The sequence below is a fragment of the Bradyrhizobium sp. RT6a genome (genome assembly GCF_040547675.1).
In the GTDB taxonomy this organism is placed as follows: domain Bacteria; phylum Pseudomonadota; class Alphaproteobacteria; order Rhizobiales; family Xanthobacteraceae; genus Bradyrhizobium.
In genome coordinates this window covers 624,145-679,412 of record NZ_JBEPQC010000002.1, presented here as the reverse complement: position 1 = coordinate 679,412, position 55,268 = coordinate 624,145, and the positions used below count along the sequence as shown (strand labels likewise).

Annotated in this window: 55 protein-coding genes (2 of these 55 only partly in view); 23 read left to right on the top strand and 32 right to left on the bottom strand. The window is 64.7% G+C overall.

Annotation, left to right across the window (positions count from 1 at the left end):
• The 4 genes from ABIC03_RS13040 to ABIC03_RS13025 form a co-directional block, all read right to left on the bottom strand.
• Positions 1–1,737 carry the 5' portion of an outer membrane protein assembly factor BamB family protein gene (locus tag ABIC03_RS13040; protein ID WP_354058575.1) on the bottom strand. Its footprint begins 102 nt before the window's first position, so only the first 1,737 of its 1,839 coding nucleotides appear in the window; its start codon is at positions 1,735–1,737; the stop codon falls past the left edge of the window.
• Between the two features lie 102 nt (positions 1,738–1,839).
• Positions 1,840–2,553: a class I SAM-dependent methyltransferase gene (locus ABIC03_RS13035; protein WP_354058573.1), complete on the bottom strand. Its 714-nt coding sequence runs from the start codon at positions 2,551–2,553 to the stop codon at positions 1,840–1,842.
• A gap of 255 nt (positions 2,554–2,808) precedes the next feature.
• Positions 2,809–4,506: a methyl-accepting chemotaxis protein gene (locus ABIC03_RS13030; RefSeq protein WP_354058571.1), complete on the bottom strand. Its 1,698-nt coding sequence runs from the start codon at positions 4,504–4,506 to the stop codon at positions 2,809–2,811.
• A 427-nt stretch (positions 4,507–4,933) separates the two neighbouring features.
• The gene (locus ABIC03_RS13025) at positions 4,934–5,098 is read right to left on the bottom strand and encodes a hypothetical protein (protein WP_275168354.1); all 165 of its coding nucleotides are present in this window, start codon (positions 5,096–5,098) and stop codon (positions 4,934–4,936) included.
• 102 nt (positions 5,099–5,200) lie between these two features.
• Here ABIC03_RS13025 and ABIC03_RS13020 point away from each other — a divergent pair, with 102 nt between their 5' ends.
• On the top strand, positions 5,201–5,575 hold the full coding sequence (locus tag ABIC03_RS13020) for a hypothetical protein (RefSeq protein ID WP_354058569.1): 375 nt from the start codon (positions 5,201–5,203) through the stop codon (positions 5,573–5,575).
• A gap of 304 nt (positions 5,576–5,879) precedes the next feature.
• Positions 5,880–6,134 carry a hypothetical protein gene (locus tag ABIC03_RS13015; RefSeq protein ID WP_018455390.1) on the top strand — a complete coding sequence of 85 codons (255 nt, stop codon included), beginning with the start codon at positions 5,880–5,882 and terminating at the stop codon, positions 6,132–6,134.
• A 31-nt stretch (positions 6,135–6,165) separates the two neighbouring features.
• Here ABIC03_RS13015 and ABIC03_RS13010 read toward each other — a convergent pair whose 3' ends face one another.
• From ABIC03_RS13010 to ABIC03_RS12995, 4 genes are all read right to left on the bottom strand, one after another.
• Complete coding sequence (locus ABIC03_RS13010) at positions 6,166–6,408, bottom strand: hypothetical protein (RefSeq protein WP_354058567.1); 243 nt, start codon at positions 6,406–6,408, stop codon at positions 6,166–6,168.
• Positions 6,409–6,658: 250 nt separating this feature from the next.
• Entirely contained in the window at positions 6,659–7,366 is a 708-nt protein-coding gene (locus ABIC03_RS13005) for an outer membrane protein (protein WP_354058565.1), read from the bottom strand.
• Between the two features lie 286 nt (positions 7,367–7,652).
• Positions 7,653–8,048 (bottom strand): hypothetical protein, encoded by a 396-nt coding sequence (locus ABIC03_RS13000; protein WP_354059637.1) that lies wholly within the window; start codon positions 8,046–8,048, stop codon positions 7,653–7,655.
• Positions 8,049–8,436: 388 nt separating this feature from the next.
• On the bottom strand, positions 8,437–8,820 hold the full coding sequence (locus ABIC03_RS12995) for a His-rich protein BRANT (RefSeq protein ID WP_354058563.1): 384 nt from the start codon (positions 8,818–8,820) through the stop codon (positions 8,437–8,439).
• A gap of 252 nt (positions 8,821–9,072) precedes the next feature.
• On the opposite strand from ABIC03_RS12995, the gene ABIC03_RS12990 reads away from it, so the two are divergent.
• Positions 9,073–9,615 (top strand): tetratricopeptide repeat protein, encoded by a 543-nt coding sequence (locus ABIC03_RS12990; RefSeq protein ID WP_354058561.1) that lies wholly within the window; start codon positions 9,073–9,075, stop codon positions 9,613–9,615.
• Positions 9,616–9,722: 107 nt separating this feature from the next.
• Entirely contained in the window at positions 9,723–11,111 is a 1,389-nt protein-coding gene (locus ABIC03_RS12985; RefSeq protein ID WP_354058559.1) for a serine hydrolase domain-containing protein, read from the top strand.
• Here the strand turns inward: ABIC03_RS12985 and ABIC03_RS12980 are convergent.
• Positions 11,098–12,663: a S10 family peptidase gene (locus tag ABIC03_RS12980; protein ID WP_354058557.1), complete on the bottom strand. Its 1,566-nt coding sequence runs from the start codon at positions 12,661–12,663 to the stop codon at positions 11,098–11,100. The genes ABIC03_RS12985 and ABIC03_RS12980 overlap by 14 nt on opposite strands.
• Positions 12,664–12,918: 255 nt before the next feature.
• On the opposite strand from ABIC03_RS12980, the gene ABIC03_RS12975 reads away from it, so the two are divergent.
• The 3 genes from ABIC03_RS12975 (at position 12,919) to ABIC03_RS12965 (ending at position 14,942) form a co-directional block, all read left to right on the top strand.
• Positions 12,919–13,698 (top strand): NAD kinase, encoded by a 780-nt coding sequence (locus ABIC03_RS12975; RefSeq protein WP_354058555.1) that lies wholly within the window; start codon positions 12,919–12,921, stop codon positions 13,696–13,698.
• An 88-nt stretch (positions 13,699–13,786) separates the two neighbouring features.
• Entirely contained in the window at positions 13,787–14,332 is a 546-nt protein-coding gene (locus tag ABIC03_RS12970) for a response regulator (protein WP_007602647.1), read from the top strand.
• A 31-nt stretch (positions 14,333–14,363) separates the two neighbouring features.
• Entirely contained in the window at positions 14,364–14,942 is a 579-nt protein-coding gene (locus ABIC03_RS12965; RefSeq protein ID WP_354058553.1) for an Hpt domain-containing protein, read from the top strand.
• 113 nt (positions 14,943–15,055) lie between these two features.
• On the opposite strand, the gene ABIC03_RS12960 is transcribed toward ABIC03_RS12965, so the two are convergent.
• The 4 genes from ABIC03_RS12960 to folE all read right to left on the bottom strand — a co-directional run bounded on the left by ABIC03_RS12960 (position 15,056) and on the right by folE (position 18,735).
• A complete protein-coding gene (locus tag ABIC03_RS12960) occupies positions 15,056–16,231 on the bottom strand; it encodes a DUF2336 domain-containing protein (RefSeq protein ID WP_354058551.1) in 1,176 nt (391 codons plus the stop codon).
• Positions 16,232–16,434: 203 nt separating this feature from the next.
• On the bottom strand, positions 16,435–17,508 hold the full coding sequence (locus tag ABIC03_RS12955) for a lysozyme family protein (RefSeq protein WP_354058549.1): 1,074 nt from the start codon (positions 17,506–17,508) through the stop codon (positions 16,435–16,437).
• Between the two features lie 84 nt (positions 17,509–17,592).
• Positions 17,593–18,015: a phosphoribosyl-AMP cyclohydrolase gene (hisI, locus tag ABIC03_RS12950; protein WP_275168366.1), complete on the bottom strand. Its 423-nt coding sequence runs from the start codon at positions 18,013–18,015 to the stop codon at positions 17,593–17,595.
• A gap of 27 nt (positions 18,016–18,042) precedes the next feature.
• On the bottom strand, positions 18,043–18,735 hold the full coding sequence (gene folE / locus ABIC03_RS12945; RefSeq protein ID WP_007602630.1) for a GTP cyclohydrolase I FolE: 693 nt from the start codon (positions 18,733–18,735) through the stop codon (positions 18,043–18,045).
• Between the two features lie 231 nt (positions 18,736–18,966).
• On the opposite strand from folE, the gene ABIC03_RS12940 reads away from it, so the two are divergent.
• A complete protein-coding gene (locus ABIC03_RS12940; RefSeq protein WP_354058546.1) occupies positions 18,967–19,422 on the top strand; it encodes an iron-sulfur cluster assembly scaffold protein in 456 nt (151 codons plus the stop codon).
• 70 nt (positions 19,423–19,492) lie between these two features.
• Here the strand turns inward: ABIC03_RS12940 and ABIC03_RS12935 are convergent, their stop codons facing one another.
• Positions 19,493–20,392 (bottom strand): COG3904 family protein, encoded by a 900-nt coding sequence (locus ABIC03_RS12935; protein WP_354058544.1) that lies wholly within the window; start codon positions 20,390–20,392, stop codon positions 19,493–19,495.
• Between the two features lie 253 nt (positions 20,393–20,645).
• Here ABIC03_RS12935 and yidD point away from each other — a divergent pair, with 253 nt between their 5' ends.
• Entirely contained in the window at positions 20,646–21,002 is a 357-nt protein-coding gene (gene yidD, locus ABIC03_RS12930; RefSeq protein ID WP_354058542.1) for a membrane protein insertion efficiency factor YidD, read from the top strand.
• 72 nt (positions 21,003–21,074) lie between these two features.
• Positions 21,075–21,287, top strand: coding sequence for a hypothetical protein (locus ABIC03_RS12925; RefSeq protein WP_354058540.1), 213 nt, complete (start codon positions 21,075–21,077; stop codon positions 21,285–21,287).
• A 9-nt stretch (positions 21,288–21,296) separates the two neighbouring features.
• Here ABIC03_RS12925 and ABIC03_RS12920 read toward each other — a convergent pair whose 3' ends face one another.
• Genes ABIC03_RS12920 through ABIC03_RS12910 form a run of 3 tightly spaced genes read right to left on the bottom strand, consistent with a single transcriptional unit; the run spans position 21,297 to position 24,139 of the window.
• Entirely contained in the window at positions 21,297–22,253 is a 957-nt protein-coding gene (locus ABIC03_RS12920) for a PDR/VanB family oxidoreductase (RefSeq protein WP_354058538.1), read from the bottom strand.
• On the bottom strand, positions 22,250–22,771 hold the full coding sequence (locus ABIC03_RS12915) for an MOSC domain-containing protein (RefSeq protein ID WP_354058536.1): 522 nt from the start codon (positions 22,769–22,771) through the stop codon (positions 22,250–22,252). The genes ABIC03_RS12920 and ABIC03_RS12915 overlap by 4 nt, the downstream gene beginning before the upstream one ends.
• A gap of 54 nt (positions 22,772–22,825) precedes the next feature.
• Positions 22,826–24,139 (bottom strand): MFS transporter, encoded by a 1,314-nt coding sequence (locus ABIC03_RS12910; protein WP_354058534.1) that lies wholly within the window; start codon positions 24,137–24,139, stop codon positions 22,826–22,828.
• Between the two features lie 355 nt (positions 24,140–24,494).
• Here ABIC03_RS12910 and ABIC03_RS12905 point away from each other — a divergent pair, with 355 nt between their 5' ends.
• Positions 24,495–25,058: a helix-turn-helix domain-containing protein gene (locus ABIC03_RS12905; RefSeq protein WP_354058532.1), complete on the top strand. Its 564-nt coding sequence runs from the start codon at positions 24,495–24,497 to the stop codon at positions 25,056–25,058.
• 20 nt (positions 25,059–25,078) lie between these two features.
• On the opposite strand, the gene ABIC03_RS12900 is transcribed toward ABIC03_RS12905, so the two are convergent.
• Positions 25,079–26,290: a hypothetical protein gene (locus tag ABIC03_RS12900; protein ID WP_354058530.1), complete on the bottom strand. Its 1,212-nt coding sequence runs from the start codon at positions 26,288–26,290 to the stop codon at positions 25,079–25,081.
• A 2-nt stretch (positions 26,291–26,292) separates the two neighbouring features.
• The gene (locus ABIC03_RS12895) at positions 26,293–27,660 is read right to left on the bottom strand and encodes an APC family permease (protein ID WP_354058528.1); all 1,368 of its coding nucleotides are present in this window, start codon (positions 27,658–27,660) and stop codon (positions 26,293–26,295) included.
• Between the two features lie 329 nt (positions 27,661–27,989).
• On the opposite strand from ABIC03_RS12895, the gene ABIC03_RS12890 reads away from it, so the two are divergent.
• Both ABIC03_RS12890 and ABIC03_RS12885 read left to right on the top strand, forming a co-directional pair.
• Positions 27,990–29,333 carry an alpha/beta hydrolase gene (locus ABIC03_RS12890; RefSeq protein ID WP_354058526.1) on the top strand — a complete coding sequence of 448 codons (1,344 nt, stop codon included), beginning with the start codon at positions 27,990–27,992 and terminating at the stop codon, positions 29,331–29,333.
• Between the two features lie 163 nt (positions 29,334–29,496).
• The gene (locus ABIC03_RS12885) at positions 29,497–29,895 is read left to right on the top strand and encodes a GrlR family regulatory protein (protein WP_354058524.1); all 399 of its coding nucleotides are present in this window, start codon (positions 29,497–29,499) and stop codon (positions 29,893–29,895) included.
• Here the strand turns inward: ABIC03_RS12885 and ABIC03_RS12880 are convergent.
• Together ABIC03_RS12880 and ABIC03_RS12875 are read right to left on the bottom strand one after the other, a co-directional pair.
• The gene (locus ABIC03_RS12880; protein ID WP_275168379.1) at positions 29,852–30,229 is read right to left on the bottom strand and encodes a hypothetical protein; all 378 of its coding nucleotides are present in this window, start codon (positions 30,227–30,229) and stop codon (positions 29,852–29,854) included. The two genes, ABIC03_RS12885 and ABIC03_RS12880, sit on opposite strands and share 44 nt — an antisense overlap.
• A gap of 92 nt (positions 30,230–30,321) precedes the next feature.
• The gene (locus ABIC03_RS12875; RefSeq protein ID WP_354058521.1) at positions 30,322–31,494 is read right to left on the bottom strand and encodes an MFS transporter; all 1,173 of its coding nucleotides are present in this window, start codon (positions 31,492–31,494) and stop codon (positions 30,322–30,324) included.
• A gap of 186 nt (positions 31,495–31,680) precedes the next feature.
• Between ABIC03_RS12875 and thrS the strand changes: the two genes are divergently transcribed.
• The 3 genes from thrS (at position 31,681) to ABIC03_RS12860 (ending at position 35,751) form a co-directional block, all read left to right on the top strand.
• Complete coding sequence (thrS, locus tag ABIC03_RS12870; RefSeq protein ID WP_354058519.1) at positions 31,681–33,762, top strand: threonine--tRNA ligase; 2,082 nt, start codon at positions 31,681–31,683, stop codon at positions 33,760–33,762.
• Positions 33,763–33,855: 93 nt separating this feature from the next.
• Positions 33,856–34,419 (top strand): nitroreductase family protein, encoded by a 564-nt coding sequence (locus ABIC03_RS12865; RefSeq protein ID WP_354058517.1) that lies wholly within the window; start codon positions 33,856–33,858, stop codon positions 34,417–34,419.
• 63 nt (positions 34,420–34,482) lie between these two features.
• On the top strand, positions 34,483–35,751 hold the full coding sequence (locus ABIC03_RS12860; protein ID WP_354058515.1) for a serine hydrolase domain-containing protein: 1,269 nt from the start codon (positions 34,483–34,485) through the stop codon (positions 35,749–35,751).
• Here ABIC03_RS12860 and ABIC03_RS12855 read toward each other — a convergent pair.
• Entirely contained in the window at positions 35,737–38,199 is a 2,463-nt protein-coding gene (locus tag ABIC03_RS12855) for a putative bifunctional diguanylate cyclase/phosphodiesterase (protein WP_354058513.1), read from the bottom strand. The genes ABIC03_RS12860 and ABIC03_RS12855 overlap by 15 nt on opposite strands.
• 1,027 nt (positions 38,200–39,226) lie before the next feature.
• On the bottom strand, positions 39,227–40,078 hold the full coding sequence (locus ABIC03_RS12850) for a LysR family transcriptional regulator (RefSeq protein ID WP_354058509.1): 852 nt from the start codon (positions 40,076–40,078) through the stop codon (positions 39,227–39,229).
• A gap of 104 nt (positions 40,079–40,182) precedes the next feature.
• On the opposite strand from ABIC03_RS12850, the gene ABIC03_RS12845 reads away from it, so the two are divergent.
• Positions 40,183–41,175 carry a zinc-dependent alcohol dehydrogenase family protein gene (locus ABIC03_RS12845; RefSeq protein WP_354058507.1) on the top strand — a complete coding sequence of 331 codons (993 nt, stop codon included), beginning with the start codon at positions 40,183–40,185 and terminating at the stop codon, positions 41,173–41,175.
• 79 nt (positions 41,176–41,254) lie between these two features.
• Here ABIC03_RS12845 and ABIC03_RS12840 read toward each other — a convergent pair whose 3' ends face one another.
• Positions 41,255–41,674 carry a hypothetical protein gene (locus ABIC03_RS12840; RefSeq protein ID WP_354058505.1) on the bottom strand — a complete coding sequence of 140 codons (420 nt, stop codon included), beginning with the start codon at positions 41,672–41,674 and terminating at the stop codon, positions 41,255–41,257.
• 164 nt (positions 41,675–41,838) lie between these two features.
• Positions 41,839–42,912, bottom strand: a complete 1,074-nt coding sequence (locus tag ABIC03_RS12835) for an RgsD C-terminal domain-containing protein (RefSeq protein ID WP_275168388.1) — start codon at positions 42,910–42,912, stop codon at positions 41,839–41,841.
• 240 nt (positions 42,913–43,152) lie between these two features.
• Between ABIC03_RS12835 and ABIC03_RS12830 the strand changes: the two genes are divergently transcribed.
• Positions 43,153–44,196 (top strand): patatin-like phospholipase family protein, encoded by a 1,044-nt coding sequence (locus ABIC03_RS12830; protein WP_354058503.1) that lies wholly within the window; start codon positions 43,153–43,155, stop codon positions 44,194–44,196.
• A 17-nt stretch (positions 44,197–44,213) separates the two neighbouring features.
• Here ABIC03_RS12830 and ABIC03_RS12825 read toward each other — a convergent pair whose 3' ends face one another.
• Both ABIC03_RS12825 and ABIC03_RS12820 read right to left on the bottom strand, forming a co-directional pair.
• Entirely contained in the window at positions 44,214–44,642 is a 429-nt protein-coding gene (locus ABIC03_RS12825) for a CBS domain-containing protein (RefSeq protein WP_007611784.1), read from the bottom strand.
• A 189-nt stretch (positions 44,643–44,831) separates the two neighbouring features.
• A complete protein-coding gene (locus ABIC03_RS12820) occupies positions 44,832–45,668 on the bottom strand; it encodes a rhomboid family intramembrane serine protease (protein ID WP_502916881.1) in 837 nt (278 codons plus the stop codon).
• A 465-nt stretch (positions 45,669–46,133) separates the two neighbouring features.
• Between ABIC03_RS12820 and ABIC03_RS12815 the strand changes: the two genes are divergently transcribed.
• Positions 46,134–46,688 carry a PAS domain-containing protein gene (locus ABIC03_RS12815; protein ID WP_275168392.1) on the top strand — a complete coding sequence of 185 codons (555 nt, stop codon included), beginning with the start codon at positions 46,134–46,136 and terminating at the stop codon, positions 46,686–46,688.
• Between the two features lie 13 nt (positions 46,689–46,701).
• Here ABIC03_RS12815 and ABIC03_RS12810 read toward each other — a convergent pair whose 3' ends face one another.
• Positions 46,702–47,088, bottom strand: a complete 387-nt coding sequence (locus ABIC03_RS12810; protein WP_354058498.1) for a COG4315 family predicted lipoprotein — start codon at positions 47,086–47,088, stop codon at positions 46,702–46,704.
• Positions 47,089–47,234: 146 nt separating this feature from the next.
• On the opposite strand from ABIC03_RS12810, the gene ABIC03_RS12805 reads away from it, so the two are divergent.
• Together ABIC03_RS12805 and ABIC03_RS12800 are read left to right on the top strand one after the other, a co-directional pair.
• On the top strand, positions 47,235–47,741 hold the full coding sequence (locus ABIC03_RS12805) for a GNAT family N-acetyltransferase (RefSeq protein WP_354058496.1): 507 nt from the start codon (positions 47,235–47,237) through the stop codon (positions 47,739–47,741).
• A 126-nt stretch (positions 47,742–47,867) separates the two neighbouring features.
• Positions 47,868–48,164 (top strand): hypothetical protein, encoded by a 297-nt coding sequence (locus ABIC03_RS12800; RefSeq protein ID WP_354058494.1) that lies wholly within the window; start codon positions 47,868–47,870, stop codon positions 48,162–48,164.
• Between the two features lie 76 nt (positions 48,165–48,240).
• Here the strand turns inward: ABIC03_RS12800 and ABIC03_RS12795 are convergent, their stop codons facing one another.
• The 4 genes from ABIC03_RS12795 to ABIC03_RS12780 all read right to left on the bottom strand — a co-directional run bounded on the left by ABIC03_RS12795 (position 48,241) and on the right by ABIC03_RS12780 (position 52,843).
• Entirely contained in the window at positions 48,241–50,211 is a 1,971-nt protein-coding gene (locus ABIC03_RS12795) for a DEAD/DEAH box helicase (RefSeq protein WP_354059635.1), read from the bottom strand.
• Positions 50,212–50,523: 312 nt separating this feature from the next.
• Positions 50,524–51,036, bottom strand: a complete 513-nt coding sequence (locus ABIC03_RS12790) for a hypothetical protein (RefSeq protein WP_354058492.1) — start codon at positions 51,034–51,036, stop codon at positions 50,524–50,526.
• A gap of 113 nt (positions 51,037–51,149) precedes the next feature.
• A complete protein-coding gene (locus ABIC03_RS12785) occupies positions 51,150–51,590 on the bottom strand; it encodes a VOC family protein (protein WP_354058490.1) in 441 nt (146 codons plus the stop codon).
• 101 nt (positions 51,591–51,691) lie between these two features.
• Positions 51,692–52,843: a zinc-binding dehydrogenase gene (locus tag ABIC03_RS12780; protein ID WP_354058488.1), complete on the bottom strand. Its 1,152-nt coding sequence runs from the start codon at positions 52,841–52,843 to the stop codon at positions 51,692–51,694.
• 415 nt (positions 52,844–53,258) lie between these two features.
• Here ABIC03_RS12780 and ABIC03_RS12775 point away from each other — a divergent pair, with 415 nt between their 5' ends.
• Both ABIC03_RS12775 and ABIC03_RS12770 read left to right on the top strand, forming a co-directional pair.
• Positions 53,259–54,506 (top strand): MFS transporter, encoded by a 1,248-nt coding sequence (locus ABIC03_RS12775; RefSeq protein WP_354058486.1) that lies wholly within the window; start codon positions 53,259–53,261, stop codon positions 54,504–54,506.
• 51 nt (positions 54,507–54,557) lie between these two features.
• On the top strand, positions 54,558–55,268 hold the 5' portion of the coding sequence (locus ABIC03_RS12770) for an MFS transporter (RefSeq protein ID WP_354058484.1). The gene runs 456 nt beyond the window's last position; the window shows 711 of its 1,167 coding nt (coding positions 1–711); its start codon is at positions 54,558–54,560; its stop codon lies beyond the right edge, outside the window.

The window sequence follows — 55,268 nt, the reverse complement described above, 5'->3', positions numbered from 1 at the left end:
CCCGGGGCCGTCGATCGCGCCGCCATGAGCAGGGGCGCCGTTCACCGTCGTATAGTCTCGCGCCGTGTCGTATTCCCACAACAGCTTTCCATCGGCTGTCGCGTAGGCGCGCAGGAAGCCGCTGACGCCGCCGGAAAACACGACGCCGGCGATCAGGCTCACGGCAGCCGAGAGCGCAGGGCTGCATTGGAGGCGATCGCCACAGGCGACAGGAGATACTTCCATCGCAATTTTTCCACTGGCGAGGTCGAGGCCGAACAGGCCACCGCCCTGGGTGGAATCGAGCCGCCGCGTACCATCGCGCAGGAACCGCACGTCGGAGTTCGCGACATAGATACGATCCTGGTCGGCGGCCGAGCCCCACTCGCTGCCGCCGAGCGCACCGCCCTTCCCGATCCGCGTCTGCCAAAGGATTTTGCCGCCATCATCAGGATCGAGCGCGTGCACGACGCCGGACTTCTGCGCGATGGCGAGAACGCGCCTGCCGTCACGCAAGGTCACGAGGATCGGCGACTGGCCAAAATCGTGGTCAGGCCCGTGATCTTCAGGACAATTGGTCTTGTCCGCGCCGAAGCACGCGACGATGAAGGCGTCGCTCGGGGTCGCTTGCTGCTTCCAGAGCAGCTTACCGGTCGCAAGCTCGAAAGCGAGGACCGCATCGGCGGTTGCGGCCGGCGGATTCGAATAGGAATTGCTGGTCGCGACGTAGACGGCGTTGCGTTTCGGATCAATCGTCGGTGCCGACCACACCGCCGCGCCGGACGGGCCGAACAGCTGCGTGCCTCTTGCATTCTTGCCGGTCGGATGCGGCACCTCGGGGATCGTGTAGGCCTGCCACACCGGCTTGCCGGTCACTGCCTCGAGCGCGACCACGCTGCCGCGGAAAGTACAGCATTCGTAACTGGCCTGCGAACCGGCGGCCTCCTCGAGCGAGGAGACCGGGACGTAGAGCACGCCGGAATGCAGCGTCGGTGCTCCGGTGATGCGCGCTGCCGGATGCTCCTCGACTTTCGTCTTCCAGATCAGTGCGCCAGTCAGTGCGTTCACCGCATAGGCATTGGCGCGCAGGTCACCGAAGAAGATCGCGAACTGATCGGTGCCGGGAAGCGGCCCGAAGCTGATCGCCGCGCGCACCGCGGCATCGGTCGGCAGCGTCCACAGCGTGCAGCCGCTTCGCGCATCGAGCGCGCGCACCTTGCGGTCAGTGCCGCCGATGAACAGCAGACCGCCCACAATGGTCGGCGGCGCAAACGACACCGAGGCGCCGGGAAAGGCATAAGCCCATTTCAGCCGCAGGCGCGGCACCTCTTCCGCGGTCAGGCCGGCCATGTCGGCCGGCTGGAAGCGGCTGTTGCCAGCGTCGACACCCCACCCATTCCAGCGCGGACCATCGAGCGGTTGCGGAAAGAAGTTGACCTGCTGCGTGCAGCGTCCCTCCGCATCGACTGCATTGTCGCCCACCGCGGCCTTGCCGGTGACGAAGGCAGCAATCGCGCGCCGTTCCGAGTCGCTGCGGTCCTTCGCCATCGCCGCCATGCTGCCGGAAGTCAGCGTTCCCAGCACATGATCGAACGACATCGCCTGCATGGCACCGCGGCCTGGCACACGGCTCTGGCCATCACCGCCATCGTGACATTGCGCGCAGTGGCTTCCGTAGAGCGAAGCGCCGTCCTGCTGCGCCAGCGCGGGCGCGCAGCACCAGACCAGCATGGCGACCACGACAACACTCGGTCTCATGGCGTGCTCCGGCATCGTCACCGCAATGCGAGACGGCATCATGCAACCCAAAGTATAGCGCGACGGCAATCACTGACGCAACGGACGTTCAGCCCGCGTCCGTCACGTCCCCGGGACAGTGAGGACACGATCGGGCAGTTCATCCATCGCCCACAGCCCGAGGCTCTTGTCGCGCCAGCCGCCATTGCCTTCTTCGCAACGCTCGTTGATCAGCGCGTGCGGTGCCGGCCAGTCGAATGGCGCCTTCTCCATGTTCAGCGCCCGCCAGTCGCCGTCCTCGCAATCGCGATTGCCGTCCCATTCGGGAAACGTCGTGACCAGCAGGAAATGCGCGCCGCTGGCGCGAAAGTTCGCCATGGCGCGAGAGATGTTGTCGAAACTCAGATGGACCAGACAGTCCCGGCAAAGAATGACATCGGCCTTCGGCAGCGCATCGCGCGTGATGTCGGCAACGCGGAAGCGGCCGACGAGTTCTCCCCGGGCCGCGCGCTCGCTGTTGGCCGCGATCAGCGACGGCACGATGTCGATGCCGGTATAGTCGAGATCCAGCTTGATGCGGCCGATCCAGCCCGCGTCGCCGCAGGGCGCATCGAGCAGCGAGTGCGCGCCGAGCCGTTGCAGCAGTGCAGGAAGCGCCTCGCGGATCGCGGCGGTCGCGGGATCCTCGGAGCCGAGGCCCGACACCGAACTGGCTGCGCCCCACAGGTTGGTCTGCTCGATCCGCTCGAACCGCGCGGCGAGATCGAGGCCCGCGAAATTATCGCGGTCGGCGACGAACCGCTCATGGGCGAGCACGGGTGGACGCTTGGCGGTCATGGGCGGGATGTGAATTCCGGCGCAGCCGCACTATACAGGCAAAGCGAGCGGTCCGAAATGGTTCGTAAGAGAACCTCCTTACGTCATCTGTCGCGTCTGGTCCCCATGCGCCCCACCACAGCCAAAGAGAAGGCCAGGGTCGCCGCCGGCGCGGCGGCGGCCGTCGTCATGACGGCCGTGCTGTTCGCATTCGCCATGGGATTTCTGCTGGCGCGATGAGTGCGTAGCGCGGCGGACGAAAGCCGCCGCGCTGACTCAGGCGGCGCGCACCGTGTGAAGGAATTTCCCGACTTGGTCCTTCAGCCGGTTGCTGTCGGTCGCCAGCATCTTGGCGGTGGAAAGCACCTGCGAGGAGGCCGAGCCGGTCTCGGCCGCACCGCGCTGCACGTCGGCGATGTTGGTGGAGACCTTCTGGGTGCCGTGGGCGGCCTGCTGCACGTTGCGCGAAATCTCCTGGGTCGCGGCGCCCTGCTCCTCGACGGCCGCGGCGATGGTCGAGGACACTTCCGACAGCCGCTCGATCGTCGCGGAGATGTCGCGGATCGCGTTGACGGATTCCTGGGTCGCGGTCTGGATGCCGGAAATCTGCTGGCTGATCTCGCCGGTCGCTTTCGCCGTCTGCTCGGCCAGCGTCTTCACCTCGGCGGCGACGACGGCAAAGCCGCGGCCGGCCTCGCCGGCACGTGCCGCCTCGATTGTGGCGTTGAGCGCTAGGAGGTTGGTCTGGCCGGCAATGGTGTTGATCAACTCGACGACATCGCCGATGCGCGTCGCCGCAACCGAGAGCTCGCTGACGCGCTCCGTTGTGGTGCGGGCCTGGATGACGGCCTCGCCCGCCATCCGCGCGGATTCCTGCACCTGCCGGCTGATCTCGTTAACCGAAGAGGACAGTTCTTCCGTGGCGGTCGCAACCGACTGCACGTTGACCGTGGCTTCGCCCGAGGCGACCGCGACGACGGAGGTCAGTTCCTGCGCACGTTGCGCGGTGGTGGCCAGCGTCGAGGACGACGCTTCGAGCTCGGTGGACGCCGAGCCCACCGTCTCGATGATCTCGCCGACCGCGCGCTCAAAGCCGTCGGCAAGGTTGACCATGTCGCGCTTGCGCTGATCGGCGGCCTGCTTCTCCACTTCGACCTGCGCAGCCTTGAGGCGCTCGACCTCGATCCCGTTGGTCTTGAAGATTTCGACCGTCCTGGCCATGTCGCCGATCTCGTCGCGCCGGTCCTTCTCGGGCACTTCGGTCTTGAGATCGTTGCGGGCAAGGCCCTCCATGGCGAGCTTGAGGCGGGCAATCGGCCGGGACATCGCGTTGAGGCCGATGAACAGCGCGATCGCGATACCCAGGATCAGGCCGCCGGCGCTGACGCCGATCACGGTCCAGGTTGCGGATCTGGCGTCGCGGTTGATGGCGTCCTTGCGCTTGGCAACCGCCTGTGCGGTCTCGCCCACGAACTGGGCAATGCGCCCCAGGGCCGCATCCATCACCGGGTCGCACTCCTTGTGCGCGCGTTCGGATGCCTTCGCGTTCTCTTCCGGGCTGCTTGCGAGCGAGCCTGCCTTCAGCACCGGATCGCAGCCGGCGAATACGGCTTTCAGCTGGTCGCCGATGCTCTTGATCTGGCTCGCGCGCGCGGGATCGTCCTGCTCGGCTGCGTCGAGGTATTGGCGGATTTCATCGCGGTTCTGGGTCGCGGCCTTGAGGCGGTTGGCGTTGCCCGCCTCCGTCGCCTCGGTGAAGACCGCATAGAGCGCGGCATGATAGGTCTCGGCGCGGCGCTGGGCTCGCGTCAAGTTGAGCGCCGAGGATTGCGCGGCGGAAAGCTCGGCGAAGCCGTCGACAGTCGCCGAGAGTTCGCGCGTGCCGAAGCCCGCGACGGCGACCATGGCAAAGCCCATCACGGCCACGATCAGCGCGACCTTCCACACGATCTTCAGATTGTTCAAAACGCTCATTGCAGCCGCCCCAGTGATTTCCGCCGGGGCATATTCCCAGCACCGTGCATTGGAACCAGCTGACGTTAAGATTTGATGCCAAACATCCCGAGTAGTCTTACGGAAAACTAACTATTTGGGCTTTCGCCGTAAGCTTCGCGTAAGCTTCGGACTATTCGGGGTGCGAGCCTGGCGTGGAAAACCGGAACCGGTCGCCGGCGTCAGTCGTTGTCGGTCCATGCGGATCAGGGAAGAAAACCGAAACATATTTCTGCTGGCGACCGTTACGCTGTGCTGTAGCGCACTGGCTGGAGCAATTGCGCTGTTCGAACCGGCTCCGGCAAAGCAGCAGGCAGAAGCGTCGGCGATCGGCATGATCGCTCCGACGCCAGTTCGGGTGGTCGGGGCCCCGTTCGAGCCCAACCTCAATCCGCGGGAGCGCTAGCGCTCACACCGGCGAGACGTCGGCGCCCTCCTCGGGACGGCGTTTGGCGCGGGCCAACTCCTCAACGATCGCGATCACCTCCGCCCGTTTGTCGGGCGGCAGCGACAGGAACGCGCGGACGAGTCTCAGGCCCTCCGCTTCGGTCGAATGGTCTGCTTTGGCATCCATTCCCCACTGTCGGGCGGTCGGGAAAAATATGCAATCCCCCGCCCAACACCTTCTTGATTCGGCTGGCCAGCTTTGCTGGAATAGCCCCAACAGGGGTGCACCATGAAGTGGATCGCGGAACGCGACGCGCTGATCGCGCAGACAATGGCCTTCGTCCAATCGGTAACCGGCAAAAAGGATGACTTGCATCCACCGGAGATCCCGACGGCGGCAGTGGCCGTGTCGGTGCAGATCGTCCCCGCCAGCACCGTCGTCGAGACCGAGCCACTTCAGGCCGCTCCGCCGCAGCCCTTACCTCTGCCTCCGCCGCGGATGGCGAGCCACGACGTCCGCACCGAGATGCAGGCCCGCATCGCCAATTTCCGCAAGCATCAGGAGCGGTTCGAGCGCGAGCGCGAGGAATATTGCGCGGCCACCCTGACCAAACTGCGCGCCGCCATCGGCGACGCCTCCCCCCGTCCGCCGGCTGATAAGTAAAGCCGGGGCCTCCCGTCGCGGGCTACAGCCAGGACCACACCAGCCAGAGATTGGCCGCGCAGGCGCCGAAAAGGGCCAGCGTGAGGGGCAGCAGCATGTGCCCGCAAGAGGTTTTCAGGTCGGTCGTCATGGCCGAAAACATCCCCTGATTCCGCCAAACGAGTCCCGGGGATTCTTTTTTTCGGGATTCAGGACTCGTTAAGGACTCAGGACCCGGCGACCCCGTTCACGGCGGCGTGATCGACCTCCCGATCGGAACCCCTCCCCCGCAAAGTCGTTAACGCGCTTTCCGGGAGCGGGAAGAATGCCCTACGCCCTGTTCTGCAACGACGCCCAGATCAGCAAGGCCTATCCTGATGAGTCCGACGTCTGGAGGCTCGCGCAGCGAAGTGGCTTGGTGGTGGACGTAACTGCGGATGACAACCGTCCCGGGCCCCGCCGGGTGCTCGACAACGATTATGAGATCAAGCCGTGCCGGGCCGCACAGGGGGAGGACCCGGCCCGGAACAAAGCCGAGGCCGATCGCCAGGCCAGGATGGAGCTTGAGCTCAATTCCTGAGGACGGCTCGAAACCACAGCTCAGAAAAATCTCAGGGCGTCGCGGTTGCCAGCGAGGCCTGCTCGCCAGCCAGAGCCACGCAGGCCTTCCGGCGATGCAGCCCACGGATCGCTCCGGTGACCTTCAGCACCTTGCCGGAAGAGCACGAGGCATCCTTGACGAAGGCCACCTCATAGGGTGCCAGCATCAGAGGCTCGGATTTGAGGATTGTTTGGGCAGCGCACGGCAAACCGACGAAGCACGAGAGCACCACTGCCGACACCAAGATACGCATGTCCGTCGTCCCACCAGCCCGGTAAAAGTCATATAACGCGTGCCGGCGCGCGAGTTCCGTAAGCGGCAAAAATTATTTTTGCTTTACCCGAGCTCCATGACGCGCGTGAGAACGCGCCCGCCAGAACGTTTGCTTGCAAATGATGCGCCAGATGGTTGACGCAATGCAAACAAAACTCGCCAACGAGTGCCGGGCAAACGAAAGGCCGGCGAGAGCCGGCCTTTGTCAGTTCGTGGTCATTGGTGGCGCGTCAGTAGCGCGAGGCTGCCGGACCGCCCCAGCCAAAGCGGTAGTTCACACCGACCTTGACGGTATGCTCGTCCTCCCGGCCGCGGACGCCGACAACGTCGACCGGACCGGAGGTGATCGTCGTGCTGCCGAAGTTGTAATACTGGTACTCGGCCTTGGCCGACCAGTTCGGCGCGAACATGTATTCGAGGCCAGCGCCGACAGTGTAGCCGTCTTTGCTGTTGCCGGTGGCGGTGAAGGTCTGCGGGACGCCGGCGATATTGACGCCAAGGCCGCCGTTGCGCCAGGCATAACCGCCCTTGGCGTAAAGCAGCGCCGGACCCCAGGTGTAGCCGATGCGGCCGGTCACCGAGCCGAGCTGGTCGGTATTGGAGGTCACCTGCGTGCCCAGCGGGAACGTGGCACCGCTATTGTTGGTCGGCAGCCAGGAATACTGGGCCTCGACGCCCATGACCCAATTGGGCGCGAACTGGTAGTCGAAGCCGCCCTGGACACCGCCGAGGAAGCGCGCGTCGCTCGACTGGAAGCTGCTGTCCCCGGCAAAGGCGCCGCCGACATGGCCGCCGATGTAGAAGCCGGTCCAGTTGTAGATCACCTGCGGCGGCGTGTAGGCCGGAGCCTTGGTGTAGGTGCGCGCCTGCATGTCGGCTGCGGCAGCCGGCGCGGCCAGCGCAAGCAGGGCAACTGCACCCAGCAAAATCCTCTTCATGATCATCCCCGTTCTTTCAATTACGACACTCAGGAAACAACGTGGCGTGAATTGGGTTGCTTCGCGGCGATGCCGGAACGTTGATCGTTCGTGACTGTGACGGAGCGGCAACAACGCCGTTTTGTTCCGTCCCGCAGGCTGGTGCCGACGGTTTTTTCCGTCGGCTGCAACCTGCCGTACCGATTAGTCGCAACGCAAAACCACCCCGTTCAAAGCTCGCCGAAATGTGATCCCGCAACTCCGGCGGGCTCTGTTCTATCACCCGGCGATGAAGGTGGGCTTTGCGCTACCGTGTCATCTTTTCAAGTTCCGGAAAGGCTACGTAAACCGCGCCCGCGCACAGCTCGTTGGCGCGATCGACGACGCGGTCCGCCCGGCCGTTGACGAAGATCACGGCGCGTTCTCTCATGGCCTTGTAGGTGCCGTCGGTCTCGCGTGGGGTGAAGTGCAGGCAGCTGACATAGAACTGCCGGCCGCCGACCTCGCGCTGCACCGGCTCGGCCATACTGGCGCCACGCACGCCGACGGGGTTGTTCAGGTAGGTGCGCATCAAGGCCAGCGTATCGCCGCGGAAATTATCCGGGAACGGTTGTGGGCCTCCGGCCTGGGTCCCCTCCATCAGAGCCGGACGATCACCGCCGCTGCCGAAACATCCCGTGAGCGCCAGCGGCAGTGCCAGCATCAACGCCAAGCTCACTGCGCGTTCCGCTAGTCGCCGCACCGCTCACGCTCTCCGCTCGATCAGTCTCGGAGACGTTCCAGCCCCAAGGTTGCAATGATGCATGTCTACAGGTGTTTGGCCCGACAAGTCAAACGGCTTCGTAAAATCCGCAGATGAGCCACCCGTCAAACCATTGATTGATCTAGCATCGGCTACTGTGCATGGGGTTGTTTTCGAGGTTTTGTTTGCGGCCGCCAAACCTGGGACGTCGCTCGCGGGCTTCAGCATGGTCGTACCGGCCCGCCGCCAGCACCTCGGGCTTTCGCGCAAGGCGTGACGAACGGGCCGGCCTGAATTCCCCACGCGGCGGCTGGGGCAATGCTAGGACGCCGCCGCGCAGGATCAGTGGTTAGCTGCGCTTGTCCATCGTCGCCGGCTTGGTCACGTCCGGCTGCGTCTTCAGCGACTTCTTCGCTGAGAGATGCTTGTGGTGGTGGCGATGCGTGCGCACGGTCTTGTGCTCGTCGGGTGTGACCGCGGCGTTGGCGTTCATCGCCTTCGACTTCGAGTCCACCTTGGCATCCACCTTGGCGTCCGAAGCCTTGACGTCCGAAGCCTTGACGTCCGCCTTGAGGCCGGCGTCGGGTTTCGCGGCGGTGGTCGGCACCTTGGTCTGGCTCCGGTCCGCCTTGATCACCGGCGTGGTCGTCGTGGTCTTGCCGGTCTCGGCTGCGAAGGCCGGGGCTGCGATTACGGAAGCTGCGAGCAAGGCTGCGGAAATGGTCTTCAACATGGTTGGTCTCCTCTTGGAAGGATCTTGAGGTGGGCGCCCTCTCGCCAACCCTTTGATCGTAGGTTGGAGGCTAGAGGGCACGCACTGAACCCAATCTGAAGCCCGCAGCAGGCTTCCGTTCATCTGGATGACAAGTTTGTCATCCGGCCGCAGGACGAATAGGCCGGGATGCCGGGAATGTTTTTGCCTGATGGGTGTTCCGGTCTTTGGGCAATCGTGTAGGATCGCCACGTTCCATACCGGAGAACTTCGATGCGCAAACTCTCAACGCTTCTTGTGCCGGGACTTGTCGCCATGACATTGGCGGCCGGGCCGGCTCTGACCAGCGCCTATGCCGCAGGTGGCGACACCCCCTCGTCACCGCCGGCGTCGGACACCTCGACCAAAAAGGGCAAGAAGAAGAGCTCCTCCATCAGCGATCCGAAATTCCTTGCTGCCTATCGCACCGCCTACACCACGATCTATGACAATCACGACTACACCGGCGCGATCGGTCAGCTGAAGTCGCTCAAGCGCGACGACGTCGCCGACGTCGCCAATCTGATCGGCTATTCCTATCGCAAGCTCGGCGACTACCAGTCCTCGAAGGTCTACTACGAGCTCGCTCTGAAGGACGATCCGAACCACGTCCGCACCTGGCAGTATTATGGCCTCTGGCAGCTCGAGCAGGGCAACCGCGAGCAGGCGCAGTATCACCTCAACAAGCTCGCCTCGCTCGCCGGCACTGACAGCTCCGAATATCGCTCGCTCGCCGCCGCGCTCGACAAGCCGACCGGCGCGACCCTCGTCTATTAGCGCATCGCATTTTCGAATGAGGCGAACGGGCACAACCGCAGGGTTGTGCCCGTTCTGCGTTCTCGGCTAGCTTGCCCACCAATCCTCCCCTCGCAAATCGGTGCGCAATGGACAAGTGGCTGCGATCCGCGATCGACTACATCGGCTCCTGGATCGAATTCCAGCACACCACAATCCAGCAGCCGGGCGTCATCCTCGCCTTCGTCCATCGCGGCGAAATCGTTGCCGAGCATGCGTTCGGCCTCGGCAATCTCGACACCGGCGAGAAGCTCACCCCGCGCCACCGCTTCCGCGTCGCCTCGCACTCGAAGAGCTTCACCTCCGCCGGCGTCATGAAGCTGCGCGAGCAGCGCAAGCTCCGGCTCGACGATTCCATCGGCCAATATGTCGCCGGGCTGCATCCGCGCGTCGCCGAAACGACCATTGCGCAAGTGCTCTCGCACAGCGCGGGACTGACGCGCGACGGCGCCGATTCCGGCCAGTTCATCGACAGCCGTCCCTATCTCGACGCGAGCGAGCTGCTCGCGGAATTGAAGCTGCCGACCGCAATCGAGCCGGGCACACGCTTCAAATATTCCAATCACGGCTTTGGCCTGATCGGTCTCGTCATCGAGGCCGTGGCGAAGGAGCCCTATCCGGTCTGGATCAAGCGCGAGATCATCGAACCCGCGGGCCTGCGCGAGACCGAGCCGGACGCACCGCTTCCCAAGGGCGCGTCGTTCGCGCGCGGCCACACCCGCAAGCTGCCGTACGGGGAGCGGTGCGTGATCCCCGGCGACAATCCCGCGCACGCGATGGCCTCCGCGGCCGGCTTCATCGCGACCGCCGCCGATACCGCCCGCTTCTACGCGCAGCTCGCGCCCAATGCGAAGAAGAGCGTGCTATCGGTCGCGAGCCGCCGCGAGATGACGCGAAACCATTGGCGCGTGCCGCAAAGCTTCGAGGCCTATTACGGCCTCGGCGTCAACGCCGGCAAAACCGACGGCTGGGATTGGTTCGGCCATGGCGGCGGCTTTCAAGGTTACATCTCCCGGACCTGCTCCATCCCCGCTTGCGAGCTCGCGATCAGTATCCTCAGCAACTCCATCGACGGCGCGGCGCCGTTCTGGATGGACGGCGCGATGCAGATCCTGCGCGTCTTCCAAGCCCGTGGTGCACCCGACCGCCGCGTGCGCGACTGGACCGGCCGCTGGTGGACGATCTGGGGCGCGAACGACCTCGTGCCGGTCGGCAACCGCGTGCTGGTCGCCAATCCCCAGTTCAACAACCCGTTCATGGACGCCGCCGAGATCGAGGTCACAGGCCGCGACACCGGCAAGCTCGCCTGGGCCGCCGGCTACTCCAGCCACGGCGAGCCGGTGCGCCGCGTCCGCGACAAGCGCGGCAGGATCAGCGACGTCTGGATCGCGGGCGCCAACGTCAAGCCTGCGGCCGTCGTGGCGCGCGAGATCGCGCGGAGATACAAGCCGCGCAAGCGACGGCCTACTCCCGAATGAGAGTCTCGACCTCGCTCCGAAGGGCTTGGCGCGAGCCGTCGCGCGAATAGAACATGTGGCCGCCGGGATAGACGACGAACTTGACTCGCTGTGTTGCGAAGGCCGGCAACTGGTCGAGCACGCGCTTGGATCCGAAATAGGGCGTGGCGAGATCGAACAGGCCGTGCGCGACCAGCACGTTCAGCTTCGCATCCGTGGCGAGGATCTGGCGCAGCTCGGAGACCGACTGCGGCGGGTTGATGCCGCGGCCGAAATCCCAGTGACCCTCGACGGCGCCGTTCAACACCTCGTAGGAGCCATCGGGCCGCCATTTGAGCTTGCGTGTCAGCAGCTCAACCGCGGCGCTCGTCAGCGGCGCTTGCAGCGCATCGCCGGAGGGATCACCGAACCGCGAGCTGCTCGAATCCGGATAGGGATCGAAGCCGCGCACCGAGGCATCGTAGCGCCCCGTGACCTTGCCATTCTTGCGGTCGAACTCGCGGCGGAATTCGCCGACGTCGAAGCGGCCGGCAAGCCGGCGGCTGACCGCCTGGTCGATGCCGGTAAGCTCGGCGACCTTGTCGGCAAGACGATTGGTCGCCTCCCTGTCCGCCTCGCCCTTGACGAGGTCGGCCAGGAATTCGCCGCGTGCGTAAGCCTCGGCGTCGGCGAGATCGGCACGCTTGACCGGGCCTTTCGCCTCGCGCGCCACCGCGACATAGCTCGGCAGCGTCGCGACATATTGCAGGAGGCTGGTGCCGGTGAACTCGCGGAAGTCCAGGAGCGGCGACACCAGGATCAATCCCCTGACGCCGACGCCGTGCTGGAGCTGCAACTGGCGCACCACCTTCGGCCCGCGAATGCCGCCATAGCTTTCGCCGGCGACGTATTTCGGCGAGGTCAGCCGGTCATGCTTCTCCAGCCAGCGGCGGATCACCAACGCGATCGAATTGACGTCGCCGTCGACGGAGTAGAACGATTTGCGCGCGTCATCGCCGGTCGCGACAAAGCGGCTGTAGCCGGTGCTGACGGGATCGATGAAGACCAGATCGGTGAAATCGAGCCAGGTCTCCGCGTTCGGCTTCACCTCGGGCGAGGCGGACGGCGACAGTGCTTCGCCATCGAGCGGCAACCGCCACGGCCCGACCGCGCCGAACTGGAGCCATGCCGAGGATGCTCCGGGCCCGCCGTTGAACAGGAACGTGACGGGGCGCGTCGCACGATCGGCGCCGTCGAGTTCATAGGATGTATAGGCGATATCGGCCACCGGCTCGCCCTTGCCGTCGAACACGCGGATCGATCCGGCGGTCGCCGCGAAATTGAGGGTGCGGCCGGGAAGATCGAGCGTCTGCTTCGTGGTTGAATCCGGCGGAAGACGGTGCGGCTCGGCGGATGACGATGCATTCTGCGACGCGCTTTGTGCGCCGCCGCGTCCGCCCTTCTGTCCGGCTGCCGCCGCCACCTCTGCGCGCGGCTGCGGCGGATCGTCGGCGCGCGCAAATCCAGCGAGCGCGAAAGCCGACACCGCCAGCACCAGCGTCGCACGGCGGAGTGCCGGGATCTTCATGTTCATGATCGTTCTCCCTGCCCGGCTGCAAGAACCGGTGCGGACGGTGAGGCTAGCTCGGAATTGCGACGGTTTGGGGGATCACAGGCCCGGCCGCGCCTGAAGGGCCTGGTTAGGCATAAATCGACCCGGTTTTGTCTTCAGGCCGAGATGGCCAGTTGCCAGTCTCCTTTGAAGGGCGGTCCTCCTCGACAATCGAGGTCGAGATCGTTAGACGAGCCCGGCGGAACTTTCTCCAGCCAGCGGCCCTGCCCGGAAGCCATGACCAAGCCAGCGCGATACGACCGGATCGCCTTCGTCGCCAGCCCGAGCAGCGAGGCGCAAGCCGCCTTCGGCCAGCTCGCCAGAGATTTCGGCAATTGCGATCCGAAGGACGCCGACATCGTGGTCGCACTCGGCGGCGACGGGCTCATGCTCCAGACGCTGCATCAGCACATGCATACGGGCAAGCCGATCTACGGCATGCACCGAGGCACCGTCGGCTTCCTGATGAACGAGTACTCGACCGTCGATCTTCGGGCCCGTCTCGAGGCGGCGCAGGAATCCGAAATCCACCCGCTCCTGATGCGCGCGACCGACGCCAACGACCGCGTCCACCTGCATCACGCCATCAACGAGGTCGCCCTGTTCCGGCAGACCTACCAGGCCGCGCGCCTGCGGATCCTGATCGACGAGCGCGAGCGCATGTCCGAGTTGATCGCCGACGGCATCATGGTGGCAACGCCGGCCGGCTCGACCGCCTACAATCTATCCGCCCAGGGACCGATCCTGCCGATCAACGCCGCGCTCCTGGCGCTGACGCCGATCAGCGCCTTCCGTCCGCGACGCTGGCGCGGCGCACTGCTGCCGAACACGGCTTATGTCGTGATCGAGGTGCTGGAGGGCGACAAGCGCCCCGTGGCGGCGGTCGCCGACCACGACGAGGTGCGCGATGTTCGCCGCGTCGAGGTGCTGTCCGACAGGACCATCTCGATGCGCATGCTGTTCGACCCCGGTCACAGCCTGGAAGAACGCATTCTGCGCGAGCAATTCGGCTCCTGAGCCGCCTCGCCGGACTGCAGATCGCAACCCTTCATTAACCCCCGGCGAGATATGGTTAACGAAAGTTGACCGCTCCGGCCCGGGCTCCATGTTCCGCATCGATTTCAACAAGCTGCGTTTCCTCGTCTGCGACGACAATCCGCACATGCGCCGCATCCTGCGGACGCTGCTGCATTCCTTTGGCGCGCGTGAAGTCTACGAGGCCGAGGACGGCGCCACTGCGCTGGAAATGTACAGCCATTACGTGCCGGACATCGTCATCACCGATTGGGCGATGCCGATCTTCGACGGGCTCGAGCTGGCGCAGATGATCCGGCAGCCGGAATCCAAGGGCAATCCCTACGCGCCGATCATCATGCTGACCGGCCATTCCGAGAAACGCCGCGTCACGGTGGCGCGCGATGCCGGCGTCACCGAATTCCTGGCCAAACCGATCTCGGCCAAGGGGCTCTACCAGCGCATCCTCAACGTGGTCGCCAGTCCCCGCCCCTTCATCAAGACCAAGACCTATTTCGGCCCGGACCGGCGCCGCAACATCAACTCCGCCTATATGGGCCCCGAGCGCCGCGTCGGCGAAAAGCACGAGGTGCTGCAGCAGCCCTCGCTGCTCGACAAGGCCCGCTCCACCATCTAGCGCAACGTCTCTCACGATCGAGGCCGATACCATGGCGAAGAACAGCGCAAGAGACATCGAGATCACGGCCTTCGCCACGCATCAAATTATTACGCAGCCCAACCCGCTGCGGTCGGTCCTGCGCCGCGTCGAAGACAAGGACATGGACGATCCGGTCGGCCGCGCCGAACAGGCGCTCGCGGGCCTCGCCGGCGAGTTCAAGGACTGGATGGCGACCGAGATCAACCGGCTATCGGCCGCCTACGTCGCCATCCGACACGACGGCTTCACCAAGGACAGGCGCGACGAGTTGTTTCGCGCCGCGCACGACATCAAGGGCGATGCCGCGACCTTCGGCTATCCGGCGGCGGCGGGCATAGCCGAGAGCCTGTGCCGCGTCATCGAGCACGCGCCCGATCTCGAAAAGGTGCCGGCCGAGTTGTTCACGCACCACATCAACGCCATCCTCGCCATCGTGCACGAGAATACCAAACTCGACAGCATCAGCGTCTCCGCCGAGCTCGGCCGGCGCCTGCGCAAGGTCGCCGACGACTATCTCGCCCACGCCAACCGCGACCGCCCCGAGCATCTCGAAGTGATCCTGGCGCCCAGCATCGCGCCGGCGGGGTAGCTTTTCCCTCTCGTCATTGCGAGCGTAGCGAAGCAATCCAGACTGTTCCCGCGATGGGATTCTGGATTGCTTCGCTACGCTCGCAATGACGGAGTTTTCGGGACCGGCTCGAACTACGCCGCAATCAGCTCGCTATACACCGGATCGACCGCGTCGTCCGCGACCAGCTCGTCGCAGAACAGTCTTGCCTCTTCGCGGGCGGATTCGGTGGCGAAGCGGCGCAGCAGGACCATCAGCGGCTCCGTCGCGCCGCGGTCGGTCTCGCAATGGGTGAGCACGCGCTCGACCATGCGGCGGCGCAGCCGCGCCGCATTGTCTTCGCTGTCGACGAAGCCTTGCTCGTGGCAGGCATCGAGGGCGACCTGGAAGGCCGCAAACGTCGTCTCGGGAAGCCCGGCGCGACGGAGCAGCGCGTGCAGGCTGTTGCCGCCGCGATCGTGCAGCAGCGCGGACACGCGCGCCAGCGGCAACTCGGCGAGCTCAGCCAGCGCCGCATCGAACAGGTCGAGATTACTCGACAGCAGCGCGCGCAGAATGAGACCCGCGGTGAGCTGGCCGGTGATGCGCAGGTGCCGAACCAGACCTTCCATGTCTTCGCCGCGCGAGCGCGCTGCGATGTTCATGGTGGAGCGGTCGCGCGCCTCCGTCGCGATGCGCTCGGCGCGGTTAGCAGTCAGCCAGTTCCGGGCCACGACGAATTGAGCCAGCGTCTCCGAGAGTTTTGCCACCAGCGCGGCGCGCGTTGCGGACGGCAGATCCTCCAGCACCAGCATCGCCTCGCGGATCGCAGCGAGATGGCCGTGACGCTCGACGATGCGATCCCAGGAGAACGGCGCAAGCTCGGCATGAGGATTTTCGATCAGCTCGAGCGCTGCCGCCGCGCAGCCGACTTCGGCAATGGCGGCGCAGACCGATACCGGCAGCGCGATGCGGCGCGCGACCGCGCACTGCACCTCGTCGTTACCGGTCGCGACGATGTCGACGAGATCGGCGTCGATCAGCAGCGGAGAATGTTCGAGCACGGGCAACGCGACGGTCGGCTGGTCCGCCGACAGCGCCCGCACGATCGACGCCGGCGCCTCGGTGCTGCGCGCAAACGCCTCGGCCATCGCCTGCCGCACCAGCGGCGAGGCATCGTCGAGCAGCATCAGAAGCGCGCCTTCAGCGGCAACACGGTCGTCATGGGAAAGGTCTGAGATCAGCCAGGCCCGGGCCAGCGCCCGCGTTGCCTCGGCCCGCTCGCCAGCGGGCGCCGTCCTGATCCAATTGATGAACTGCCGAACGATCATGGTGCTTCCGGCTTACGCAACGAAGACGAAGCGGTGACGGCTTGTCACCTGCAACACAAAATAAACCACGACGCTTAACAAAGCGTTCACCATAACTGGCTGGTTTTATTGACGTTTTATTAAGGGAACAAAGGCGACCCGCACGCGCCGGGACGTGCGCAGCAGCGTTCACGCTGCGACGCGTCCGAGACACGGGGTGCGTGTTAGCTTGAGAACGTGCCGCTGCGATCGCTGAAAAGGTCAAGCGGCTGCGGCGGCCGGACGTCGGGCGTCGCCGATGCGGCCGAGGTCGCGACCGAGGTGAGCGAGGCATTGTTGCCCCACAATTTCTGCACGGTCGTCGAGACCGGCTGGGTGGTGTCGCCGGGCTGATAGATCGAGCGAAACACCGGCGTGCTCGGTGCATTGTCCGCGACCGTCATTGGCGCTGTCGCGCTGACCGGCGTCACCGCGCGTGTGTTCGGAAAGGTCTGGAGATACGCGGCATTGTCGATCAGCGGCGCGGCAGGCTGTACGCCGTTGGCGCTCGCGACCTGCGTGGTCGACGGCGTGCCGCCATACATCGCCATCGCGCTGCGGGTGGCTTTCGAATTTGCCGCGCTGGCGTAGCGTGCATCCAGCACCGAATAGACCTCGGAGACGCTGCGCGCGCGGCCGTCCTTGGCGTAGAAGATCGAGCGATTGGCGGAGGCCGCGTTGGGAAACAACCGCGCGCCGACCGCTTGCGGATTGTCCTCGGCATTGGCGATCAGTTTCGCGGCGCCGCCGACCCCCATGAAATGCGCCATGTAGAGTTCGCTGTCGGACGGCCTGCGGCCGAGCAGGCCGGTGAGCTTGAAGCTGTTCGATTGCGTCAGCGCAGCCGCCATGCTGGACGCGGCCTCCGGATCGTCGCGCAGCTTCATGATCGACCGCTTCATCGCGGGATCATCGACGGTGTAGGTGCCCGACGACGTCCTGGTGATGGCGTCGGAATAATGGCCATAGCCGAGCTGGGTGCCCGCTTCCTTCACCGTGCCGAGCCAGGTCTGGTCGATGAACTGGTAGAGCCCGTGCGCCGATGACGTAGTCGCCCCCGCCGTGGGATCGAAATCCGATTCCATCTTGGCGGTGGTCAGCATGTACTGGAAGCTGACGCCGCCGACGTTCGAAGCCTGCTTGATCGCACCGGCGACGCGTGCCCGCGACGGATCGAGAACCGCCGTCGGAGAGGCACTGGAATTGTCGACCGACATGATGAAATGCCCGCCCCGCGCGGCGTTGAGGGGCGCCGGCAATTCGGCGCCCTAATCGTCTCACCGTGGGACAGGTATGGTTAATGCGGGGTTAATCCGGGCCGGCACCTCCGCATGACGGAAGGACTACTTCTTGTACACCGCGTCCGGATCGAACAGCCTGTCTGCATCGACGAAGACGAGCCTGGCGCCGCCGTCTTCGGCCTCGACCTTGCGGTAGAAGCAGGAGCGGCGGCCAGTGTGACACGCGGCACCGATCTGCTCGACACGGAGCCAGACCGCATCCTGATCGCAATCGGTGCGGATCTCGACCACACGCTGGGTCTGACCTGAGGTCTCACCTTTTCGCCACAAGGCATTGCGCGAGCGGCTGAAGTACCAGGCCTCGCCGGTCGCGATGGTCTTGCGCAGCGCCTCGTCGTTCATGTGCGCGACCATCAGCACGTCGCCAGTGGCGACGTCGGTCGCAACGACGGTCACGAGGCCGGCCGCATCGAACCTGGGAAGGAAGGCGAGACCTTCCTCGGTTTCATGAGAGTGAGCGGACACAACGCCCTCGCCGGTCTGTTCGCGAGGTCAGCGCTGCAGGCCTCGCACCAGGGACAGAAAACGGGCCTGCTCCGCCGGATTGTCGCGGAACATGCCGGTGAAGCGGCTGGTGAAGGTGGAGGCGCCATGCTTGGCGACGCCGCGCACCGACATGCAGGTATGCTCGGCCTCGATCAGCACGGCAACGCCGCGCGGCTTGAGGATCTCGTCGATCGCCGCCGCGATCTGCGCGGTCATGTGCTCCTGGGTCTGGAGCCGGCGGGCGAAGATGTCGGTGAGGCGCGCAAGCTTCGAGAGGCCGACCACGCGTTCCACCGGCGTGTAGGCGATGTGCGCCTTGCCATAGAACGGCATCATGTGATGCTCGCATTGCGAGGTGAACTCGATGTCGCGCACAAGGACGAAATCATCATAGCCGGCGGTCTCGCCGAAGGTGCGATCGAGCACCTCGGCTGGGCACTGGTGGTAGCCCTGATAGAGTTCGTCGAAAGCCTCGACCACGCGGCGCGGCGTGTCGAGCAAACCCTCGCGGTTGGTATTCTCGCCGATATAGGCGAGCAGCGTCTTAACCGCCTGCTCGGCCTCGGCGCGCGCGGGGCGCGGCTGGTCGGCGCGGACGGCGGCTGCGAGGAATTCGGAAGGATCAAGCTCCGCCGGACGGCTCTCGGGCTGCCGGTCGGAGGGCTTGTTGGGGCGGATGGATTTGATGGTAGCGTCCATGTCTACTCCGTTCGACGGCCTTGCGGCCGGAGTGTCACCGGCAGACGGGGCGGCGAACCGCCGGACGCCTGAGAGAACAGTTTCGGCGAAAAGATCTGCAAGTTAGAACGCCGACAGCACGGTTCTGGATCACACCACTGCCGCAGCGCTGGACTGTTTTTCCGCCAGTTCCGACCCTATATAGGGCCGTGGACGGCGCACGCCAAGGCCGATCCTGCTGGACTCCATCACATGCTGAACGACATTTATAACAAGCGGATCATCGAACTGGCCGGGAATATTCCGCGGCTCGGGCGGTTGTCGGATCCCGATGCCACCGCCACCGCCCATTCCAAGCTGTGCGGCTCGACCGTCAAAATCGACCTCAAGATGGAGGGCGACAAGGTCACCGACTTCGCCCACGACGTGAAGGCCTGCGCGCTGGGACAGGCATCTTCATCCATCATGGCAAGTCAGATCGTCGGATCGACTGCGAGCGAACTCCGCGAGTTACGCGAAACTGTTCGCAGGATGCTGAAGGAGAACGGCGCGCCTCCTGAAGGCAAATGGGAAGAGATCAAGTTCCTCGAGCCGGTCCGCGACTACAAGGCGCGCCACGCCTCGACGCTCCTGACCTTCGATGCCGTGGTCGATGCCATCGGCCAGATCGAGGCGAAGGCGAAGCAGCCGGCTGCGGCGCAAGGCTGATTCCGGAGGCTGATTCTGGATGCTGATTCCGGGCTCGTCGCTGGGCCCGAATGAAATCGGCAATTCGAGGCTACTTCTGTGACGCCGCAACCGGCGTGGCCACGCTGCCCGTCGGGACCAGCGCTTCCGCCGTCTTGGTCGATTTGGCAGGCTGCTCCGGTTCCGCACCGAACCTCGCCTGGGTCTTCGGTGCAAGCTCCGCCATTGCCGGCGCCGAGATGTCGACATGCGGCAGCACATCGGCCACGAGATCCGTCGTCACGAGATTGGTGAGCTTGAGCTCGCCAGCATCGAGCTCGTGCAAATCTTCCCAGGGCGGGACGCTGAGCGCGAGCGACAGCAGATCGCCGGCACCGCCCATGTCGAACGTGTATTTGGCGAGCCGGCCGATGTCGCGCTCCACGATCATCAGGTCCTGCGCGCTGTAGCTCGCCGCCTTGGCATCATCGGCGCGATCGCCCATCCAGATCTGGTGGACCCGCACATGGGCCGCTTCCGGCACGTAGCGCTTCTTGCCGGCTAGCAGCAGGAATACGCACATGGATTCGCAATAGGCCTGAGGCGCGACCGCCGGACGAACCGTCTGCCCGCCGCGGCTCTGAACGCTGATGCCGACGGTAGTCAAAAGTCCGAGATTGCGGAAGCGCCGGCCGAGCGTGATCGCGTCGTTGACGGATCCGCCGCTGGAATCGAGCACCACGGTGGCGCCGCCGAGCTGGCGTCCGCGGGAAAACTCTTCGAAGTCCCTGGGCGTATCGGCGGTGATGATGCCGACCGCGCTGACCCAACCGCGGCAATTCGGCTCGCAGGCGACCCAGCCGAACTTCATCGGCAGCTTGCGCTCTTCGAGGGCAGCACCGGCCCGGGCCGACGACCCGAGGGTCGCGACGGCGCCAGCCAACACGACTCCACAAGCAGCGGTTCCCACCAGCAACCAGCCGCGAAGTTTGAGCGCCTTCAGAAGTTTCAAACTGGTCCCTTCCCCAAGTCCCAAGCTTTAGCCCAAGCCTTACAGCGAGCCGACTCAGCCAAGCCCCGTTCTGACGTTCCAATGAGTCTCACATGAACGTCACAAAAATGGTATCCGGGGGAATACAGCTCGTCCATAGGCACTTGCTGCACTGCTCCCAAAAAGCATGCAAAATATGACGTACAAACAACAGCTTACAGTTCCCTGCACCGGAACCGCGCAGAACCTCGCCCACGATCTCAGCAAAGCGCCCATGAAGCAATCAGCCTGCGAGCACTGTCCCAATCCCGTCGCGGGCGCGCTCCGGCTTCCGCGCAAATTCGGCCGTGCGCTGATCTGGATCTACCGCCACACGCTCTCGCCGCTGGTTGGCTACAATTGCCGGCACCTGCCGACCTGCTCGGTCTATGGCGACGAGGCGATCGAAAGGTTCGGGCTGTGGGCCGGCGGCTGGATGACGCTGGCGCGCCTGCTCCGCTGCAACCCGTTCGGCACCTCGGGCATCGACAACGTGCCCCTCACCGCGCCACAGGGGGCACGCTGGTACTCGCCTTGGCGCTACGGCCGCTGGCGCGGCGTCAACGCATCCAAGACTGATGCGGCGCCTTAGGCGCCGCTACCCTGAGTGGAACCGAAATTCTCCCCTCGCGTTGATGTGATGCTCCCGCGGGAGGAAACAACAATGCGCTGGAAAATCAGCCCTCATTTTCACGTCAGGTCTAGACCGGATTCGCGGGGTGGTTCGCGAGGCCACGATCCCAGAACCCTCGACATGCTCGCCATCATCGCTCTGCTGATGCTCGTCGTCGGCTCCGGCTGGTATTTGGCGACGAGCACTGCCACGCCGCCCAGCACAACGGCATTCATCGTGCCGAGCCAGAGCGTGCACTGGTAGGGCTAGACTTCAGAGGTCCAGCACCAGCCGGTCGGCGTCCGATCCGGCGACGCAGATCATGAGAAAGCGTTCGCGCTCATAGGGCGACAGGACGCGATCGCGGTGCACGGGCTTGCCCTCGATCCAGCCGACCTTGCAGGCGCCGCAGATGCCGCCGCAGCAGGAGGTCGATATGTCGATGCCTCGTTCCTGCAAGGCGGCCAGCATGGTCTGGCCGGCGCGAACCTGGATTTCCGTCCCCGTACGCGCCAGCGACAGCACGAATGGCTTTGCGTCGGGGTCGATCACCGGCCGCGGCGCCACGAAACGCTCGATGTGAACGTTGGCTGCGGGCCAGGCTGCGGCCACGCCCTCGAACACTTCGGTCATGCCTTCGGGCCCGCAGCAGGCCACCATCGTCTGCACCTTAACCTCTCCGACCAGCGACGCCAGACCCGGACGCCCGGCGCAGGACGTGCGGTGCACGACGACATGCCCCGCTTCCATCAGCGGCGCGAGGTGTGCGGCAAGCGGCACCTCCTCGCGCACGATGAGGTGCAGCACAAAATCTGCATTGCCAATCTGCAGGAGGTGACGGGCCATCGACAGGAACGGCGTCACGCCGATGCCACCCGCGACGAACACATGGCGCGCAATGTCCGCACCCGGCTCCAGCCCGCCGCGCGGCAGTGACACGCCGATGACGTCGCCTATGCCAACCTCGTCGTGAAGCGCGCGCGAACCGCCGCGCCCATCGGCCTCGCGTTTGACCGCGATGACGTAACGTGAGTTGTCGGCGGGCTCGTTGCACAGCGAATAGGTCCGCACGAGACCGTTCGGCAGATGCAGGTCGATGTGGGCGCCAGGCTTGAACGGCGGCAGGGCCCAACGGTCGGGGTCGGCCAGCGTGAACACCTTGATCCCCGCACCGGCCCCTTCGATGCCGGCGACAACCGTCTTGATCGTCGTAATGGGCCGTACGCTCATGCCGCGTTCCGCACGGTGTCGCCGACCCTGACGATGCCGCCTTGCAGTATCCTGCAGTTCAGGCCCGAGCGGTTGATGAGCGGATCGAAGATCGCCTTGCCGGTGATCTCCTCGATATGCCGGCATGGAATCGATAATCGGGTTGCTTCCAGCAAGGTCTCACCTAACCAGAAGCGGCGGCCGACCAGATGATTCAACGGCGCGCCCTCGACCGTCACGTTGCGGCGATGCTCTTCGGGACCGAGTTCGATTCCCGCGTCGCGCTTGAGCGCGATCAAGGTTTCGAGCTCGAACAGGGTGACCTGCCGGCCCTCCTCGGGCTTGTGCGAATAAAATCCTTCCTCGCGCCCGATCATGTAGCGGTCGCCCTCGATTCCTTGGCCGGCGACGAGAACGAGCTGCTCCATCGCGCGCATTGGCAGGAACGCGCGTGGGGCGAGATGGAGGAAGCGGACCAAACCAGTCCAACCGAGGCGTGCTGTGGTATCAGCCGAGCCGGCGTCTATCTCATCGAGCATGACAAAATCCTTGTGAGAGCGATGGCGCGCCGCCAGCAGCGGCGCGCCGCGGGATCAGGTCAGTTCCTTGTTCGCCATTTCCGGCGCGAACATGGTCGCGGTCGCCGTGATGGCGGCGCAGCCAATCAGCAGCAGCGAAACCGGCCAGGTGGCGCCGCCACTCCAGGCCATCAGAGCCGCCGCAATCAGCGGCGTCAATCCGCCACTGATGGCCGCCCCGACCTGAAACCCGAGCGAGGCGCCGCTATAGCGCAGCCGCGCGGAAAACAGCTCGGAGTACCAGGGCGCGCCGATACCGAACATCACCATCTGCCCGAAAGTAATCGCGACCACGATGGTGCAGATGACGATGGTGGGATCGCGGGTGTTGAGCAGCCAGAACAGCGGAAAGGCAAACAGCGCCGAAAACAGACAGCTTGCATAGAACATCTTTTTGCGGCCGACGATGTCGGACAGCCAACCGAACAGCGGAATCGCGAGCAGCGCGACCAGCGATGCCGCGAAGGCGCCGTTCAACACCACCGTACGAGACAAGCCAAGATTCGCCGTGGCATAGGACATCACGAACACGCCGCCGATGCTGGCGTAGGCGATCTCCGAGATTTTCAGCCCGACCGCGGTAAAGAAAGGCCGGCGGTGATGCCTGAAGATCTCGACCAGCGGCAGACTTGCGACCTCCTTTTTGGCCTGGACCTGACGGAAGGCCACGGTCTCTTCCATATTGAGGCGGATGTAGAGACCGACGCCGACCAGCAAGATCGAGATCAGGAACGGAATGCGCCAGCCATAGGACATGAACTCACTTTCCGGCAGGCTCGCCACCAGCGCAAACATGCCGATCGCGGCGAGATTGCCGATGGGATTGCCGACCTGCACCATGCTGCCGAGCAGACCGCGGCGGTGCGTCGGGCAATTCTCCACCACCATCAACACCGCACCACCCCATTCGCCGCCGAGGCCAATGCCCTGAAGGAATCGCAGCCCAATCAAGAGCAGCGGCGCGGCGATCCCGATCTGCTGATAGGTCGGAAGCAGGCCGATCAGGAAGGTGCCGATGCCCATCACCATGATCGTGATCGCGAGCATCGCCTTGCGGCCCACCCGGTCGCCGTAGTGACCGAAGATCGCGGCGCCAAGCGGTCGCGCCAGAAAGCCGACCGCATAAGTGCCGAAGGCCGCGATGGTGGCGAGCGTGGGATTGCCGGCAGCGAAGAAGACCTTGTTGAAGACCAGCGCGGTCGCCGTGCCGTAGATGAGGAAGTCGTACCATTCGACGGCGGTGCCGATCACGCTCGACCACACGATCCGCCGCAAGCTCGCCGCCTCGTCCGGCGCTACGTTCAGGGTTACGTCGTCTGCTACGGTCATCGATGTCTCCAAAAAGTACCGGCGCCAGGGGAAGCAGTTGGTTCTGTCCGCGGAGCCCATCGGCAGCCCGGACGGTAAAAATCGATCATGTTTACTGCTGGAAATCAACGGCGCGGAACGCGGCAAATGCCGTGCGGAGCGGCAAAACACACTTACTGCACCGTTTTTGAGCTATTTTACGCGATATTCCAGAGCCTCTGCTTACAATATCCGCGCCCTTGCTCTAAATTTCTGCGCATGAGTTTTCCTTTGGAATACACTTGCACGCTGGCGGAAGCGACAGCGCCCCCCGACGGACTGGCAGTCGGGCGACATCTGTTGCAAAAGAGACATCAGCAGTTCGGGAGACTCATGCGTGCTTGATGTCAGCAAAGCGGCAGCCGTCGGGGCCAATATTCGCCAGGCGCGGATCGCCAAGGGCCTGACACTGGACCAGCTTGCCAGGCAGAGTGATCTCACGCGCGGCTATATCTCGCTGGTCGAACGCGACCTGAAGATCCCTTCGCTCGCCGCCCTGCTGCGGATGGCAGCCGCGCTCGAGGTCAACGTCGCGACTTTCTTCGACCCGAACGCCGAGCCGGCGCCGCGCTACACGCTGTTCCGCCGTGAAGGCGGCAACGTCCCGCTGTTTCAGGACACCTTTGGCGTGGTACCACTGGCAACCGGCCGCACCCGCAAGATGATGGAGCCGTTCCTCCTGAGCCCGCCGCACAAATCGGCGACGCGCGCCTCGCATGCGGGTGAGGAGTTGCTGTTTGTCATCAACGGCAAGATCGCGATCAAGCTCGACGGCGAAGAACTCGTCCTCGGCAAGGGCGATTGCCTATATTTTTCAGGCGAGACACCACACGAGGTCAGGAGCCTCGGCCGGCAGAAGGCGGAGGTCCTGGTCGTCGTCGCCCAGAGCCCGGCGGCATAACGCCGGGCCTGGCACCAGGCTTAACGGGACCAGAAAAAGCGCCCGGGCGGCGGGACCGGCTCGGGCGGACGTGGCCGCTTCGGACGCGGCGGTTTCGGCGACGGCTCGGCGGACGAGGTGGTCTCCGCGCCCGGCGCCGTCTCGCTTCCCGGCACCTTCACCGACAGCAGCAAGTTCGACTCGTGCATCCGCCAGCGGTAGCCGACGCCGAAATCGATTGGCTGGGCGCGCGTGAACAGCGCGGCGTAGCGTTCCTGGTAGCGGCCGGGAAATTCGCCGATGGGTCCGAGATAGCGGCCGAACGGGAAGAACCGCCATTGCCGCGTATTGTAGTTCGAAAGCGGAATGCCGGAATCGTCCTGGACGATGGTCGCGCTGTTGGCGAGCAACCAGTCGCGCGCGACGGTGAAGTTGCCGGAGTGCAGCAGATAGGACGCACTCTTGATCAGGCTGTTGCCTGGGCCGAGCGTCTCGCAGAATTTCAGGAAGCCGGCGGCGCGCGCACCTGAATTGGAGAGATCGGTCGAGAAATAGTACAGCGTGCGTGCCTCGCCGTCGGGGCCGGCGAAGGTGATACGGGCGCCGCGCGTCGCGTTCGGTCCGGGATTGTCGTTGCCGACATGCACGCCGCCCTTGTCGTCGAGTGCGATCATCTCGACATTGCGGATGGTCTTGCCGGAACGGACGAGGAAGACATAGAGGATCGGCAAGGTGCCGTTGACCTGGTTGGTGTGCAGGTCGACCTTCATCTGCTTGGTGATGAAGAAGGAAAAACTCAGGATCGAGCCGAGCGAGCGCTCGACGTTGTAGAGCGCGGCGCCGACCGAACCGCGCGGCAATCGCGTCAGGTCAGCCACCGCACCGACCGGCTCCAGCGCGCCGAGCACGTAAGTGCTGGCCTTGGGATAGAAGGCGTTGGCGTAGAGGAAGTCGGGACCGCTGAACAAATAAAACATGGTCGGCCTGGGCGCGGCCAGATTGACGTCAGCCCAGTTGCGGATTTTCGCGAGCTGGCGCTGCTCGAGCTGGGCGAAGGCGCCGTCGAAGAACTTTGCGTGGCGTTGCCAGCCCGGGTCTTTTGTGAGCGGCACCAGCGGCGAATCCGCCGAAGGCTGCATGCCCGCGAGGAAGCGCGCGGTGTCGTTGAAGGTTGCCTCGGCGGCACGTGCAGACGAGACGGCCGCAGCCAGCAAGGCGAGAGCGACGGCCGCAATTCTCATGGGTCGAAACATGTCTATTCGCGATGTGATGAAGTGCCAGCGGCGACCGGCCGCCTGCGGAAAACAGCATAAATCAACAGGCCCGAGACCATGACGAGCATCCCCGACAGCGATTGCACGGGCCGCTCGGTCAACAAATAGTACATCATGAACCCGGTCACGAGCAGGAAAACGAGCGGCGTGAACGGGTATCCCCAGGCACGATAGGGCCGCGGCAAATCGGGATCCGTGATGCGCAGCTTGATGACGCCGGCGACCGTGAAGAACGAGCAGAACAGCAGTGCGAACTGGATGAAGTCGAGCACGGCCTCGAAGCTGCGCGTGAACAGCAGCAGATTGGCGACGGCGAGCTGAAACAGGATGGCATAGGCCGGCGCGCCACGCACCGAGCGCTTCGAGAACACGCGCAGCGCCGGAATATCCTCCCCCATCGTCATCATCACGCGCGGGCCGATCCACATCATCGCGCTGATCGAGGAGATCAGGCCGAAACAGATCATCGCGCCGACGATCCGGCCGCCGAGATTGCCGAAGATCGCGCTGCCGGCGACGCTGGCGACGTCGAGCTGACCCGCGAGCGCGCCGACCGGCGTTGAATGGAGAAACACCGCATTCAGCGCAACGTACAGCACGAGCACGATCAGCGTGCCCGCGAGCAGCGCACGCGGCAGGTCCCGCTGCGGCATGTTCATCTCGCCGATGATGTACGTTGCGGCATTCCAGCCCGAGAACGAATACATCACGAATACGAGCCCGATCGCAAAGGGCGCGCTGACGATATGCGCGAGATCGCCCGCCTGCGGCGTGAAGGCGATCGGCTGCGGTACGCCGACGATAAAGCCGGCAACCAGGAAGGCAACGATCAGCACGACCTTCAGGATGGTCGAGATCAACTGGAAGGTCGAGGAGTGCCTGACGCCGGTCAATTGCACGAGCGAGACCAGCCACACCACGGCGATGGCAAGCGGGATCGGCGGCACACCCGGGACGACCGATTTGGCGTATTCGCCAAAGGCCATCGCGGCGAGCGCGACGGGTGCTGCAAAACCAACCGTCGCCGACACCCAGCCGGCGAGAAAGCCGAAGGCGGGATGATAGGCGCGGCCCAGGAAATTGTATTCGCCGCTTGAGCGCGGAAACATCGCGCCGAGCTCGCTGTAGGAGAATACCCCGCACAGCGCGACGATGCCGCCGACGGTCCACAGCAAGAGGATCGAGAAGCCTGAGGGAATGTCCTTGACCTGGAAGCCGAGGCTGGTGAAAACGCCGACCCCGATCATGTCGGCCACGACAATGGCGGTTGCGACCAGAACGGAGACCCCCGACCCGCTTCCGGTCAGCCGGCCGGTCCAGGGTGCAGTACCCGCATCTGATGCCGTCATCGCCGTCCTCAACCTCAGGCCTCACGCCTCGTGGGAAGCATCGTGCAGTTCGGTCCAATCAATTCAAGCAGGGTTAACAAGGGTTAAATGAGGCGGTCAAAATCGGTATTGAAGCACCATTATTGCACGGTCCGGGGCAATAAAGCTTCGCAAACACCGGGACATCCCGTCTCCTTCCCCCACAATCAGGACACGATTGCGTGGTCCCTTTGAGCGTTCCGGATGTGGGGAAGTTTCTCCGGACACTTAACGTCGCCTAAACGCCCATCGGCTCAATTGCCTTAATGACTGCCGATGGACTTGTGGTCATGACTTGGGGTCATGGGTGAATGGTCGGGGCCGTTCCGAAACCGAGAGCTGACATCCGCGCCGACCGGACGACGTCCGGCGCGCGCGGTCGTGCGCTCCGGATCGCCCTGATCTCAGCCTTGGTGCCGTTGTCGCTGACCCTGGTTCAATGCGGCAAGGCGCCCAATCCGGCAGCGCTCGCGGCGAACTCGCAGGCCAACGTCCAGGGCAACGCCCAAACCAACGTCCAGGTCGTTGCGAAGACAAACCAGCAAGTCGCAAGCAACGACACGTTCGAGGATCGCTTCCCGGCCCCCCAGTTCAGGGAGCGATTCCCATCCGCCAGCGAGGCTTTTCTGCAACGGCAGATGTCGGACTTCGCACCCAAGCGCGCCGTGCAGCCACAGCCGGAGCAGGCGCCTTACAAGGTCGCTTCGCTCGCGCCGCAGATCCCCTACCAGCCTCCGCCCCGCGAGGACCTGACAACGCTCGTCAGCATGAAGTCGTCAGCCTTCCCCTATTTCGGCAACAACCCCGCCTCCGACGCGCCGTTCCTCAACATCTCCAAGGGCGACCGACGCGGCCACCGCAGCTATTCCGGACGCGTGTTCTGGCAGGACGAGACCTACAACGATAATCGCGTTCTGATGCACGTGCCCGAACATTTCGACGTGCGGAAGCCAGGCGTGATCGTGGTGTTCTTCCACGGCAATGGCGCGACGCTGGAGCGCGACGTGCGCGACCGCCAGCTGGTGCCGCAGCAGGTCACCGATTCCGGCGCCAACGCCATCCTGCTTGCGCCGCAGATGGCGGTTGACGCCGCCGATTCCAGCGCCGGCAAGTTCTGGCAAGCCGGCGGCCTCAAGCGCTTCATCGACGAGTCGGCGAACCATCTGGCCCGGCTCACTGGCGATCCCAACAGCGCCCGCGCCTTCGCCAATATGCCGGTCGTGATCGTGGGCTACAGCGGCGGCTTCCTGCCGACCGCCTGGAGCCTCGAGGTTGGTGGCATCAGCGATCGCGTCCGCGGCGTCGTGTTGCTCGACGCCGTCTATGGCGAGATGGACAAGTTCGCCTCATGGATCGAGAGCCACCGCTCCGGCTTCTTCGTCAGCTCCTACACCCGCTACACCGCGCGGCGCGACCGCGAACTGATGAGCACGCTGCGGCAGAAAGGCATCACCGTCTCCGAAGACATGGACGGCCCCTTACGTCCCGGCAGCGTGGTGTTCGTCGAAACCGGCGACGGCATCACCCATCGCGACTATGTGACCCGAGCGTGGACGCGGGACCCGCTCAAGGACGTCCTGGTCAAGATGTCGGCGACGCCATCACTCGCGCTCACGCGCGTGGCCTCCACCAATCCATCCGCGTCGAGCCGGTAGCGTATTGCGCCGGCCAGCATTTGGCTGCACGTCCCGCAATTCTCACAGGCCTTGATCAAAATCTGATGTTGATGGCCGACGGTCCCGGGGCCGGGATTGCTTCCACTGGCAACAATCATACTTTGCCGGCCAAGTTGTATTTGGGATTCTGCGGGGACATGCAGTGCGTCAGGGACTCTACAAGGTCGACTTCCACACGGTTCACGGCACCGGTTGCGGCGTCGTCTATGTGACGGAGGGCAAGATGCGCGGCGGCAATTCCGCTTTCGCGTTCATCGGCACCTGCACGGGCGAAGGCGACAGCATCAAGGTCAAGATCTCGACCGAGCGCTACAATGACGACCAGTCCTTCAAGGCGCTGTTCGGTCTCGACCGGATCACGCTGACGCTCGCGGGACGGGAGGATGGCGACACCGCGGAATTCGAAGGCACCGCACTGCAACTGCCGGGCGTTGCCTTCAGGGCCGTGTTGAGCCGGGTCAGCGAAACCGCCCGGCTCCCAGACTTTGCGATCTGCCTCAGGTTTTTGGCAGCTTCGGAATGCTTTCGGCAAAGCCGTTGAAACAAGCCAGCCGCTCGTCCTCTTCCTTGAAGAAACGGCAATCGGCGTAGCCTTTGGCCTTCGGCGGCTTCGGTTTCGGTGTCGGCGCGATCACGGCGTCGTAGCAATTGAGCCGGTCCTTGGTGCCGTCATCGAGGTCGAGGCAAGCCTGGAGCCGCGCCGCGATCGATTGGGGCTTGCCCTTCGGCGCCGCAGCCGGCTTGGCCGCAGCCTCCTTGCTGCCCTTGGGCTTGACCTGCACCAACGGCTTGTCCCCGATCATTGGTGGCTTGTCGGCTTGCGCGAAAGCGGAAGCTGAATAGAGCACCGCGGCAACCGCCAGAATCATCCTCATTTCAGTCAACCCTCTTTGGTCCCCATGACCGGCCTTCTAGCCTCCCGGCGCGCGGTTTGCCAAGCACCTTGCGCACACGGACACGCTTCCGTTCAGGCCGGGGCGGCAGTTGCCGGCCGGGGCCGGGTCAGGACCACCAGGATCAGCGCCAGCACGACAAAACCGACCGCGACGAAGCCGAGCGTATGCAGGAGCTCGCGGGCGAACAGCAGTCCGCCGACGGCAGAGCCGACCGCCTGGCCGATATAGAGGACGGAGGTGTTCAGTGCGACGGTCGCCGATGCCAGCGACGGTGCGGCCGAGACCAGCCGCACCTGCTGCATGGAATTGGTCGAGGCAAAGCCGAGGCCCCAGATCGCGACCGCACCCGCCATCAACGCGAGCGTGCCGGCGCCGAGCGCCCAGCCCGTGATTCCTGCAAGCAGCAGGCAGGTGAACAACAGCGAGGTGCGATAGGGTCCCGAGGTGTCGACGATGCGGGTCGCGATGACAACGCCGAGGAAGCCGCAGACGCCATAGAGAGCGAACACCAGGCCGATCGCATCGGGCCCTGCGCCGGTCAGCTTGTTGAGCAGCGGCCCCATGAAGGTGAATACCACGAACTGCCCGGACATCTGCAACATCGTGATCGCAAGCAGAAGCAGGATCGTCCTGTTGCGACCAACCGAGCTCCAGGTCTTCAGATCCACCGGCGTCCCCTTCAAGCCCGCCGGCAGCCGCATCAGCAACAGCAGCAAGCTGACGCAACCAAGGGCGCCGATCCCGCCATAGGCCGCGCGCCAGCCATAGCGGCTGGCGATGAAGGTGATCAGCGGCAGGCCGACGGCGGCAGCGAGCGACCAGCCGAGAAAGATGTAGGCAATCGTGCTGCCGCGACGTTCCACCGGCACGATCAGCGCCGCCGTGCCGGCGGCCTGCGGCGTGTAGAGCGCGCCGACCGCGAGCATCACTAGGCGGATGACGAGGAGGCTTGCATAGTCGGGCGCAAAGGCTGAGGCCAGATTGCCAAAAGCGAGCACCGCCAGCGTCGTGGCGAGCAGCGTCCGGCGCTCGATCCGGCTGGTGAGCCAGGCCGTCAGCGGCGAGCCGATGCACAGGATGATGGCGCCGAAGGTGATCAGGAGCCCGGCCGCATGGATGCTGACGTCGAGCCCCATCGCCAATTCGGGCAGCATGCCGGCCGGTGCCAAGACCGAGCAGCCGGTGACGAGATTTCCGAGCATCAGGGCGGTTGGCGCGAAGCGGCCGACGCGTGCATTTTCCATGCAAACGCATGTAGAGCCGCCTTGCGACCAGTTAAAGGGCGTTGCCCGGAATAGTTCGTGCAGCGCCCCCGCTTTTGCGCGCCGGTTTCTTGGAAATGCCGGATTGCGCAGGCCGAATCGCCTGATATATCGCTCGTTCCCGCTTACCTGCGCTCGTTCGCAGGAGTGAGCCTCAGGAGACATGCCATGACCGACCAGCCCAACGACCAATCCAAGGACCCATCCAAGTCCGAGCAGCCCAAATCCGAATCCGGCTTCCAGTACAGCCTCAGCAATTTGAGGCCCGTGACCCCGCCGGAAAAAATCACCCTTACCTTCCCGGACGGCGCCCGGCGCGAATACGCCAAGAGCATCACCGGCCTCGAACTCGCCAAAGGCATTTCGCCGTCGCTGGCCAAGCGCACGGTCGCGATGGCGCTCGACGGCGTGGTCTCCGACCTCGACGATCCCATCGAAGCCGATGCCAGGATCGAGCTGATCAACCGCGACGATCCGCGCGCGCTCGAGCTGATCCGCCATGACTGCGCCCACGTGCTTGCCGAAGCCGTGCAGACGCTGTGGCCGGGCACCCAGGTCACCATCGGCCCCGTGATCGAGAACGGCTTCTATTACGATTTCTTCCGCAACGAGCCGTTCACGCCGGAAGACTTTGCCGCGATCGAGAAAAAGATGCGCGAGCTCATCGCGCGCGACAAACCTTTCACGAAGGAGGTTTGGGATCGCGAAAAGACAAAACAGGTGTTCCGCGACAAGGGCGAGGCATTCAAGGTCGAGCTGGTCGACGCCATTCCCGGCAATGAGCCGATCAAGATCTATTACCAGGGCGACTGGTTCGATCTCTGCCGCGGCCCGCACATGACCTCGACCGGCAAGGTCGGCAACGCCTTCAAACTGATGAAAGTGGCCGGCGCGTATTGGCGCGGCGACAGCAACAACCCGATGCTGACCCGCATCTACGGCACGGCATTCGCCAAGCAGGAGGACCTCGACGCTTATCTGAAGCAGATCGAGGAAGCGGAAAAGCGCGACCATCGCAAGCTCGGGCGCGAGCTCGATCTCTTCCACTTCCAGGAGGAAGGCCCGGGCGTCGTGTTCTGGCACGCCAAGGGCTGGACCATCTTCCAGCAGCTGATCGCCTATATGCGGCGGCGCCTGGCCGGTGACTATAGCGAGGTCAACGCCCCGCAGATCCTCGACAAGTCGCTGTGGGAGACCTCCGGCCATTGGGGCTGGTATCGCGAGAACATGTTCGCGGCGCAGTCGGCCGGCGAGGAGGCCGAGGACAAGCGCTGGTTCGCGCTGAAGCCGATGAACTGCCCGGGCCACGTGCAGATCTTCAAGCATGGCCTGAAGAGCTACCGCGACCTGCCGCTGCGGCTCGCCGAGTTCGGCGTGGTGCACCGCTACGAGCCGTCCGGCGCGATGCACGGATTGATGCGCGTGCGCGGCTTCACCCAGGACGACGCGCACATCTTCTGCATGGAGGATCAGCTCGCCGACGAGTGCCTGAAGATCAACGAACTGATCCTGTCGACCTACGCCGATTTCGGCTTCACCGGCGACCTCACGGTGAAGCTGTCGACCCGCCCGGAGAAACGCGTCGGCACCGACGCGATGTGGGATCACGCCGAGCGCGTGATGGCGACGGTGCTGCGCGAGATCCAGTCGCAGAACAATCACATCAAGACCGAGATCAATCCGGGCGAAGGCGCCTTCTACGGACCGAAGTTCGAATATGTACTGCGCGACGCCATCGGCCGCGACTGGCAATGCGGCACCACGCAGGTCGACTTCAACCTGCCGGAACGGTTCGGTGCGTTCTACATCGACCACGACAGCAGCAAGAAGCCGCCGGTGATGGTGCACCGCGCGATCTGCGGTTCGATGGAGCGCTTCATCGGCATCCTGATCGAGCACTATGCCGGCAACTTCCCGCTCTGGCTGTCGCCGGTGCAGGTGGTGGTCACCACCATCACGTCGGAAGCCGACGAGTATGCCAAGCAGGTGTTGGAGCAAGTCCGGCGTGCGGGACTTCGGGCCGAGATCGACCTGCGCAACGAAAAGATCAACTACAAGGTCCGCGAGCATTCGCTGGCCAAAATTCCAGCACTGCTCGTGGTCGGCAAGAAAGAGGCCGAGACGCAGTCGGTCTCGATCCGCCGGCTCGGCAGCGACGGGCAGAACGTGATGACAACGGCGGAGGCCATCGCCGCCCTCGTCGACGAGGCGACCCCGCCGGATGTTAAGCGGGCGCGCGGCGCGGCCTGACATCTGAAATCGGTCTAAACTCGCTTTCGGTTGCGGGCGTGCATTCCTATGTGGGGACTGCACGCCCGACGACCAGCCGAAGAGGAAACCGCAGTGCCCGACGCCATCGAACTCCTGAAGACCCGCCGCTCGGTCAAGCCGCGCGAGATGTCCGGTCCCGGCCCCTCCCCGGCCGAGCTCGAGACCATCCTCACCATCGGCGCGCGCGTGCCCGACCATGGCAAGCTTGCGCCCTGGCGCTTCATCATTTTCGAGGGCGATGCGCGCCAGCGCGCGGGCGAGGTGATCGCGAAGGTGTTCGCCCGGAAGAATCCCGGCGCGCCGGCGGCCGACGTCGAGACCGAGCGCAAACGCCTCACGGATGCGCCGCTGGTGATCGGCATCGTCAGCTTCACCAAGCCGCATCCGAAGGTGCCGGCCTTCGAGCAGGAATTGTCCGCCGGTGCCAGCGTCATGAACATCGTCACGGCCGCGACCGCGCTCGGCTACGGCGCCTGCTGGCTGACCGGCTGGTTCTCGTTCGATCGCGACGTGCTGGATGGCCTCGGCCTCAAGCCGGACGAGAAACTCGCCGGCTTCGTCCATATCGGGAAGCCGACCAGGCCGAGCGAAGACCGTCCGCGACCGGTCCTTTCTGAAATCGTGACGCGATTTTAATCGAAGGCGTGTTGACGCCTTCGACGTCTTGCGGCTTTGATCCCGGCCAGGAAGGAAGCCCGGATGAAGCGTCGTGAATTTCTGGTCGGAGCCGCGCTGCTGGCCGGCACGATGGCGCGGGCGCGCGCTGCAGACACCCCTGCTCCGTCGTCCGACGGACTCGACCGCATCACAGCGTATTTCGACAACGAGGTGACGAGCGGCCGGCTGCCGGGCGCCGTGGTGCTAGTCCAGCAGCACGGCACGCCGGTCTATCTGAAGACTTTCGGCGTGCGCGACACCAGGACGGGCCTCGCGATGACGCCCGATACGATCTTCGCCATCCACTCCATGACCAAGCCGGTCACGTGCCTTGGCGCGATGATGCTGATCGACGAGGGCAAGCTCGCGCTCACCGACCCCGTGTCGAAATACATTCCCCTCTTTGCCGACACCAAGGTGGGCCTGGAGGTCACCAACCCCGACGGCACCTTGCATCTGGATCTCGTGGCCCCGATCCGTCCCGTCAACATCGAGGATCTGCTGCGGCACACCTCCGGCATCAGCTACGATTATATCGGCGGCAAATGGGTCGAGCAGGCCTACAAGGCCGCCAACATCTTCGAAGGTCAGTTCAACAACAGGGAATTCGCCCAACGAATCGCAAAGCTGCCGCTGGCGCGGCAGCCGGGAACGCTGTGGCGCTACGGTCATTCCACCGACGTGCTCGGCAGCGTCATCGAGATCATCTCGGGCCAGACGCTGTACGCATTCCTCAAGCAGCGCATCTTCGATCCGCTCGGCATGACCAGCACCAAGTTCGCGCTGGCGACAGAGGACGAGCTCGCGCGGATGGCGCGGCCGCTGCCGAACGACAAGATCCTGCTCGCCGGCGAGCGCGACCGCCTCGACCATCCCGAATGGCAGTCCGGCGGCGGCGGGCTGCTCTCGACGATCACCGACTATCAGCGCTTCTCGCAGATGCTGCTCAATGGCGGCGAGTTCGACGGCAAGCGCTATCTGAGCCCCGCCGCGTTCAAGGCCATGACGACCGATCACGTCGGGCCGGGCTCGGGCGTCGGACGCGATTACTTCTATTTTCCGGGCGACGGCTTCGGCTATGGCTATGGCCTCGCGGTGCGGACCGATGCCGGCAACGCCAAACCACCGGCGCCGGGCTCGCTCGGCGAGTTGAAATGGGACAGTGGCAGCGGCACCTATTTCGGCGTCGATCCCAAGCTCGACATGGTCTACCTGCTGATGCAGCAGACCCAGAACGAGCGCAGCCGCATCACGCCCGCCTTCAAGGCGCTGGTCTACGATTGCTACCCGCCCGAGCTACGCCGCCCGTGACGCGTGCTGGCCAAAATCGGCGAGCAGCCTTGCGATCTCGGCGGCGGGCCGCGCCGCGCTGAACAAGAAGCCCTGGACTTCGTTACAGCCTTCGGCGCGCAACCACGCGAGCTGATCCTCGGTCTCGACGCCTTCCGCGGTCGTGGTGATGTTGAGGCTGCGGCCAAGCCCCGAGATCGCGCGAACGATCGCGACGCAATCGGGCCGCCCTGCCAGATCCTTGACGAAGGAGCGGTCGATCTTGATCTTGTCGAAGGGGAAGCTGCGGAGATAGCTGAGGCTGGAATAGCCGGTGCCGAAATCATCCATGGAGATGCTGACGCCGAGCTCGCGCAACTGGTGCAGAATGGCGAGATTGGCATCGGTCTCGGCCAGGAAGATCGACTCGGTGATCTCAAGCTCGAGCCGCTTCGGCGACAGACCGGACTGCGCCAGGGCCGAGATCACGACCTGAACCAGATTGCGGCTGCGGAACTGCGCCGGCGACAGATTGACCGCGACCTTGACCTCGACAGGCCATTTCACCGCTTCAGAGCAGGCCTCGCGCAGCACCCACTCACCGAGTTGGGTGATCAGGCCGATGTCCTCGGCGACCGGAATGAACTCCGCCGGCGAGATCATGCCCTTGTCGGGGTGATGCCAGCGCAGCAGCGACTCGAAGCCGGAGATGCGGTCGGAGGCGATCGATACCAGCGGCTGGTAGTGCAGCTCGAATTCGCCATTCGCAAACGCGCGGCGCAGATCGAGCTCCATGTCACGGCGCTTCTGCGCCTGCAGATCCATCTCGCGCTCGAAGAAATGATGCACGCCGCCGCCGTCAGACTTCGCCCGGTACAACGCCATATCGGCGTTGCGCATCAACTCTTCCGACGTCGTACCGTCGCCCGGCGACAGGGCGATGCCGATGCTGGCGCCGATCACCATCTCCTGCCCGTCGATCTCATAGGACGCCTTCAGCATGTCGATCAGCAAGCCCGCGCAGGCGCTGGCCTCGTTGGGCGAGACGTCGGCCGCCAGGATCACCGCGAACTCGTCGCCGCCGAGCCGGGCCGCGAGATTGGCGCCCCGGACCGCGGTGCTCAAACGGGCCGCAACCTCCTTCAACAGGCGATCGCCCACCGGATGACCGAAGGAATCGTTGATGTTCTTGAACAGGTCCAGATCGATGTAGAGCACGCCGACCCGCTTTCCGGCGGCCTGGTCGAGCGCCTGCTTCAGGCGCTCCTGGAAATATTCGCGGTTCGGCAGATCGGTGAGCCCGTCATGGTGCGCCATGTGGGCGATCCGCGCCTCGGCCTTGCGCCGTTCGGTGATGTCGACCACCGCGACCAGATAGCCGTCGCGATCGTCGAAGGCGACGCGGCGGCCGAAGGTCAGCACCTCGATCTCGCTGCCGTCGGCACGCAGATGCCGCCAGTTGCGCGAGGAGTGATAGGCGTCGCCGATGCGTTCGAGCGCCTCGGCATGGCTGTCCCACTCGTCCTGCGGCCAGATCTCGTGCAGTTTCATGCGCAGGAAGGTGGCGCGGCTGTAGCCGTAATGCTGGACCGCGGCGTCGTTGACGCTGAGAAACTGCTTGCTCGCGGCGTCGAACACCCACATCGGCATCGGGTTGTTGTCGAACAGCAGGCGGAACGAGGCGTCGCGCCGCTTCAACACTGTGACATCCGAAATCGTCAGCGAGACCACGTCGGCAAACGCGGTGGCGCTCAGCCGGAGATGCCGTCCATCGCTCTCGATCTCGAGCTGCTCGCCGCGACCGCCGGAGACGGCCTTGAGCAGGAATTCCAGGACTTCAACCGAGGCCAGCAACGTGTCTCCCTCGCCGATCCGGCGCCACAACAAGTCCGCGCCTTCGGCCTTCAGCAGCAGGCCCGCACTCCTGTTGTGGTGCACGATCTGGAGATCGAACGGCTCGCCACCCGCGTCGCGCAGCGTCGCCAGCGAGACCACCGCGTCGTTGGTCGACGCGAAGATCGCGTCCAGGAGATTGTATTGCGCGCCGCGTTCGTTGATGTAGGCGCCGACCAGCGTCGCGCCCCAGCGCGAGGCGGTCGGCAGCGCCAGCACATCGTAGGTCCTGACCATGCCGTCGCGCACGCAATGTGCGCTCGCCTGGTGCGGCCGGCCTTTGGCGAGCGCGCTCGCCGCGGCTTCCGACAGCGCGGTGGCGCAATCGGGCGAGAGCGCGGCGACCGGGATGTCCCAACGCTCTTCGCCGAGCCATTTCTGCACGTAGCGTCCGCTGCGCGACAGTTCGAGCGCGCCATCGCCCTTGAGCAGCGCGATGTGGTCGGCGAGCCGTCCCAGGCTGCCGAGCATCACGTCCTCGTAGCGCGGCAGCCGCTCGCCCGGCTTCAACGCGGCACGCCATTTGCGCTGAAGCACCGGGATGTCGTCGAACATTTCGGCGGCCGGTTTTCCCGACACTTTCTTCGCGGCACTCATGGCAGTCCCCAACGCACTTTCCCGTCGCATCCAATGCAGCCGCGCTTAACGGCGTGTAAAGAGCGCGCGAGTGCGGGTTCCGTTCAGCGATTATGACAGTTTAAAGTCGGGCGTTGGTTAGTGGGCGTTAGAGACTATGACGGTTGTGCGAAGGCGTTGCGTAGGAGGCGCGTGAGACCGAAGCTTTGGCGCACCGCTGCATCAGCATCGTCATTGCGAGCGCAGCGACGCAATCCAGACTGCCCACGCGGAATGACTCTGGATTGCTTCGCTGCGCTCGCAATGACGGAGCGTAGGCAAGAGCGTCGCTCTTAAATTCACATCTCGCTTGTAGGCACACCTTCGCATCCTCGCGGCGTGTTCGCCCGAGCTTTGCTTCGTCGTCTCACCCTCAATTGAAAGAGGGCGCAGGGAAGACCGGGTGCCGGCTGGCACCCGCGGTCCACTGTGCGAAATTGTCGTTAGAACATTGCACAGCGGCATACAGGTGAAGCCAAAACATCCGGCCTTCCCTGCGCAGTGGTTTTACGGCTTATGTCGCGCTCTCCCCGGGGAGCGATGCACTATTGCCCCCGTCGCCTTGCGGATCGCTGATGCGTGTGCCCGGTTGGGCAATCCACATCGCCGCAACGCTTGGCGCACAGACCCCGGGCGCCAGGACCACACGATTTTGCCGTACGCCGATCACACCGGTCGTGTGCGCGACACTTTCGCTCACGGTTGCCCGCCCTGCGAAGCCCTTCGCGCCGATGTGGCTAACGTCCACCGCCGTCCGGCCCGCGTTCGTGACGATCGCGATACGCCCCTCTTCCTTGGGCCGGAGTAGGCGACACATACGCCGTTTCCGAATTTCGATAAAGTGGAATATTTTTGCCGGCGTGCGTTGACTGACAGCTTGGGTGTTTTGCCCGACAGGCACCGCAAGGTCTTGTAGCCCGGATGAGCGAAGCGACATCCGGGATTCCCACCACGGGCTGTCCCGGGTATCGCTTCGCACACCCTGGCTACGGCAGCGTGTCAGGAGCCATCACCCTGCCAATCGCTCGATCACGAGATCGAGCAGCGCGCGCACGCGGGTAAGGCGCTTGAGATCGCGATGATAACCCACAAAAGTGTCGCGGCCGGGTGGCGTCGCCCCGATGTCGAGCGCGACCAGCCGGCGGTCGCGGTCGCCGAGCGGGCGCGGCAGCACCGCGAGCCCGCCGCCGCTCGCGCAAAGCTCCGCCTGCGCCTGCCTGTTGTTGCTGCGCGAGGCGATTTCCATATTCGGCAGCGTGCGCCTCAGCCACAGGGCATCGGGCATGTCGGCGAATTCGGTATTCATGGTCACAACGCGGACACCGCTTCCGTCGCCTGCGCGTGGCGGCTTGCTGCCTTTCTTGCCGTAGAGTGCGTAGGGAATGTGGAGCAGCTTTCGGGAGATCACTTCAGACTCGCTAAACGGTTTGATGCGGAAGACGAGATCAGCCTCGCGGCGCGGCAGGCTGTAGAGGCGCGCATCGGTCAGAAGCTCGACGGTCACCTTGGGATGGCGCTTGCCGAAGGCGGCAATCACCGGCGAGAGTATTGCCGTCCCGAACCAGTCCGACGACGACAGACGCAGCAAGCCATCGAGCTGCGTCTCCGCACCGGACGCACGCCGCTCCAAGGCGAGCGCCTCCTCTTCGATCCGCTCGGCATGGCGCAGCACAGCCGTGCCCTCGTCGGTCAGCACGGAACCATCCGCCGTGCGCTGGAACAGCGTTTGGCCGAGCGACTGTTCGAGCGCGCGAAGTCGCCGTCCCATCGTCGGCTGGGTCTGGCCGATCTTGCGCGCGGCCGCGCCGAGAGTGCCTTGGCGCGCAATCGCCAGGAAGATGCGCAGATCGCTCCAGTCCACCGGAAGCCTCCTCATACAAAAACGCACGGCAATCGTACATTCTCATTCCTTCCCATGCAAAAGTTCATGAGCATATTGGAGGCCATCAACGGAGCAAGACGATCATGACGAGACAATCGACCATGCGCGCGGCCGTCCTGGAGGCCCACAACGCGCCCCAGCGCCTCTCAACGATCTCCAGGCCCGAGATCGGTCCGCGAGACGTGCTGGTGCGAATCCGCGCGAGCGGGATCAATCCGCTCGACACCAAGATCCACGCCGCCGCCGCGGCGCATGCGCGCCATCCGCTGCCTGCGATTCTCGGACTGGATCTCGCCGGCGTGATCGAGCAGACCGGACATGACATCTCGCGGTTCAAGCCGGACGACGAGGTCTATGGCATGACGGGAGGTGTCGGCGGCGTACAGGGATCGCTCGCCGAATTCGCCGCTGTCGACACCGACCTGCTGGCGTTGAAGCCTGCCAATCTCAGCATGCGGGAGGCAGCCGCCCTGCCCCTCATCTTCATCACGGCCTGGGAGGGACTGATTGACCGCGCGGCGCTGAAGGCCGGCCAAAAGGTGTTGATCCATGGCGGCGCAGGCGGCGTCGGCCACATCGCGATCCAGATCGCGCGCGCGTTCGGAGCAGATGTGTTCGCGACCGGCTCGGCATCGCAGCGCGCCACCATCGAAGGTTTTGGCGCGACCTTCATCGATCGCGATACCGCCATCGCGACTTATGTTGCAGAGCATACGGGCGGCCGCGGCTTCGACGTCGTCTACGACACCGTCGGCGGCAAGGTCCTCGACGCCTCGTTCGAAGCCGTACGCCGCTTCGGCCATGTCGTGAGCGCGCTCGGATGGGGTACGCATGGGCTTGCGCCGCTCTCGTTCCGCGCCGCCACCTATTCCGGCGTGTTCACGCTGCTGCCACTGCTGTCAGGCGAAGGCCGCGCGCATCACGGAGAGATCATGTTGGAGGCCACGCGCCTGGTTGAGGCGGGCAAGCTCTTGCCGCTGCTGGATCCGCGGCACTTCACGCTGGAGAGTGTCGATGAAGCCTATGCGCTGATCCGCGATCACGCGACGCAGGGCAAGCTCGTCGTGGATATCTGACGGCGCTGGCAGAGAAGTCTCGTTGCCGGATGGACCGAAGCGCAAGCCGGGCTGCGGAGACGCGCACGTGCCGACGCGACTAGTCCTCGCCGGAGGTCGCCAAGCGATTGCTCAGATGGGCCTGCGACAGCAGAAAGAACAATGCGCGCTCGCCATGATATTTGGCGGACGGCCGGGTGCGCTCGAAGCCATCGGCAAATTTCTTGCCGGATTGGTCGCACACCTGCCACCGCCAGCCGAACCGCTTACGCCTGGTGAGGATCACTTCGAACATGCCGACGAGCTTGGTCCCCTGCTCCTTACCGGTCTCGCAGACGCACGAGCCTGCTCCGGCCTCCCCCGTTGGAGGGATGCCCGACATATAACCCAGCAGGATGGAAAGCGAATGAAATTGATTATCGGAAATAGGTATCTTGCACCGGCTTTGAGGAAGTCGCGGCGCGGCTGGAATAAGCCGGCGGTGCCGGTGTTGATCGGTCCTGCCTGGTAGCGCTGACAAAGCTATTCAAGTCGCAACACCAAACGGCGTAGCGGAGAGAATTCGCCTTCGCACACGTCATGGGACTGGCGGTAATAAGATAAGGGGATCCGTGCGCTGAATGAGAAGTGTTCACTGGGCACGAAGACCAGCTTCGGGCCGCATGCGGCATCACCGCTCAAGCATTACCGCGCGACGACTTCCACTTCGCCGTCGACGCCGTTGACGACGTTGAAGCCGCGCTCGTAGACCTTGCCCTCGTTCTTGGCGATGGCGCGGTATTCGCCTTCGGAGAGCACGACGCGCGGGAAGGCGCCGATCGATTCCTTGATCACGTCGCCGCCCGGGGTCAGCACCGACCAGGCGGTGTTGGCGAGCGCCTCGCCGCCCCTGTCGCTGACGAGCTTGAGCGTGATGACGGCGGCGCGGTGGGTGATGGTGACGTCGGTGAGCTTGCTGACCTGGACGCGGATATCCGAGCGCACCACCGAATTGGCGTCGCCGTAATTCGAGATGATGTAGTAGGTGCCCTCCGGCAGCAGCACGACGTCGCCGGCTGCGACGTTCGGCACCAGGGAGGCGCGCTCGCCGGATTCGAACTGGCTGCCCTTGTAGATCGCGAACGAGATCTGGTTCTGCGGAATGCGACTGGTGCCGACGCGGCCCTCGATGCGCAGGCCGCCGGCCGGCAGCACGAAGGATTCGCGATCGGTCTCGGCCTTCAGGCTGACGGTGCGCACCGCGCTGACCAGGCCAAAGGCGACGTGCACGACGTAATTGCCGGGCGGCAGCACGATGTTTGGCGTGGCATTGCGATCCTCGCGGATCAGCTTGAAGGTGCCGTTCTCGTCGGGACGATCGGCAAACACGCGCCAGACCAGACCGCTGGTGATCGGCGGGGTGTCCTTGCCGTATTTCGCCGTCAGCGACAGCACGCCCTGTCCGGGCACGGCCGCGTTGAGCGGCGCGGCGGACGGCACGGTCGTGACCGCGGGCGGCGGCATGCTGGGCGTGGTCGGCTGCAACAGGGTCGGCGGCAGGCTCGGCGGTCCGGCACCCGGGCCGGAGGGCGGCGCCAGACTGACGGCACCGCCGGGATCGGGCACCGAAGCGGGCGGCACCGGCGGTGGACGATCGGAGAAAAGCTGCGCCTGTGCAGCATTTTGGCCAAGAGTATAGAGGCAGGCAGCAAGGACCAGGGCCGGCAGCAGCGATGCGCTGCGCCGCCATCCGATGATGCCGTCACCCCCGAGAGTCATGCCACCTGCTTTTCACCGAAAACGCGGCAAATTCAAGCCTCTGACTCCCCGAGAAATACGGCCCGACACCGTTTTGGAACCCGGCTGACGCCTGCGTGATTACCCCAAGGGCACCGTCGCTCGCCATACTCCTGCCCCGTGCCCTTCCCAAACCGGCATAAACCATGCTTCGGCCCGGTTCTGGCGGAGCGCGAGTACGGTGCCTAGTCTGATGGCGGGTCCCGGCGTAGGAGAGTTTCGGTGCTGGACATATTGAAGGGTCGGGGTTCGAACAGCGATAAGGTCGCCGAGAAAGTCGGCCTGGGCAGCATCCGCCGGCCGGTGATCGGCCTTGCGCTTGGCGGCGGCGCCGCGCGCGGCTTCGCTCATATCGGCATTATCCGGACCCTGCTTGCCAACGGAATCGTGCCTGACGTCGTGGTCGGCACCTCGATCGGCGCGGTGGTCGGCGGCCTCTATGCGGCCGGCCGGCTCGATACGCTGGAAGAATGGGGCCGCAGCCTGCAAGGGATGCGCAATATCCTTGGCTACCTCGACATCCGCCTCAACGGCTCGGGCCTGATCGGCGGCGAGAAGCTGGCGACCCGGCTCGAGGCTGCCTGCGGCCAGAGCCAGATTGAGGATCTCCCGGTCAAGTTCGCTGCCGTCGCGACCGAGGTCCGCACCGGCCACGAGATCTGGCTGACGCGCGGCCGCGTGGTCGACGCGATGCGCGCCTCCTATGCGCTGCCCGGCATCTTCTCTCCGGTCCTGATCGGCGATCGCTGGCTGGTCGACGGCGCATTGGTGAACCCGGTGCCGGTCTCGGCCGCCCGCGCGCTCGGCGCCGAAATCGTCATCGCCGCAAATCTTTCCAGCGACATCTTCACCTATTCGACGACGGTCTATTCGCACGGCGCGATACCTGAGCCGGTGATCCCCGTGGCCGAAGAGCCGACGTCAAAGCGGCGCTTCCCGAGATTCTTCTCGCCCGAGAAGACGGTGAAGCGCGAGTTCTTCGGCGGCGGCAGCGCCCGGCCCGGCCTCTCTTCGGTGATGGTCGACGCCTTCAACATCATGCAGGACCGCATCACCCGCGCCCGCCTCGCCGGCGATCCGCCCGATATGCTGATCACACCTCGGATCGGCCAATTCGGCTGGTTCGATTTCCACCGCTCCGAGGACCTCATCGCCCTGGGCACCCGCGCTGCCGAGCGCGCGCTGGAGTCCATCCAGGAGGCAATCCACGAACTGGCGCCGGCGCCCGAGGGCACCGCGCCGAAAGCCGACCAGCAGCAGGACTGATCAGGCCGTCTTACTCATCAGGCGGTCTTGATGTAGTCGCGCAGGGCTTCCTGCTCGGACTCGTATTCCTGCACCCGGCGCTTGACGATGTCGCCGATCGAGATCAGGCCGACCACCTTGCCATTGTCGACCACGGGCAGATGGCGGAACTTGCCGGTGGTCATCATCTCCATGAGCTCGGCGACCGTGTCGGTCTCCTTGCAGGTGACGACCTTCCGGGTCATGACCTGAGAGACCGGCTCCTCCAGCGCGCCGGCGCCGCGTTCGCCGATCACTCGCACGATGTCGCGCTCCGACAGGATGCCTTCCAGCCGGCTCTGGTTCATCACCAGCACAGCGCCGATCTTCTTCTCACCGAGCAGTTTGACCGCGACCGCCAGCTTCGCGTCCGGCTCGACGCTCATGATCTGGTGGCCCTTGGTGTTGAGAATCGAACGTACCGTCATTGTCGCCTCCCTGAATCGGAACCGTCCGCTGTTCGCGGTCCGGACTTGTTCTTCGAGTCTTCAACTAACAGTTTCAGCGCCGGTTTCACGCTCGTGCGCTTTGCGAAGCATCGCCGCGAACGGCCTGTCGCTTCGGAACATTCTTCTCGGGAATGATGGATGAATTCGGGCGGCGCCGCAAGCGCCGCTTCAAATACGGTCTGAAATGTCCTGTGATGACGCATCCGCAGCATCGCTTCGCACGCGCGGCACGGGATCGAACAGCGTGAACAGCAAGAGGCCGGCAAGGAAGCCGCCGATATGCGCCTGCCAGGCAACGCTCGTGGTCTCGCTATCGACGCCGATCGCGCCGACGCCAAAGACGATGTTGACGCCAAACCAAACCGCGAGGAAGCCGAGCACTCGCCCGTCGCGCAACGCGCGCGACAGCGGCAGCGCCGGAACTCTTGCGGCGGTATCGGCATCCGATCGGCTGAACGACAGGAAGCTGCCGCGAACGAAGGCGAAGCGGATCGCCGCTGCCATCGCCCCAGACACCGACGCCGAGGCGCCGATCATCGGCGCCACCGCGTGCTCATGAGTGACGAGATGGGCGAGCGCGCCGGCCGCCGCCGTCACCGCGAGGAACAGGAAGAACCTGATGGCGCCAAAGCGCCGCGCCAGCGCGCTGCCGAACGGCAACAGCCACAGCACGTTGAAGCCGAGATGGGTGAGATTGGCGTGCAGCAGCGAATAGGTGACGAAGGTCCAGACCTTGGCGCCGGCACCGCCGGGAATCTCCAGATTGAGTAGCGAGGAATCGTAGCGCTTGGGGATGAAGCCGAAGACGTCGATGGTCCAGTTCTCGAGCTCCGGCGGCAGCAACACCCGCAGATGGATCACCGCGAGCAGGAGGATATAGGCGGTCAGCGCCACGGGCAGCGTCAGGATCGGCTCGCGCGGAGCCTCCTCAACGACGGCCGGCACCCCCAGCGAAGCATCTTGCGACGGAGGATCTTGCGGCGGAGAATTTGGCGGGGAATCCAAGGCGGCTTCGCTTTCAGGCGCGATCGGAGCGACAGTCCTAACGACAGGCCTTGGAGATAGTCGTCTTTGCCCGCCCTGCGCAAGTGCACAAAAGGAAAAGGCAGGGCCCTGGGAAAGCCCTGCCTATCCGTGTCGGACTTCCGGTACCCAGAGAGACGGGAGTATCCCCACCCCTCCCCGCGGCCGGTGACCAAACTGTTTGACGCCTGTGTACAGGCCTCGCCGAGAACCTGGAGCAAAGCGGCGAGGCTTGCGACCGCGGTCACCATAGCAGCGGGGCGGCGCACGGAAAGCGCATAGTTAATTTAACGTTAACGACGCAAAGGCAGCGCCAGAGGCGCCGAAAACGCCGCTGCGGCATGGACGCTGCAAAGCCCCTCCTGCACAACAACACAGGGATCGCGGCTGCACTGAAGCGGGACAGGTTTGTCCCGCGAGGTTGCGCCCCGGGGTAAGCGTTCAGTCATGAAACATCCGTCGAGCCGCGAGTTCTTCGCATATTGGAACGAGAAGCGCGGCACTGCGCGGGCCCCTGACCGCGCCGATATCGATCCGGCCGCCGTGCGCGGCCTGCTCGGCGACATCTTCGTGCTGTCCTGCGAGCCCAATCTCGGCTTCCCGTTCCGCGTCGCCGGCACGCGCGTCTGCGCACTCGCAGGACGCGACCTCAAGGACTCGAGCTTTGCGGCGCTGTTCAACGAGGCCAGCCGCCGCGAGATCGAGGAGATCACGACCATCGTTGCCGACGAGAGCCTCGGCGCAATCGCCGGCGTCACCGCCGCGCGCGAGGACGGCAGCAAGGCGTATCTCGAGCTGCTGCTCCTGCCGTTCAACGCCCGCCCGCATACACCGGTGAGCGTGACAGGCGTGCTCGCGCCGTTCGACGACGAATGCGGCGCGCTTGGCCCGTTCGCCCTCACCTCCTGGCGCTATCTGCACCAGCCGGAAAAACTGCTGCCGCGCGCGATCCGCAAGCTACAGATCGCACGCGGGCTGATGGTGTATGAGGGGCTGCGCTAGCAGTGCATCCCGCTCACGGCATCGCCAGATGCCACGCGCCGTTCAGAAAACCGTCGCCGGTGACGTCGCCGGGCTTGGTATCCTTGGCGAAGGTGTAGAGCGGCTTGCCCTTGTAGGCCCACTGCTTGGAGCCGTCGTCGCGCGTGATGACGGTGTAGCCGTCGGCGGCGGCATCGCTCGCCTCGGCTTTCAGCACCGGCCAGTTGGTCGCGCACGGACCATTGCAGGCCGATTTGCCGTCCGTATCCTTGTCGAAAGTATAGAGCGACATGCCCTTGGCGTCGGTGAGCACATTACCCTTGTCGGTCTTGCCAGTCTTGGTCGGCGGCGCCGCGAAAGCAGCGGGAACCATCGCGAGCGATATTGCGAGCGTGAGCGCGAGGCGGATCGAGGACGTCATGGTATCTCCTGTCATGCAATGGGCTTGCATGGGTAGGACGCCGCGCGAGACGCCGTATTCCTGAGATGTCGGCAAAGATATTTTTCGCTGCACGCATCGGCGCATCGGAATAAACTGGGATGATGGAAACGGAAGGACGGACCGACATGAGCACGCCGCATTGGCGTCTCGCGCGCGCCTCCGATCTGCCGGCGATCAGCAAGATCGCAGCGCGGATCCATCCCGATCTGCCTGAAAGCCTTGAGGTGTTCGCGGAAAAGATACGGCTCTATCCCGATGGCTGCCGCGTGCTTGTCGCGGACGACGGGATCGTCGGCTACGGTCTCGCGCATCCGTGGATGCAGCACCGGATTCCGCCGCTCGACGGCTTCCTCGAGCAACTGCCTGGCGATGCGGATTGCCTCTATTTGCACGACGTCGCCGTGCTGCCCGGCTTTCGCGGCGGCGTTGCGCGCGACTATGTTGCGGATATCGAAGCGCTGGCGCGCGCCTCCGGCATTGCGACTCTCGCACTGGTGTCGGTCTACGCCACGCGGCCGCTGTGGCAGCGCCTCGGCTTTCGGCCGGTCACGGCGGATGCGGAGCTGCGGGCAAAGCTCGCGTCCTACGGCGACAACGCAACCTACATGCTGCGCGATCTCGCTGCGACGTAACGTCCCTGCCCCCCGGCGCAGTTCACGCTGGCGTGAAGCCATTCCCTCGAACCGGGTTCGATCAGCTCTCGTCGAAGAACTGTGCGGGCCGATCTGGTCTCGCCGAAACGAGACCGGAGAATTTCCATGAAACTCACATTGTCGAAAGTTGCTTTGCTTGCATTGGCGGCAACGGCCGCGTTCAGCGCAACCAGCGCCAACGCGGCGCAATTCCGGACCTATGGCTGCGATTCCGCTTTCTTCGAGGGCTGCGGCATCGCGATCGAGCAGCCAACGCCGAGCGGCAGAAGCCGCGTCAGCGTCACTCACGACACCTCGCCCACCTACATGAAGCAGACCGATCCCCGCTACATCTCGTCGATGCGCGATGCCGGCGGTGGTGGCGGAGGTGGTGGTGGCGGAGGCGGCGGCGGTGGCCGCTGAGCCCATCTGACTTTTCAGATGATGTCGCCGGTGCAATCCGGCGGCATCATTGCTGTCCCTGCCGAACAGCGCCCCCTCAACCGCGATGCTTTTTCTTCTTCGGCTTCTTGCTCGGCGCACCTTTTTCAGACCACGGCGTGACCGAAGGTTCGGAATGGCCCGGCTTGGTCTTATGCTTCTTTTTCTTCGCGAATGCCGGAGCGTCGTCGAATTTCGCAGGGCGATCGCCGTGCGGCTTGCCACGTGGCTTGAATTCGCTCTTGTCGCGCGGGCGTTCGCCCTGGCGTTCACGATGATCGCTCTCGCCGCTGTCGCGCCGCGGCGCGGGGGACCGCTGTTCCGAAGGCGCCTGCCGCTGCGGCGCATCCGCCATCGGCTCGAGGCGGATATTGTCTTCCTTGTCTGGACGCTTGATCTTCACGGCGAAGGTTTCCGCGACCCGCTCGGAAATTTCGAACTCGGTCGTGGTGTCCATGATCTTGATCGCGCCAATATCGCCCTTGTCGATGCCGCCACGGCGGCAAATCATCGGCAACAGCCAGCGCGCTTCCGCGTTCTTTTTTCGTCCGATGTTGGCCCGGAACCAGACGCTGCCATCCGCCATGCCATGTTTCGACGACGATTTTCCCGATTTGGGCCGAGCCCTTTCGGGCCGATCATCGCCACGCGAAGCGTCGCGCGGCGTACGAAAATCGTCGCGCGGCGTGCGCGTATCGTTGCGACTGCGATCGTCGCGCGGCCGGCCAGCTCGCTCGCCGGGGTCGAGGATGTCTTCGGGCGACGGCAGCCGCGCGCGATAGAGCCGTGCGAGTGACGCGGCGATCTCCTCAGCCGACCGCTCGGCCAAGAGCGCCTGCGCCAGCGCCAGATCGTCCGCGGTGGTCTCCTCCGTGAACAGCACGTCCTTCATGCGCTCGTGATCGAGCTTGCGGATCTCATCCGGCTGCGGCGCCGTCCCCCAGACCGCGTCGATCCCCGAGACGTTCAGCAGCATTTCCGCACGCCGCCGGCGCACGGGCGGCACCAGCATGACGCTGGTCCCCTTGCGGCCCGCGCGGCCGGTGCGGCCGGAGCGATGCTGCATGACCTCGGCGTCGTTGGGCAGGTCGGCATGAATGACGAGATCGAGGCTCGGCAGATCGATGCCGCGGGCGGCGACGTCGGTCGCCACGCAGACGCGCGAGCGTCCGTCCCGCAGCGACTGCAGCGCCGTGGTTCGCTCATTCTGCGTCAATTCACCTGACAGGGCGACCACGGAGAAGCCGCGCTCCAGCAGCGCCGCCTGCAAATGCCGGACGCCATCGCGCGTGCTGCAGAAGACAAGCGCGCTCGGCGCCTCGTAGAAGCGCAGCACGTTGACGACGGCGTGCTCGGCGTCACCGGGCGCGATCCGGATCGCGCGGTACTCGATGTCGGCATGACCGCCTTCGTCGCCTGCGACCTCGATGCGGAACGCCCGCTGCTGGTACTGCTTGGCGAGCGCGACGATGCCGCGCGGGAACGTCGCCGAGAACATCAGGGTGCGGCGCGTGTCCGGCGTGGTCTTGAGAATGAACTCCATGTCCTCGCGAAAGCCGAGATTGAGCATCTCGTCGGCCTCGTCGAGAACGACCACCTTCAATTCCGAGATGTCGAGACGGCCGCGGCGCAAATGATCGCACAACCGGCCAGGCGTGCCGACGACGATGTGAGCGCCGGCCGCAAGCTCGCGCTGCTCGCGCCTGGGATCCATGCCGCCGACGCAGGAGACGACGCGCCCGCTCGCATGCTCGTACAGCCACGCCAGCTCGCGATGGACCTGCAGGGCAAGCTCGCGGGTCGGCGCCACGATCAGGGCAAGCGGTGCACCCGCCCGCTCGAACCGCTCGGCGTCGCCAAGCAGATCCTTGGCCATGGCCAGGCCATAAGCCAGCGTCTTGCCGGAGCCGGTCTGGGCCGAAACCAGCAGGTCGCGGTCAGCGGCCTCGTCCGTGAGCACGGCGAGCTGAACGGGGGTCGGACGGTCGTAGTTGCGCTCGGCCAAAGCTCGGGCGAGCGGCGGACTCATGGTCGGAAAAGACACGGGATAAACCTTGGTTGGTCCAGGCGCGGAATGTCGAGCCGCGCGACCTGAAACTGCGTAGGCGGCAAATGGTCGAGCCGCACGCGTGGTGATTTGATTTGGAAGGTCTTTACGCCAAGTGCGGGCAAATCACCATGCCTATGACGCATGGCTTTGGTGATGCCGAGAATAAGCTTACCGGTCAGCTCAACCCACTACATCCAGCGTTTTCGAGCCGTTTTGCTGCATATAGCGGGGTCCGGCATCAAAGCCCACCGCCCAGTTCGCAAGCTGGCATGGAGGAGCCACGCGCAGGCCCTAATCTCTGGAGGTCACCAGCCGGCCGAATCCGCCGACCAGCCTGGCTCTGGCCCGCGCAACGGCGTCCTTCGCCGCGCGGCCCAAGGCGCGGACCGCGCGCCAGGCTTCGGTTGCCTGCAGCCATGCCTTGACGTCTGTGAACTTGCCATAGACCCAGGCAAAAGCCGGAATCCGCATCAGCTTGTCACGCGTGAGCTGAAACAGGCGCTCGACCAGCACGAGCTTGAGCAGCTCGCCGACGATGAACGTCGCCGCCCCGCTCACGACCTGACCGGTCGCGGCGAGATAGGCCGCGACGGGCTTGACCGGCTCCAGGATGATCACGGGTACGGAAAACAAGGCGAGCGAGCAATAAGGCGACAGTGATCTGATCCAGCCGCGCAATCGCTTCAATTGGAGATGCCGCCCGATCCAGCGCGAGATCGGCCTCGCCACGGCCATGAAGACCGCATCCACCAGGAAGTAGATGGCGGCCAGGATGTAAGTGACGGGTTTCAGGATTCGCTTCACGATGAACTCTCCCGTGAACTGAAAGCCGCAACCCGGGCCTAAGTTTCACCCCGGCGTGAATAACTCGCGGATTTTCGAGGGAACTTTTCGTGCACAGCCACTGCTCCCGCGTTTCAGATCTCCGCATAGACCTCCAAGAGATTGCCGTCGGGGTCGCGGAAGAACAGCGTCCGATGCCCGAACGACTGGTTTGTTGGCGGGGACAGCAGCGCCACGCCATGGCGTGCGAGTTCGTCGGCACACGCATCGACTTCGGCCGCGGAGACCTTGAAGGCCAGTTGCAGCGAGGCGCTGCCGTGCGGCACCGGCGCATCGCCCGCGGTTCGGCCCGGCTTCGCCAGCGCCAGGGTATTGCTGCCCAAGCCGTACTCGATCCAGTTCGGCGACAGCTCCCGCAGCAGCGGAAACGCGAGAACCTCCTCGTAGAAGCGCCGCATCGCCGCCATGTCGCGCACGAAGATGACGGTGTAGTCGATGGCGCGGATAGCATGGAAGGGCGAGCGCGTGCGATGGGTTGGTTCAGTTGTTTGTTCGTTTGTCATCTCGTCCTTCATTCCAAACGCCGGCTCGTAGCCCGTATGGAGCGTAGCGGAATACGGGGAGCCACAGGCAAGAATCCCGGATTGCGCTGCGCTCCATCCGGGCTACCAGTTTCTCACTCCACCAGCTCCGGCCATGGGACGATGGTCGACTTCACTGTCTTCATCGCCGTCGCATCCCTGACCGCCTGCGCGACGCCCGCTTCCGTGAACGGATAGATCGTCTGCATTTTCAGCCAGGGATATTTGTCCGCCGTGCGATAGAGCATGTCGACGCCGAGCGGCAGATCGTTGCCGGTGAAACCCCAGGAGCCCAGCACGTTGAGGTCCTTGGTGCAGATGCGGTGCCAGGAGGTCTCGATCGAGCCGGCGTCGGTGAACTGGCCCATCTCGACATAGGTGCCGCCGTCGCGCAGCATCTCGATGCCTTCGGGACCAGCTGAGGGGTGGCCCGAGCAATCCATCACCAGATCGGCGCCGAAGCCGCCGACGATCTCGCGCACGCGGGCGATGCGGTCTTGCGGTGACTTCAGTTCGTCGATGTTCACCGTCGCCTCGGCGCCGAACTCACGCGCGAGCTTGAGCCGCGGCTCCTCCGGCGCACCGACGCAGATCACGCGCCCTGCTCCCATCTCCTGCGCGGCGGCGACCGCGAGAATGCCGATCGGGCCCGAGCCCTGGATCACCACGGTGTCGCCCCAGGTGAAACCGCCGGCGCGGCTGGCGCGATTGAAGGCGCGGATGCAGGAGGTCAGCGGCTCCGACAGCGCACCCAGCCGCAGCGACATGTCGTCAGGCAATTTGTAGATCTTGGTGCCCGGCAGCATATCGAGATCGACATAGACATATTCGGCCCAGCCGCCCCACATGTGAGGCGCCTTGTCGAAGCCGAGATAGCGGCCGTAATAGACCGGCGTCAGGCATTTGTTGGCGGTCAGGGGATAATGGATGCAGTAATAGCAGCGGCCGCAGGGCATCAGCGGCGGGATCATCACCTTCGAGCCGACCTTGAGCGGCTTGCTCATGAAGTCCTCGGTGAATTCGTCGCCGCATTCGACGATGATGCCGCCGAGCTCGTGGCCAAGCGTGAACGGCCATGGCAGCGGCTTCGGCCAATGTCCTTTCAGAATGTGCAGGTCCGTGCCGCAGACACCACAGGCGCCGACCTTGATCAACGCGGCCTTTTTGCCCACCTTCGGCCACGGCACGGTGCGGATGACGGGGTCGCTGCCCGGCCCTGCGTGGGTGCAGACGCGGATTTGGTCCATGGCTGTTTCCTCGGTGCCCGTCTGTTATGATTGATTGGTGCGGGCTGAAGCGAAGCGTATGTGAGATGCGCGGTCGTGCCAAGCCGCGGTCTCGTAGCCCGCATGAGCGAAGCGACATGCGGGGCCAGCGTTCCCGGATATCGCTTCGCTCATCCGGGCTACAGTGCCTGCCACACTCACCACCGTCATCCTGAGGTGCGCGCTCTTGCGCGCCTCGAAGGATGGGCTGCGCCCGCCTGTAGCCCATCCTTCGAGGCTTCACCTTGCGATGCGAACACGCATCGCAAGGCTCGCACCTCAGGATGACGGTGGAGCTTGGGGCAGCAGCGCATGGCTGATGTCCAAGCACGCCCAAGTGTCTTGAGCGGCCGCCGGCGAACGTGTAACTCCCGACGAGTCCCACCCAGGTGCCCTCTTGAACCCCCTCCCCCAAAATCCCGTGGTCGCTTCCGGCTCGTTCGCGGCGATGAAGTCGGTGCCGTATCGGCTCCAGTTCATCGCTTACGTGCTGGCGATGATGGCCGATAATATAGAGCACGTGATCAGCTATTGGGTGGTGTTCCAGAAATTCCATTCGCCGGCGCTGGCGGGCTTTGCGGTGCTGTCGCACTGGCTGCCGTTCCTGCTGTTCTCGGTCGCGGTTGGCGGACTGGCCGATCGGGTCGATCCGCGCCGCATCATCCAATGCGGCATGCTGCTGTTCATCGTTGCCTCGGCGGGATGGGGTTTCTTTTTCATCACCGACGCCATCGAGATGTGGCACGCCATGCTGCTGCTGGTGATTCATGGCTGCGCCGGCGTGTTGTGGCAGACCCCGAACCAGCTGCTGCTCTATGATCTCGTCGGTCCCGCCGATCTTCCGAGCGCGGTACGGCTGAATGCGATGGCGCGCTATCTCGGCATTCTGGTCGGACCTGCCGTCGGCGGCATCATCATGCTGACGCTCGGCACCTCGCATGGCATCATTTTCAACACGCTGTTCTACCTGCCGATGCTGCTGTGGCTGTTCTGGGCGCCGGTGCGCGACAGCAGCGTGGCCGTGCGGCGCTTCGCCGTGCGCGGCGTTGCCGACATCATGCTGACCATCCGCGCCATCGGCACCCAGCCGGTGCTGACGGCGATGACGTGGCTTGCCGGCCTCACCTCCTTCATGATCGGCAATGCCTATCACGCCCAGATGCCGGGCTTTGCCGGCGATCTCGGCCACGGCGATCCTGGAATCTCCTACAGCGTGCTGCTCGCGGCTGATGCTGCCGGCGCGCTGCTCGCCGGCATCGCGCTGGAATCCTGGGGACGGCTCAAGGGCACGCCGCGCACCGCGATCATGCTCGCGATGCTGTGGAGCGCGGCGCTGCTCGGCTTCGCCTCGGTGCGGATCTACCCGGTCGCGATCGTGCTGTTGTTCTTTGCAGGCTTCTTCGAGCTGTCGTTCAACACCATGGCGCAGGCGCTGGTGCAGTTGAACGCGCCGTCGGACATTCGCGGCCGTGTCGTCGGCCTCTACAACATGGCCGGGCTCGGGATGCGGGCCTTCAGCGGCATCACGGTCGGACTGTTCGGTGCGGCGATCGGCATTCACTGGTCGCTCGGGCTCTCGGCCGCGGTGCTGCTGGCGCTGCTATGTCTTCTCTATGGGCGCGCGACGAGGAAGACGGCCGGTTGACTCCGGCGTCGCCCCACCGCACGTTCGATACAGGGTTTGGGAGATGAAGCGTTGCGCAATCGCTGGGGCATACTTGCGATCCTGTTCGTCGTTCGCCTCACCATCGCATTCCAGTTCCAGAGCGTGGCCGCGGTCGCGCCGCTGCTGCAGCAGAGCTTCGGCGTCGGGCTCGCCGATATCGGCATCCTGATCGGCCTCTATTTCACGCCAGGCATCGTGCTGGCGCTGCCGGGCGGCGCGATCGGTCGCACCCTCGGCGACAAGCCCACCACGATCGTGGCGCTGCTGCTGATGACGGCGGGCAGCCTCATCATGGCCACGACGGACATCTGGGGCTGGCAGATGGCGGGCCGGCTCGCCTCCGGCGCCGGCGGCGTGCTGCTGACCGTGCAACTCACCAAGATGGGCACCGACTGGTTTGCGGGGAAGGAGATCGCCACCGCGATGGCGATCTTCGTCAACTCCTGGCCGGCGGGCGTTGCGATCTCGCTGCTGGTGCTGCCGGCGATCGGCACCGCCTACGGCGCGGGCGCCGTGTTCCTCGTGGCCGGCGCGCTGACCGCGATCGGCATTGTGCTGATCACGTTCTACCAATCGCCGCCCGGAGCAAGCGCCAGCGCGGCGGGCTCCGGGCGGCTTGATCCGCTCGCGCTCCTGGCGGTGATCGTCGCGGGCGCGATCTGGGGCCTCTATAATGTCGGCTTCGCCATGATCTTCTCGTTCGGCCCCTCGCTGCTCGCCGAGCGCGGCTGGAGCATTGCC

What these genes read in the sequence shown, in the direction of transcription:
- ABIC03_RS13035 (WP_354058573.1), bottom strand. Translation starts at nt 2,553, where the DNA reads ATGACCGCCAAGCGTCCACCCGTGCTCGCCCATGAGCGGTTCGTCGCC.
- ABIC03_RS13030 (WP_354058571.1), bottom strand. Translation starts at nt 4,506, where the DNA reads ATGAGCGTTTTGAACAATCTGAAGATCGTGTGGAAGGTCGCGCTGATC.
- ABIC03_RS13025 (WP_275168354.1), bottom strand. Translation starts at nt 5,098, where the DNA reads ATGGATGCCAAAGCAGACCATTCGACCGAAGCGGAGGGCCTGAGACTC.
- ABIC03_RS13020 (WP_354058569.1), top strand. Translation starts at nt 5,201, where the DNA reads ATGAAGTGGATCGCGGAACGCGACGCGCTGATCGCGCAGACAATGGCC.
- ABIC03_RS13015 (WP_018455390.1), top strand. Translation starts at nt 5,880, where the DNA reads ATGCCCTACGCCCTGTTCTGCAACGACGCCCAGATCAGCAAGGCCTAT.
- ABIC03_RS13010 (WP_354058567.1), bottom strand. Translation starts at nt 6,408, where the DNA reads ATGCGTATCTTGGTGTCGGCAGTGGTGCTCTCGTGCTTCGTCGGTTTG.
- ABIC03_RS13005 (WP_354058565.1), bottom strand. Translation starts at nt 7,366, where the DNA reads ATGAAGAGGATTTTGCTGGGTGCAGTTGCCCTGCTTGCGCTGGCCGCG.
- ABIC03_RS13000 (WP_354059637.1), bottom strand. Translation starts at nt 8,048, where the DNA reads ATGCTGGCACTGCCGCTGGCGCTCACGGGATGTTTCGGCAGCGGCGGT.
- ABIC03_RS12995 (WP_354058563.1), bottom strand. Translation starts at nt 8,820, where the DNA reads ATGTTGAAGACCATTTCCGCAGCCTTGCTCGCAGCTTCCGTAATCGCA.
- ABIC03_RS12990 (WP_354058561.1), top strand. Translation starts at nt 9,073, where the DNA reads ATGCGCAAACTCTCAACGCTTCTTGTGCCGGGACTTGTCGCCATGACA.
- ABIC03_RS12985 (WP_354058559.1), top strand. Translation starts at nt 9,723, where the DNA reads ATGGACAAGTGGCTGCGATCCGCGATCGACTACATCGGCTCCTGGATC.
- ABIC03_RS12980 (WP_354058557.1), bottom strand. Translation starts at nt 12,663, where the DNA reads ATGAACATGAAGATCCCGGCACTCCGCCGTGCGACGCTGGTGCTGGCG.
- ABIC03_RS12975 (WP_354058555.1), top strand. Translation starts at nt 12,919, where the DNA reads ATGACCAAGCCAGCGCGATACGACCGGATCGCCTTCGTCGCCAGCCCG.
- ABIC03_RS12970 (WP_007602647.1), top strand. Translation starts at nt 13,787, where the DNA reads ATGTTCCGCATCGATTTCAACAAGCTGCGTTTCCTCGTCTGCGACGAC.
- ABIC03_RS12965 (WP_354058553.1), top strand. Translation starts at nt 14,364, where the DNA reads ATGGCGAAGAACAGCGCAAGAGACATCGAGATCACGGCCTTCGCCACG.
- ABIC03_RS12960 (WP_354058551.1), bottom strand. Translation starts at nt 16,231, where the DNA reads ATGATCGTTCGGCAGTTCATCAATTGGATCAGGACGGCGCCCGCTGGC.
- folE (WP_007602630.1), bottom strand. Translation starts at nt 18,735, where the DNA reads ATGGACGCTACCATCAAATCCATCCGCCCCAACAAGCCCTCCGACCGG.
- ABIC03_RS12940 (WP_354058546.1), top strand. Translation starts at nt 18,967, where the DNA reads ATGCTGAACGACATTTATAACAAGCGGATCATCGAACTGGCCGGGAAT.
- yidD (WP_354058542.1), top strand. Translation starts at nt 20,646, where the DNA reads ATGAAGCAATCAGCCTGCGAGCACTGTCCCAATCCCGTCGCGGGCGCG.
- ABIC03_RS12925 (WP_354058540.1), top strand. Translation starts at nt 21,075, where the DNA reads ATGCGCTGGAAAATCAGCCCTCATTTTCACGTCAGGTCTAGACCGGAT.
- ABIC03_RS12920 (WP_354058538.1), bottom strand. Translation starts at nt 22,253, where the DNA reads ATGAGCGTACGGCCCATTACGACGATCAAGACGGTTGTCGCCGGCATC.
- ABIC03_RS12915 (WP_354058536.1), bottom strand. Translation starts at nt 22,771, where the DNA reads ATGCTCGATGAGATAGACGCCGGCTCGGCTGATACCACAGCACGCCTC.
- ABIC03_RS12910 (WP_354058534.1), bottom strand. Translation starts at nt 24,139, where the DNA reads ATGACCGTAGCAGACGACGTAACCCTGAACGTAGCGCCGGACGAGGCG.
- ABIC03_RS12900 (WP_354058530.1), bottom strand. Translation starts at nt 26,290, where the DNA reads ATGTTTCGACCCATGAGAATTGCGGCCGTCGCTCTCGCCTTGCTGGCT.
- ABIC03_RS12895 (WP_354058528.1), bottom strand. Translation starts at nt 27,660, where the DNA reads ATGACGGCATCAGATGCGGGTACTGCACCCTGGACCGGCCGGCTGACC.
- ABIC03_RS12890 (WP_354058526.1), top strand. Translation starts at nt 27,990, where the DNA reads ATGGTCGGGGCCGTTCCGAAACCGAGAGCTGACATCCGCGCCGACCGG.
- ABIC03_RS12880 (WP_275168379.1), bottom strand. Translation starts at nt 30,229, where the DNA reads ATGAGGATGATTCTGGCGGTTGCCGCGGTGCTCTATTCAGCTTCCGCT.
- ABIC03_RS12875 (WP_354058521.1), bottom strand. Translation starts at nt 31,494, where the DNA reads ATGGAAAATGCACGCGTCGGCCGCTTCGCGCCAACCGCCCTGATGCTC.
- thrS (WP_354058519.1), top strand. Translation starts at nt 31,681, where the DNA reads ATGACCGACCAGCCCAACGACCAATCCAAGGACCCATCCAAGTCCGAG.
- ABIC03_RS12860 (WP_354058515.1), top strand. Translation starts at nt 34,483, where the DNA reads ATGAAGCGTCGTGAATTTCTGGTCGGAGCCGCGCTGCTGGCCGGCACG.
- ABIC03_RS12855 (WP_354058513.1), bottom strand. Translation starts at nt 38,199, where the DNA reads ATGAGTGCCGCGAAGAAAGTGTCGGGAAAACCGGCCGCCGAAATGTTC.
- ABIC03_RS12845 (WP_354058507.1), top strand. Translation starts at nt 40,183, where the DNA reads ATGACGAGACAATCGACCATGCGCGCGGCCGTCCTGGAGGCCCACAAC.
- ABIC03_RS12835 (WP_275168388.1), bottom strand. Translation starts at nt 42,912, where the DNA reads ATGACTCTCGGGGGTGACGGCATCATCGGATGGCGGCGCAGCGCATCG.
- ABIC03_RS12825 (WP_007611784.1), bottom strand. Translation starts at nt 44,642, where the DNA reads ATGACGGTACGTTCGATTCTCAACACCAAGGGCCACCAGATCATGAGC.
- ABIC03_RS12815 (WP_275168392.1), top strand. Translation starts at nt 46,134, where the DNA reads ATGAAACATCCGTCGAGCCGCGAGTTCTTCGCATATTGGAACGAGAAG.
- ABIC03_RS12810 (WP_354058498.1), bottom strand. Translation starts at nt 47,088, where the DNA reads ATGACGTCCTCGATCCGCCTCGCGCTCACGCTCGCAATATCGCTCGCG.
- ABIC03_RS12805 (WP_354058496.1), top strand. Translation starts at nt 47,235, where the DNA reads ATGAGCACGCCGCATTGGCGTCTCGCGCGCGCCTCCGATCTGCCGGCG.
- ABIC03_RS12800 (WP_354058494.1), top strand. Translation starts at nt 47,868, where the DNA reads ATGAAACTCACATTGTCGAAAGTTGCTTTGCTTGCATTGGCGGCAACG.
- ABIC03_RS12795 (WP_354059635.1), bottom strand. Translation starts at nt 50,211, where the DNA reads ATGAGTCCGCCGCTCGCCCGAGCTTTGGCCGAGCGCAACTACGACCGT.
- ABIC03_RS12785 (WP_354058490.1), bottom strand. Translation starts at nt 51,590, where the DNA reads ATGAAGGACGAGATGACAAACGAACAAACAACTGAACCAACCCATCGC.
- ABIC03_RS12780 (WP_354058488.1), bottom strand. Translation starts at nt 52,843, where the DNA reads ATGGACCAAATCCGCGTCTGCACCCACGCAGGGCCGGGCAGCGACCCC.